General features: G+C 71.5%; 54 protein-coding genes and 1 pseudogene (2 of these 55 only partly in view). 21 read left to right on the top strand and 34 right to left on the bottom strand.

Features of this window, described 5'->3' with window-relative positions; genetic code table 11:
• From MKK82_RS18845 to MKK82_RS18825, 5 genes are all read left to right on the top strand, one after another.
• A protein-coding gene (locus tag MKK82_RS18845) for a peptidoglycan DD-metalloendopeptidase family protein (protein ID WP_279603133.1) crosses the window boundary here: on the top strand, positions 1–269 show its 3' end. It extends 1,033 nt beyond the left edge of the window; only the last 269 of its 1,302 coding nucleotides appear in the window; its start codon lies beyond the left edge, outside the window; it ends in the stop codon at positions 267–269.
• A complete protein-coding gene (locus MKK82_RS18840; protein WP_238286417.1) occupies positions 269–1,609 on the top strand; it encodes a S41 family peptidase in 1,341 nt (446 codons plus the stop codon). Before MKK82_RS18845 ends, MKK82_RS18840 begins: the two co-directional genes overlap by 1 nt.
• 177 nt (positions 1,610–1,786) lie before the next feature.
• Complete coding sequence (locus MKK82_RS18835; RefSeq protein ID WP_243986453.1) at positions 1,787–3,025, top strand: divergent polysaccharide deacetylase family protein; 1,239 nt, start codon at positions 1,787–1,789, stop codon at positions 3,023–3,025.
• 95 nt (positions 3,026–3,120) lie between these two features.
• Positions 3,121–3,675: an RNA pyrophosphohydrolase gene (locus MKK82_RS18830; protein WP_238286413.1), complete on the top strand. Its 555-nt coding sequence runs from the start codon at positions 3,121–3,123 to the stop codon at positions 3,673–3,675.
• Positions 3,676–3,699: 24 nt separating this feature from the next.
• A complete protein-coding gene (locus MKK82_RS18825; RefSeq protein WP_238286412.1) occupies positions 3,700–4,329 on the top strand; it encodes a DUF2939 domain-containing protein in 630 nt (209 codons plus the stop codon).
• A 161-nt stretch (positions 4,330–4,490) separates the two neighbouring features.
• Here MKK82_RS18825 and MKK82_RS18820 read toward each other — a convergent pair whose 3' ends face one another.
• Positions 4,491–4,856 (bottom strand): photosystem reaction center subunit H, encoded by a 366-nt coding sequence (locus tag MKK82_RS18820; RefSeq protein ID WP_238286411.1) that lies wholly within the window; start codon positions 4,854–4,856, stop codon positions 4,491–4,493.
• A gap of 23 nt (positions 4,857–4,879) precedes the next feature.
• Positions 4,880–5,311, bottom strand: coding sequence for a response regulator (locus MKK82_RS18815; protein ID WP_238286410.1), 432 nt, complete (start codon positions 5,309–5,311; stop codon positions 4,880–4,882).
• A 207-nt stretch (positions 5,312–5,518) separates the two neighbouring features.
• Between MKK82_RS18815 and MKK82_RS18810 the strand changes: the two genes are divergently transcribed.
• The 4 genes from MKK82_RS18810 (at position 5,519) to MKK82_RS18795 (ending at position 9,162) form a co-directional block, all read left to right on the top strand.
• A complete protein-coding gene (locus tag MKK82_RS18810) occupies positions 5,519–6,193 on the top strand; it encodes a YoaK family protein (protein WP_238286409.1) in 675 nt (224 codons plus the stop codon).
• Positions 6,190–7,203, top strand: coding sequence for a WD40 repeat domain-containing protein (locus tag MKK82_RS18805; RefSeq protein WP_238286408.1), 1,014 nt, complete (start codon positions 6,190–6,192; stop codon positions 7,201–7,203). The genes MKK82_RS18810 and MKK82_RS18805 overlap by 4 nt, the downstream gene beginning before the upstream one ends.
• 69 nt (positions 7,204–7,272) lie before the next feature.
• Entirely contained in the window at positions 7,273–7,797 is a 525-nt protein-coding gene (locus tag MKK82_RS18800; RefSeq protein WP_243986452.1) for a DUF2937 family protein, read from the top strand.
• Positions 7,798–7,923: 126 nt separating this feature from the next.
• Positions 7,924–9,162, top strand: coding sequence for a peptide ABC transporter permease (locus tag MKK82_RS18795; RefSeq protein ID WP_238286406.1), 1,239 nt, complete (start codon positions 7,924–7,926; stop codon positions 9,160–9,162).
• 4 nt (positions 9,163–9,166) lie between these two features.
• On the opposite strand, the gene MKK82_RS18790 is transcribed toward MKK82_RS18795, so the two are convergent.
• Both MKK82_RS18790 and MKK82_RS18785 read right to left on the bottom strand, forming a co-directional pair.
• Positions 9,167–10,174, bottom strand: coding sequence for an alpha/beta hydrolase (locus MKK82_RS18790; protein ID WP_238286405.1), 1,008 nt, complete (start codon positions 10,172–10,174; stop codon positions 9,167–9,169).
• Positions 10,175–10,278: 104 nt separating this feature from the next.
• A complete protein-coding gene (locus MKK82_RS18785; protein WP_238286588.1) occupies positions 10,279–11,580 on the bottom strand; it encodes an RsmB/NOP family class I SAM-dependent RNA methyltransferase in 1,302 nt (433 codons plus the stop codon).
• 211 nt (positions 11,581–11,791) lie between these two features.
• Here MKK82_RS18785 and MKK82_RS18780 point away from each other — a divergent pair, with 211 nt between their 5' ends.
• Entirely contained in the window at positions 11,792–11,965 is a 174-nt protein-coding gene (locus tag MKK82_RS18780; RefSeq protein ID WP_238286403.1) for a hypothetical protein, read from the top strand.
• Positions 11,966–11,987: 22 nt separating this feature from the next.
• Here MKK82_RS18780 and panE read toward each other — a convergent pair whose 3' ends face one another.
• From panE to MKK82_RS18765, 3 genes are all read right to left on the bottom strand, one after another.
• Positions 11,988–12,932 carry a 2-dehydropantoate 2-reductase gene (gene panE / locus MKK82_RS18775; protein ID WP_238286402.1) on the bottom strand — a complete coding sequence of 315 codons (945 nt, stop codon included), beginning with the start codon at positions 12,930–12,932 and terminating at the stop codon, positions 11,988–11,990.
• An 8-nt stretch (positions 12,933–12,940) separates the two neighbouring features.
• Positions 12,941–14,434 carry an IMP dehydrogenase gene (gene guaB, locus MKK82_RS18770; protein ID WP_238286400.1) on the bottom strand — a complete coding sequence of 498 codons (1,494 nt, stop codon included), beginning with the start codon at positions 14,432–14,434 and terminating at the stop codon, positions 12,941–12,943.
• 255 nt (positions 14,435–14,689) lie between these two features.
• A complete protein-coding gene (locus MKK82_RS18765; RefSeq protein ID WP_243986451.1) occupies positions 14,690–15,580 on the bottom strand; it encodes a DUF3313 domain-containing protein in 891 nt (296 codons plus the stop codon).
• 207 nt (positions 15,581–15,787) lie between these two features.
• On the opposite strand from MKK82_RS18765, the gene MKK82_RS18760 reads away from it, so the two are divergent.
• Positions 15,788–17,233, top strand: a complete 1,446-nt coding sequence (locus MKK82_RS18760; protein WP_238286396.1) for an MFS transporter — start codon at positions 15,788–15,790, stop codon at positions 17,231–17,233.
• Here MKK82_RS18760 and MKK82_RS18755 read toward each other — a convergent pair whose 3' ends face one another.
• The 4 genes from MKK82_RS18755 to MKK82_RS18740 all read right to left on the bottom strand — a co-directional run bounded on the left by MKK82_RS18755 (position 17,234) and on the right by MKK82_RS18740 (position 20,951).
• Positions 17,234–17,761, bottom strand: a complete 528-nt coding sequence (locus MKK82_RS18755; RefSeq protein ID WP_238286394.1) for a DoxX family protein — start codon at positions 17,759–17,761, stop codon at positions 17,234–17,236. It abuts the gene before it with no gap.
• Between the two features lie 74 nt (positions 17,762–17,835).
• A complete protein-coding gene (locus MKK82_RS18750) occupies positions 17,836–19,002 on the bottom strand; it encodes a multidrug effflux MFS transporter (protein ID WP_243986504.1) in 1,167 nt (388 codons plus the stop codon).
• Positions 19,003–19,194: 192 nt separating this feature from the next.
• On the bottom strand, positions 19,195–20,481 hold the full coding sequence (locus MKK82_RS18745; protein WP_243986450.1) for an MFS transporter: 1,287 nt from the start codon (positions 20,479–20,481) through the stop codon (positions 19,195–19,197).
• A 38-nt stretch (positions 20,482–20,519) separates the two neighbouring features.
• The gene (locus tag MKK82_RS18740) at positions 20,520–20,951 is read right to left on the bottom strand and encodes a MarR family winged helix-turn-helix transcriptional regulator (protein ID WP_238286390.1); all 432 of its coding nucleotides are present in this window, start codon (positions 20,949–20,951) and stop codon (positions 20,520–20,522) included.
• 190 nt (positions 20,952–21,141) lie between these two features.
• On the opposite strand from MKK82_RS18740, the gene MKK82_RS18735 reads away from it, so the two are divergent.
• Positions 21,142–25,986 carry an NAD-glutamate dehydrogenase gene (locus MKK82_RS18735; RefSeq protein WP_238286389.1) on the top strand — a complete coding sequence of 1,615 codons (4,845 nt, stop codon included), beginning with the start codon at positions 21,142–21,144 and terminating at the stop codon, positions 25,984–25,986.
• A gap of 4 nt (positions 25,987–25,990) precedes the next feature.
• Here the strand turns inward: MKK82_RS18735 and MKK82_RS18730 are convergent, their stop codons facing one another.
• Both MKK82_RS18730 and MKK82_RS18725 read right to left on the bottom strand, forming a co-directional pair.
• Positions 25,991–27,166 (bottom strand): MFS transporter, encoded by a 1,176-nt coding sequence (locus MKK82_RS18730; RefSeq protein WP_238286586.1) that lies wholly within the window; start codon positions 27,164–27,166, stop codon positions 25,991–25,993.
• A gap of 320 nt (positions 27,167–27,486) precedes the next feature.
• The gene (locus MKK82_RS18725; RefSeq protein WP_238286388.1) at positions 27,487–27,981 is read right to left on the bottom strand and encodes a MucR family transcriptional regulator; all 495 of its coding nucleotides are present in this window, start codon (positions 27,979–27,981) and stop codon (positions 27,487–27,489) included.
• A 320-nt stretch (positions 27,982–28,301) separates the two neighbouring features.
• Here MKK82_RS18725 and MKK82_RS18720 point away from each other — a divergent pair, with 320 nt between their 5' ends.
• The gene (locus MKK82_RS18720) at positions 28,302–30,104 is read left to right on the top strand and encodes an outer membrane beta-barrel protein (protein ID WP_243986448.1); all 1,803 of its coding nucleotides are present in this window, start codon (positions 28,302–28,304) and stop codon (positions 30,102–30,104) included.
• A gap of 6 nt (positions 30,105–30,110) precedes the next feature.
• On the opposite strand, the gene MKK82_RS18715 is transcribed toward MKK82_RS18720, so the two are convergent.
• Together MKK82_RS18715 and MKK82_RS18710 are read right to left on the bottom strand one after the other, a co-directional pair.
• Complete coding sequence (locus MKK82_RS18715) at positions 30,111–30,815, bottom strand: SDR family NAD(P)-dependent oxidoreductase (protein ID WP_238286386.1); 705 nt, start codon at positions 30,813–30,815, stop codon at positions 30,111–30,113.
• A gap of 59 nt (positions 30,816–30,874) precedes the next feature.
• Positions 30,875–31,363 (bottom strand): nucleoside deaminase, encoded by a 489-nt coding sequence (locus tag MKK82_RS18710; protein WP_238286385.1) that lies wholly within the window; start codon positions 31,361–31,363, stop codon positions 30,875–30,877.
• A 162-nt stretch (positions 31,364–31,525) separates the two neighbouring features.
• Between MKK82_RS18710 and MKK82_RS18705 the strand changes: the two genes are divergently transcribed.
• The 4 genes from MKK82_RS18705 (at position 31,526) to rsmD (ending at position 34,661) form a co-directional block, all read left to right on the top strand.
• Positions 31,526–31,717 carry a CsbD family protein gene (locus tag MKK82_RS18705; RefSeq protein WP_238286384.1) on the top strand — a complete coding sequence of 64 codons (192 nt, stop codon included), beginning with the start codon at positions 31,526–31,528 and terminating at the stop codon, positions 31,715–31,717.
• Positions 31,718–31,791: 74 nt separating this feature from the next.
• Positions 31,792–31,968 carry a DUF1328 domain-containing protein gene (locus MKK82_RS18700; RefSeq protein ID WP_012317097.1) on the top strand — a complete coding sequence of 59 codons (177 nt, stop codon included), beginning with the start codon at positions 31,792–31,794 and terminating at the stop codon, positions 31,966–31,968.
• 126 nt (positions 31,969–32,094) lie between these two features.
• On the top strand, positions 32,095–34,107 hold the full coding sequence (locus tag MKK82_RS18695; RefSeq protein WP_243986446.1) for a pseudouridine synthase: 2,013 nt from the start codon (positions 32,095–32,097) through the stop codon (positions 34,105–34,107).
• Positions 34,104–34,661, top strand: coding sequence for a 16S rRNA (guanine(966)-N(2))-methyltransferase RsmD (rsmD, locus tag MKK82_RS18690; RefSeq protein ID WP_238286382.1), 558 nt, complete (start codon positions 34,104–34,106; stop codon positions 34,659–34,661). The genes MKK82_RS18695 and rsmD overlap by 4 nt, the downstream gene beginning before the upstream one ends.
• Positions 34,662–34,668: 7 nt before the next feature.
• Here rsmD and MKK82_RS18685 read toward each other — a convergent pair whose 3' ends face one another.
• The 4 genes from MKK82_RS18685 to MKK82_RS18670 form a co-directional block, all read right to left on the bottom strand.
• Entirely contained in the window at positions 34,669–35,013 is a 345-nt protein-coding gene (locus MKK82_RS18685; protein ID WP_238286380.1) for a cupin domain-containing protein, read from the bottom strand.
• A 73-nt stretch (positions 35,014–35,086) separates the two neighbouring features.
• Positions 35,087–35,506, bottom strand: a complete 420-nt coding sequence (locus MKK82_RS18680; RefSeq protein WP_238286378.1) for a helix-turn-helix domain-containing protein — start codon at positions 35,504–35,506, stop codon at positions 35,087–35,089.
• Between the two features lie 393 nt (positions 35,507–35,899).
• Positions 35,900–36,844, bottom strand: a complete 945-nt coding sequence (locus MKK82_RS18675; RefSeq protein ID WP_238286376.1) for an alpha/beta fold hydrolase — start codon at positions 36,842–36,844, stop codon at positions 35,900–35,902.
• A complete protein-coding gene (locus MKK82_RS18670; protein WP_238286375.1) occupies positions 36,841–37,380 on the bottom strand; it encodes a phasin family protein in 540 nt (179 codons plus the stop codon). Before MKK82_RS18670 ends, MKK82_RS18675 begins: the two co-directional genes overlap by 4 nt.
• Positions 37,381–37,595: 215 nt before the next feature.
• On the opposite strand from MKK82_RS18670, the gene MKK82_RS18665 reads away from it, so the two are divergent.
• The gene (locus MKK82_RS18665) at positions 37,596–39,248 is read left to right on the top strand and encodes an AMP-binding protein (protein ID WP_238286584.1); all 1,653 of its coding nucleotides are present in this window, start codon (positions 37,596–37,598) and stop codon (positions 39,246–39,248) included.
• 259 nt (positions 39,249–39,507) lie between these two features.
• Here MKK82_RS18665 and MKK82_RS18660 read toward each other — a convergent pair whose 3' ends face one another.
• The 12 genes and pseudogenes from MKK82_RS18660 to MKK82_RS18605 all read right to left on the bottom strand — a co-directional run bounded on the left by MKK82_RS18660 (position 39,508) and on the right by MKK82_RS18605 (position 51,445).
• Positions 39,508–39,831 (bottom strand): DUF6285 domain-containing protein, encoded by a 324-nt coding sequence (locus tag MKK82_RS18660; protein WP_238286374.1) that lies wholly within the window; start codon positions 39,829–39,831, stop codon positions 39,508–39,510.
• Positions 39,832–39,833: 2 nt separating this feature from the next.
• Positions 39,834–40,829: a phosphotransferase family protein gene (locus MKK82_RS18655; protein ID WP_238286373.1), complete on the bottom strand. Its 996-nt coding sequence runs from the start codon at positions 40,827–40,829 to the stop codon at positions 39,834–39,836.
• Between the two features lie 18 nt (positions 40,830–40,847).
• A complete protein-coding gene (locus tag MKK82_RS18650) occupies positions 40,848–41,615 on the bottom strand; it encodes an SDR family NAD(P)-dependent oxidoreductase (protein WP_238286372.1) in 768 nt (255 codons plus the stop codon).
• A gap of 1 nt (position 41,616) precedes the next feature.
• A pseudogene (locus tag MKK82_RS18645) lies at positions 41,617–42,794 on the bottom strand (acetyl-CoA C-acyltransferase family protein).
• 158 nt (positions 42,795–42,952) lie between these two features.
• Entirely contained in the window at positions 42,953–44,158 is a 1,206-nt protein-coding gene (locus MKK82_RS18640; RefSeq protein ID WP_238286370.1) for an acyl-CoA dehydrogenase family protein, read from the bottom strand.
• 39 nt (positions 44,159–44,197) lie between these two features.
• Positions 44,198–46,171 (bottom strand): DNA mismatch repair endonuclease MutL, encoded by a 1,974-nt coding sequence (gene mutL, locus MKK82_RS18635; RefSeq protein ID WP_243986444.1) that lies wholly within the window; start codon positions 46,169–46,171, stop codon positions 44,198–44,200.
• 93 nt (positions 46,172–46,264) lie between these two features.
• Positions 46,265–46,621 (bottom strand): hypothetical protein, encoded by a 357-nt coding sequence (locus MKK82_RS18630; RefSeq protein ID WP_238286368.1) that lies wholly within the window; start codon positions 46,619–46,621, stop codon positions 46,265–46,267.
• Between the two features lie 91 nt (positions 46,622–46,712).
• Entirely contained in the window at positions 46,713–47,699 is a 987-nt protein-coding gene (locus tag MKK82_RS18625; protein WP_238286367.1) for a branched-chain amino acid ABC transporter permease, read from the bottom strand.
• 23 nt (positions 47,700–47,722) lie between these two features.
• Entirely contained in the window at positions 47,723–48,610 is an 888-nt protein-coding gene (locus tag MKK82_RS18620) for a branched-chain amino acid ABC transporter permease (protein WP_043380394.1), read from the bottom strand.
• 28 nt (positions 48,611–48,638) lie between these two features.
• Complete coding sequence (locus tag MKK82_RS18615; protein WP_238286366.1) at positions 48,639–49,856, bottom strand: ABC transporter substrate-binding protein; 1,218 nt, start codon at positions 49,854–49,856, stop codon at positions 48,639–48,641.
• A gap of 94 nt (positions 49,857–49,950) precedes the next feature.
• Positions 49,951–50,694 (bottom strand): ABC transporter ATP-binding protein, encoded by a 744-nt coding sequence (locus MKK82_RS18610; RefSeq protein ID WP_238286365.1) that lies wholly within the window; start codon positions 50,692–50,694, stop codon positions 49,951–49,953.
• Positions 50,687–51,445 carry an ABC transporter ATP-binding protein gene (locus tag MKK82_RS18605; RefSeq protein ID WP_238286364.1) on the bottom strand — a complete coding sequence of 253 codons (759 nt, stop codon included), beginning with the start codon at positions 51,443–51,445 and terminating at the stop codon, positions 50,687–50,689. Before MKK82_RS18605 ends, MKK82_RS18610 begins: the two co-directional genes overlap by 8 nt.
• Positions 51,446–51,651: 206 nt before the next feature.
• On the opposite strand from MKK82_RS18605, the gene MKK82_RS18600 reads away from it, so the two are divergent.
• The 3 genes from MKK82_RS18600 (at position 51,652) to MKK82_RS18590 (ending at position 54,411) form a co-directional block, all read left to right on the top strand.
• Entirely contained in the window at positions 51,652–52,530 is an 879-nt protein-coding gene (locus MKK82_RS18600) for a 2-dehydro-3-deoxygalactonokinase (RefSeq protein WP_238286363.1), read from the top strand.
• Positions 52,527–53,162 (top strand): 2-dehydro-3-deoxy-6-phosphogalactonate aldolase, encoded by a 636-nt coding sequence (locus MKK82_RS18595; RefSeq protein ID WP_238286362.1) that lies wholly within the window; start codon positions 52,527–52,529, stop codon positions 53,160–53,162. The genes MKK82_RS18600 and MKK82_RS18595 overlap by 4 nt, the downstream gene beginning before the upstream one ends.
• 85 nt (positions 53,163–53,247) lie before the next feature.
• Positions 53,248–54,411, top strand: a complete 1,164-nt coding sequence (locus tag MKK82_RS18590; RefSeq protein ID WP_238286361.1) for an alanine racemase — start codon at positions 53,248–53,250, stop codon at positions 54,409–54,411.
• A gap of 413 nt (positions 54,412–54,824) precedes the next feature.
• Here the strand turns inward: MKK82_RS18590 and MKK82_RS18580 are convergent, their stop codons facing one another.
• From MKK82_RS18580 to MKK82_RS18570, 3 genes are all read right to left on the bottom strand, one after another.
• Positions 54,825–54,998 carry a hypothetical protein gene (locus MKK82_RS18580; RefSeq protein WP_238286360.1) on the bottom strand — a complete coding sequence of 58 codons (174 nt, stop codon included), beginning with the start codon at positions 54,996–54,998 and terminating at the stop codon, positions 54,825–54,827.
• A gap of 143 nt (positions 54,999–55,141) precedes the next feature.
• Positions 55,142–56,062: a histone deacetylase gene (locus MKK82_RS18575; RefSeq protein ID WP_238286359.1), complete on the bottom strand. Its 921-nt coding sequence runs from the start codon at positions 56,060–56,062 to the stop codon at positions 55,142–55,144.
• Positions 56,059–56,230, bottom strand: partial view of an NAD(P)/FAD-dependent oxidoreductase gene (locus tag MKK82_RS18570; RefSeq protein ID WP_238286358.1) — the 3' portion only. It continues 770 nt past the right edge of the window; 172 of the gene's 942 nt are visible here — the last part of the coding sequence; the start codon falls outside the window, past its right edge; it ends in the stop codon at positions 56,059–56,061. Before MKK82_RS18570 ends, MKK82_RS18575 begins: the two co-directional genes overlap by 4 nt.

Here is a 56,230-nt window from a genome sequence, read left to right as displayed (position 1 = left end):
CCTACGGGCGACTCTTGATCATCAACGCTGGCGACGGCTACTATCTTCTGCTCGCGGGGATGGATCAGATCAGCGTCGAGGTCGGTCAGTTCGTGCTCGCGGGCGAACCGGTCGGTAGCATGGGCGAGAAGGGTGCGGGTTCGCCCGGATCCGATGGCGATCCCACCCTGTACGTCGAGTTCAAGAAGGACGGCGGCTCCATCGATCCGGAGCCGTGGTGGGCGAAGAGCCCGAACAATACGGTACTTGGCGAGAAGGTTCGCGGCTGATGCGCAAGACATCCCTGATCATGCTCGGCGCCTTCCTGGGTGCCGGCACCTCCATGGTGGCCACCCAGACCGACTTCCTGTCGGGTCCGCGGGCCGTGGCCGCCTCGGCCGAGACCTACCGCCAGCTCAGCCTCTTCGGCGACGTCTTCGAGAAGGTCCGCACCGACTACGTCGAGAAGCCGGACGAGTCGAAGATGATCGAAGCGGCCGTCAACGGCATGCTGACCTCCCTCGACCCGCATTCGAGCTACATGGACGCCAAGGCGTTCCGCGACATGCAGACCACCACTCGCGGCGAGTTCGGTGGGTTGGGCATCGAGGTCACCATGGAAGACGGCCTGATCAAGGTCGTCACCCCGATCGACGACACGCCGGCCGCCAAGGCGGGCCTGCTGGCCAACGATGTCATCACGCAGATCGACGACGATCAGGTTCAGGGTCTCACCCTGAACCAGGCGGTCGACAAGATGCGCGGTCCGGTCAACTCGAACGTGAAGCTCAAGATCTCCCGCAAGGAGTCGAAGGACCCGATCGACGTCACGCTGACCCGCGACGTGATCAAGATCAAGCCGGTGCGCTCGAAGGTGGAGGGCGGCGACGTCGCCTACATCCGCCTGACCCAGTTCAACGAGCAGACCTTCGACGGCATGCGGGCGGCCATCGACAAGCTGTCGGGCGAGATCGGCAACGACAAGATCAAGGGCTACGTCATCGATCTGCGGAACAACCCGGGCGGCCTGCTCGATCAGGCCGTGATGGTCTCGGACGCCTTCCTGGATCGCGGCGAGATCGTCTCCACCCGCGGCCGCAACCCGGACGAGACGCAGCGCTTCTCGGCGAAATCGGGTGACCTCACCAAGGGCAAGCCGGTGGTCGTGCTGGTCAACGGCGGTTCCGCCTCGGCCTCCGAGATCGTCGCCGGCGCTTTGCAGGATCACAAGCGCGCGACCATCATGGGGACGCGCTCGTTCGGCAAGGGGTCGGTCCAGTCCATCATCCCGCTCGGCGGATCCGGCGCGCTGCGGCTCACCACAGCGCGCTACTACACGCCCTCGGGCCGCTCCATCCAGGCGAAGGGCATCGAGCCGGACGTCGAGGTCCTGCAGGATGTGCCGGACGAGCTGAAGGGCAAGGACGAGACCAAGGGCGAGGCCGGCCTGAAGGGCCACCTCAAGCAGAAGGACACCGACGAGCGCGGCGGATCCTCCGCCTACGTCCCGCCGGATCCGGCCAAGGACAAGCAGCTGATCTCGGCCATCGACTTCCTGCACGGGATCCAGAAGGGGGCCGCCAATGGAACGCCGGCTGCCCAGCAGCAGAAGCCGAGCCTGCCGAACTGATCGATCCCGCTTCGGCGGATCGTGCGCGCTTCAGTCCCGTCCGGCTAGCTGCCGGGCGGGACTTCCGTTTCCGAGGGGCCGCATTAGCGGAACGTTAACCCTATCCGACGGGAATGGGGGTCGGGATCCGCACCGCGCCCGCGGGTGCAGGGACCACGATCCCGCATCGAGAGCCCGTTGACCGAGTCCACCGACGATATCCTCACGCGACCCCTCGGGGTGCCGGAGGCGGAGGCGCCGGACCAGCCCGGCCGCCGTTTCGGATGCCTCGTCGCGGGCGTACGCCGCCCCAGGATCGCCGGCGGTGCCATCATGGCAGCGCTCCTCGCAACGGCGGGGCTGGTGGTCGCTCTCGGCGACCCCACGGGTGGCGAGCCCCGCGCCGAGGCCAAGATCACCCTCCGCGAGCCGATGCCGCGGTCCGCACCGCCCGCGCCGGTCGTCGCCGCGGCGCCAATCGCTGCGACTCAGCCCGGCACATCGCCGCTCCAGCGCAGCGCGGAGGAGATCGAGACCGCCTCTGGCGTGACCGTCGTGCGTCCCGCAGGGTCCGGTCCCACCGACGCCGTACTGATCCGGGTGCCGCCGCCCAACGTGGCGCGGCTCGCGCCGGCACCGGACCCACGGATCAGCGAGGCGGGACGCCACGGGCTCATGCCGAAGCTCGGCGAGGGCCGGGTGCGTGCCCTCGATGTTTATGCCCGCACCGAGGAACCCGGCACCGGCCCGCGGATCGCCGTCGTGATCACCGGACTCGGCGTGGGCCAAGCCGCCACCGCCGGAGCGACCGCCCGGCTGCCGGCGGCCGTGAGCCTCGCGTTCCTGCCCTATGGCGGCGAGGCTGAGCGGTCGGCGGCGAGGGCCCGCGATGCCGGCCACGAGGTGTTCCTGCAACTCCCCATGGAGCCCTTCGATTACCCCGACAGCGATCCCGGTCCGCAGGCCCTGCTCACGGCCCTGAAGGGACCCGAAAACGCCGACCGCCTCGCCTGGGCGCTGGCCCGCTTTCCCGGCTATGTCGGTGTCGCGAACTTCATGGGCTCCAAGCTGATGGCGGATGCCGCCTTCGAGCCGGTTCTGCGCGAGATCGGCGCCCGCGGCCTGGGCTTTCTCGACGACGGCACCGCCGCCAAGGCGGCGAGTGCTCCGGCCAACAAGGCGCGGACGCCCATCGCCCGCGCCGAGATCGTCCTCGACGCCACGCCGCGCGCTGATGCCATCGATGCCGCCCTGGCGCAGGCCGAGGCCCGCGCCAGGGCGAATGGTTTCGTCCTCGTCTCGGCGAGCGGTGCGGCGCTCAGCGTCGACCGAATCGCCCGTTGGGCCAAGGATCTCGATGCCCGCGGGCTTCGACTCGTGCCGGCCAGCGTGGCGCTGCGCGGCGCGCGCGACAAGCGCGTCTCGACGGCCGATTGAGTGTCCGCGCGTAAATCATCCGTCAGAGTAGGCAAACCGGCTCCGTCGGGTTCGAGGTCCCTGGTCGGCGTTGCCGCCCCCGGCGTGCCTGACCTATGCTCGCCGCGATGACGACACATTCGGATACCGGCAGCACCCTGCCCTACCGCCCCTGCGTGGGCGTCGCCCTGATCGCGCGATCGGGCGGCGTCTTCGTCGGACGTCGGAGCAAGAATGCGGGCCCTGAGCACGTCGCCGGCCCGCACATGTGGCAGATGCCGCAGGGCGGCATCGACCCCGGCGAGGAGCCGGAGGAGGCTGCCCGCCGGGAACTCTACGAGGAGACGAACGTGCCGCCGGACGCGCTCGAACTGCTCGGCGAGATCCCGGATTGGCTCGCCTACGACCTGCCGCAAGACGTCATGAAGCAGGCGTGGCAGGGACGCTATCGCGGCCAGTCGCAGAAGTGGTTCGCCTACGGTTTTCGGGGCAGCGAGGACCTGATCGACGTGCTGAACCCGGGTGGGGGCGCGCACAAGCCCGAATTCGACGCGTGGCGCTGGGCGCGTTTCCCGGAGCTGCCGGAACTGATCGTGCCGTTCAAACGCCCCGTCTACGAGCGCGTGGTGGCGGCCTTCTCCGGGCTCGAGCGGTGGGCGCCCGAGTCATGACGCCGCGAAGCGGGTTCTGATCCCGTGCGCTGGCTCGCGATCCCGCTTGCCCTCGCCCTGGCATGGCTGGCCTTCACGCTGAGCCCGCTCTGGTCGCTCTACGATCTCGCGCAGGCGGTGCGCCGGCACGACGCCGCCTATGTCGAGAGTCACGTGAATTTCCGGACGCTCCGCCTGTCGCTGGTCCGGCAGATCACGGCGGCCATGCGGGTTGCGGCCGAGACCGACACGGATCTGGAACCCCGCGACCGCCAGCGGCTCAACGATGCCGCCTACGGTCTGGCACTCGCCCTGTCCGAGACCATGGTGACGCCGGAGACCGTGATCGATCTGCTCGCCAACGGCTGGCCCGACAAGCTCGATGTCGAACGGCCGGCGGGGGCGCGGCCGGAGGGTCTCGCGATCCGCAATCTCGGCCGGCTGATGCCCTATTATGCGGCGCTCGAAATGCGGGGTTTCCGCGCCGTCGTGATCCCGATCCCCCCCGAGGCGCCGCGCGCGGAGCGCACGCGCATCCGGCTGCGCCTGCGCGGGCTCAGCTGGCGGCTCGTCGATATCGAGATGGCCGACATGTTGCGCGAGCAGATCGCCGCCAAGCTCGGCCGCGCCCTCGCGCGCGCCAAGATCGGGGCGAGCGCCGGCGAGGAGCGCTAGTCGCCGGCCAAGCGTCGCGACGCTCCGGCAACGGCGCTCCCAGTTGCGCCGGAGGTGAGGGATCGGAACCACGCCCCCGCGGATGGCGGCGGCTCCAGGGTGATGGTCGGCCGCGCAGACGTGTCGGAGCGCCGCTGCCGAGAGCCCGCCGGGCCCCCCATTCACTTCGCCTTGGTGCTGCCGGCGGCGTCCTTGGGTTCGCGCGCTTCGCTGAGGCTGTCGGCCTTGTCCTCGTCGGTGTCGCCGCCCTGCTCGATGGTCTTGGACGGATTGGCCAGGAGCGATTTCGCGATCCCGAGCAGGTTCTCGCACTCGCCCGGGAACTTGTAGGTCTCGAGCACGATGGCGGCGTCGCGCAGCGTGCGCAGATCGCGCACGAGCTGGGTGTTCTGATCTGCGCGCAATTCGCTCTTGGCGGCGATCGCCTCCTCGATCTGTGCGCCCTTCACGTCGCAGGCGGCGACGGCCGGCGAGGCGGCAGCGGACAGGGCGAGGGCGAAACCGGCTGCGGAAAGGGTGCGCCGCATGGCGTGGGTCCTTGGGGGCGGGATCAGGCGTGGTCGAGGGACGCGGCGCGCAGGACGTCGCGGGTGAGGGTCACGAGCTGGCCCGGCCGGTAAGGCTTCGGCACGAAGATCGACCCCGGCACGGCCTCGTTGGCCGGCAGGCAGGCGCGGCCGCCGGAGGTGTAGACCACCGCCAGCTCAGGGCAGAGCCGCCGCGCCCACCGCGCCAGCGCGAGGCCGTTCGTGTTGCGGGCGAGATCGATATCGGTGAAGAGCATGTCGATGCTCTCGCCGGCCAGGATGGCCTCGGCCTGCCAGGCATCCGCGGCGGTGATCACCCGGTAGCCCTCGTCGAGGAGCGTCTCGGCGGCAAGCTCGCACACGGTCGGCTCATCCTCGACGACGAGGATGGTGGCGGCGGCCGGGTCCAGGACCGGCATGGACGGGCAGACGAAAGCGGCGGCGAACGGAACCATGACGCAACTCCCACTCACCCGGCGGGGGCGCGATGTCCCCGGACCGGATCGCAGGGGCAACGGCCCCTCCCGACACGGTGTTCACCCTGTTTGCATCGAATTGCCTGGGTTTGGTGAGTGTCGCGTTAACCGCAGCCCGGCAGTGCTGAACGAAGCGGCCGGAATGGTTAACGGAAAGTTACCGGCCGCGCGCCGGGGAGGCCGGGCGTGACCCGGCCATGGCAGCTCGGCATCGGCCTGCTCCTCACGGGGCTGGCCGGCTACGTCGATGCCCTGGGCTTTGTGCGCCTGGGCGGCCTCTACACGTCGTTCATGAGCGGCAACACCACCCAGTTCGCGGTCTTCGGTGCCGAGGCCGAGCTGCATCGCATGGTCCTCCCGGCGGTCCTGCTGCTGGCCTTCCTCACCGGCTCAGTCCTCGGAAGCGGGCTCGCCATCCTCACGCCGCCGCGCTGGACGACGCCGATCGTCCTTGCCTACGAATCGCTGCTGATCCTGGGCGGTCTCGGGCTGGGCCTGGAATCGCCGGAGCTGGGCCTCGCGGCCTTCTTCGTCGCCGTGGCCATGGGGTCGCAGAACGCGGTCCTCGCGCAGGTCAAGGGGTTTCGCGCCGGCACCACCTTCGTCACCGGCGCCCTGTTCAGCCTGGGCCAGAAGATCGCCCAGGCCTTGACCCGGACCGGCGACCCCCTGGGCTGGATCGGCGACGGGCTGGTCTGGATCTCCTTGCTGTTCGGCGCATTTCTCGGCGCGCACGCCTACGGCCTCTTCGCCCTCTACGCGCTGATCGCGCCGGCGGCGATCTCGGGCGGGCTCGCGTTGATTACGGCGTTCCTGGTCTTGCGCGCGGCGCCGCCCGCCGCGAAGGTCCCCCCGACATGACGAGCCCCCTCAGCAATCCGTCCCTCACCAGCCACGTGGCCGCCCTGGAGCCGGGTGCCCACGTCGTCGCGGCCCATTTCCTCAAGGACGTTCCGGTGCTCGCGCTGAGCGACGGCACGGTCGCCCTGGCGCGCGACGGTGGCCTCGATCGGCTGGCAGCCCATCCCGACAGCGGGATCCTGGTGGCCGCGGGCAGCGGCGACCGCCTGGTCACGGGCGGCGACGACGGGCGCGTAGTCGAGATCCGCGCCGACGGCGCGATGGAGCAGCGCGGCCGTTCCAACGGCAACGCCTGGATCGACGCGCTGGCGCTTCATCCGGACGGTGCCGTGGCCTGGTCTGCGGGCCGCAACGTCGTGACGCGGGACGCCAAGGGGCGCGAGAAGCAGTTCCAGGCGCCCTCGACCGCCCGGGGCCTCGTCTTCGCCCCCAAGGGCTACCGCCTCGGCGTCGCCCACTACAACGGCGTGAGCCTCTGGTATCCGAACCTCGAGACGCCGGCCGAGGTGATCAGCTGGAAGGGCTCGCATATCGACGTGACGTGGTCTCCGGACGGCCGCTTCGTGGTGTCCACCATGCAGGAGAATGCCCTGCACGGCTGGCGGCTTCAGCCGGACCGCGGCCACATGCGGATGTCCGGCTATCCCGGCAAGGTCCGCTCGGTGGCGTGGTCGTTCGACGGGCATTGGCTCGCCACCGGCGGCGCGGAGGCGGCGATCGTCTGGCCCTTCGACTCGAAGGAAGGACCGACCGGCAAGGCTCCGCGGGAATGCGGCGTGCGGCCGGCCCGGGTCTCCCGCGTCGCCTTCCACCCGAAGGCACCGGTTCTGGCGGTCGGCTACGAGGACGGCTGCATCCTGCTGGTCCGCTTCACCGATGCGGCCGAGCTGCTGGTACGACCGGCGGTCCCGGGCAGCACGGTCACGGCGCTGGCCTGGGACGGGCGCGGCGCGCGGCTGCTGTTCGGCTGCGCCGACGGGGCGGCTGGCCTGCTCAGCCTTCCGAGCTGAGTCGGGCTGGAACCCCGGCCTTCGGCATGCTCTTTGTCGAGGGACGATTCCCCGTGCCGGAGGCCAGACGTGTTCCGCGTGTTCCGTACCCTCGGCCTCGCCCTGGGTCTGCTCGGCGGCGTCGTGGCGGCGCAGGCTCCAGAATTCGCGCAGCAATACACGCAGCGTCTCGGCGGTGCCGCCGATGAGCTGCGCCGGCAGGTCGCCATCCTCGAATCGGACGCGCAGGCCTCCGGCACGACCCGCGACGACGCGGTGGACCGGCTGCGCACCAACCCGGATCAGCTCGTCGCCCGGCGCGGCGACGCAGCCCGGGCCGACATCGCCCGGCTCGCCCGGCTCAGCGCCCAGCAGCAGGCGCTTGCCTCGGCGACGAGCCCGCTCGGTCGCGTGGTGGCGATGCTGCGCGATCCCGATCTGCCGGTGGCCCAGGCCGCCTACCGCGACTTCAGCCCGGCCATTCCCACCAATGCGGACGGGCTCGCCGCGGGATTGATCGGTTTCTTCGCCGCCTGGGGCGGTTGGCGGGTGGTGTCGGATCTCGGCCAGCGTGCGGCGCGCCGCCGACCGCGCCGGACCGTGACGGCCGCCTGAGACGGCCGGAGGCCGCCTGACGCCGCATCGTGCGGCCCGAAGTGTGGCTTCGCGTCTACAGCGGCTTGCGCGCGCCTTGCGTATCGAGCAGGGATCCGGCCGTCCCGGTTCGGAAGAAGGCGCCAGATGCCTCGCGCGTCGAACTCGTCCACCATCGATCCGGCCCTCGACGCCGCCGCCCTGCTTCGGCGCATCGGCTTCTTCGGCCTGTTCGTGGTGCTCCCGGTCCTCGCGCAGGTGGCGCGCCGCGCCTCGGTGATCCTGGCGCCCATCGCCGTCATCCTGCTCATCATCGCCAGCGTGATCGACCGGCGCCAGCGCCCGGTGCGACTGGCCACGCGCCGCCTGCTCACCGCGCCGGCCTTCCTGGCGGGCATGCTGGTGGTGCTGTGGTCCGCGCTGTCGCTGACCTGGACGCCCTTCCTCGGACCCGCCCTCGAGCGACTGGCGAATCTCGCGGCCACGATCGGGCTGGCCCTCCTGGGCTACCTCGCCCTGCCCGATCGGATGCGCTCGGCCAACCTCTACCTGCTGCCGCTCGGCGTGGTCGCGGGCGCCATCGTGGCGATCATGCTCGGCCTCTTCGGCGCGCACATCGCCCCGCCCGGCACCGAGGATGACGGGGCGCTGGATCGCGGCTTGGTGCTCCTGATCCTGCTGCTCTGGCCGGCGCTCGCGTGGCTCAGGTCCCGCCGCAGGGACCGGGAGGCGCTGGGATTGGCGCTGCTGGTGGCCCTGGCACTCACGGTCCAGCCCGACGCAACCCAGATCGCGGCACTCACCATCGGAGCCCTCGCCTTCGCGCTGACCAGCTACCGGCAGAAGCTCGGCGTGGCGCTGACGGCGATCCTGTCGGCCGCTCTGCTCGCCGTGGCGCCGCTGCTGCCCTTCCTGGCGCGCCCGGTGGGCGCCGCACTGCTCGGCCCCCTGGCCCCTTCGGTTCTCTCTTTGAAGAGCTGGCAGAAGGTCGTGACGGGCGATCCGGTCCGGCTGATCACCGGCCACGGCTTCGAGACCGCGCTGCGCGGGCGCCTCGTCGGCCTGCTCCCGCTGAACGCGCCGACCACGGCGCTGTTCGAGTTCTGGTACGAGCTCGGGATCGTCGGCGCCCTCGCGGCCGCCTTCGCGCTCTACGCGTCGATCCGCCGGGCCGGTCGGGACGGGCCCGCGCTTGTGCCGGGCGCCATGGGATGCTTCGCCGCCGCCTTCACGGTGGCGTGCCTCGGCGCGGGCATGACGGCGATCTGGTGGCTCACGACCCTGGCCATCGCGACCGTCGTGTTCGTCTCCGTGGAGCGGGGTCAGTTCCGCACCAGCCGGCCGAAGGTCGCCAAGCTGCACCGCCTTCAGACGGGCGAGGGCTGACGCCTCACCGGCGCAGGAATCCGTGAAGCCGGATCCAAGCCAGGAACAGACCGGGCCACGCCGCCGCCGGCGTGCCGGGTGCGCCGAGGCCGAAGCCGTGGCCGCCGCGCTCGAACAGGTGCAGCTCGGCCGGCACCCGCGCCTTGCGCAGGGCCGTGAACATCAGCAGCGGATGATCGGCCACCGCGACCGGATCGTCGATCGCCTGGACGAGGAACGTCGGCGGCGTCTCCGGCCCGACCTGAAGGTCGACCGAGTAGGTCTTCATCTCGGCGGGGGTGACGTCATCGCCCACCAGGATTCGACGGGTATGGGTCCGGTCGAAGGGCTTGCGCATGGTGATGACGGGATAGATCAGGCCGGCCAGGACGGGCCGCACCGGCTGTGCGTCGCCCGCGTCGACCCCCGGATAGAGGTCGTGGGCGCTCCCGACCGCCGTCTCGCCCATGAGGTGCCCTCCCGCCGAGAAGCCGAGAACGCCGACCCGCTCGGGGTCGACGCCGAACTCCGTGCCGCGGGCCCGGACCAGCCGCAGGGCGCGCTGCGCGTCCTGCCGGGGGGCGTCGGGACCCGAGCCCCACCCCTCCGCTGGCAGGCGATAGACGAGCAGGAAGACCGTGATGCCCGCCGCGTTCAGGACCCGGCCGACCGGGACACCTTCGTTGCCCAGAGCGATGAACTCGTAGCCGCCGCCGGCGGCGACGATCACCGCGGCGCCGTTGGGATTGGCCGGGCGCATCACCAGCAGGCAGGGACGCGCCACCCGGGTGATGTCGCCGAACGGGCCCTCCACGTAGCGATACCCGCGCGCGTCGGGTCCGCTGCCGCCGCCCGGTGGTTCGCCCGGCCAGAGGTCGATCACCTGCAGGTCCGCGCCCGGCAGCGATTGCGGTAGGGCCCGCACGGCTTCGTGCGCCGCCGGATCCGGCGGTCCGTCGACCTCCGCTCGGGCGGAGCGAAGGCCGAGGGCGCTCCCGAGTCCGGCGAGCAGGAGTCGGCGATCGAGGCGCACGGGCATCTCCCGGATCCGGCCGCAGGCGGGAGCCCACCTCGGCGACCCCGGCTCCCGCGGGAGCGCCGGTCCAACGTCGCGGATGCGGGTGCGGGTTCCCCTCCTCAGCCCCGACGCGCGACGGTGGCCACGTAGAAGCCGTCCGTGCCGGTGCGGAGCGGGCTCATCTGGATGCCGTGGGCGGTCATGCGCACCGCGTCCCGGAGCGTGGCCGGCCCCGCGGCCAGCACCTCGGACGCCGGCACCACGTCGAAGCGCCCGCGCCAGCGCGACAGCAGGCCGGCCACCGCGGCGTCGTTCTCGGCGGCGAGCAGCGAGCAGGTGATGTAGACGATCCGTCCGCCCGGCTTCACCAGCCGCGCCGCCCGGTCCAGCACCTGGGCCTGCTCCGCCGTGCGAAGCGCGAGGCTTCCAGGCCGAAGCCGCCACTTGGCATCCGGATTCCGGCGCCACGTGCCCGATCCGGTGCAGGGGGCGTCGACCACGACCCGGTCGACGGTGCCGTCGAGATCCTCCAGCACGTCGGCCCGCGTCTTGCCGGTGCGCGGGGTGCGAACCTCGGCGACCGCACCGGACCGGCGCAGCCGTTCGTGGATCGGCGCCAGCCGTCGCGGATCGCCGTCCGTGGCGATCAGGCGGGCGCCGTTGCCGGTCTCGGCCGCCAGCGCCAGGGTCTTGCCCCCGCCTCCGGCACAGAGGTCGACGATGGTCTCGCCCGCCCGGGGCGCCGCCAGGAGCGCGGCGAGCTGGGAGCCCTCATCCTGGATTTCGTACCAGCCCTCAAGGAACTCACCCTCGACGTGCAAAGCCGGGCCGCGCCCGTCCGCCCCGATCGGGATGCGCAGGCCGTAGGGGGCGTGGGGCGTCGGGGCCGCCGCGAAGGCGGCCAGAGCCGGTGCGACCGCGTCGCGGTCGCCGCGCAGGGCGTTGACCCGGATGTCGAGGGGCGCGCGCCGGGCCAGGGCCTTCAACTCCGCGACGAGATCGTCGCCGAGGGTCGCCGAGAGGTCGGGCAGGATGAAGGCCGGCGCGTCGCCCGCCACCTCGGGCGGGGCATCCTGCAGGGTCGCGGCGTCGAGGCGGGCACGCTCGTCGTCGCTCAGGGGCTCGGGCGCGAAGCGCTCGCCCGAGAACAGGCTGGCCACGGAGGCGGCGGCGAGGCCCTGCTGCAGCCGCAGGGCGCCGATCAGGACAGCGCGGGGCTTGTCCGAGCCCATGATCCAGGCGGCGGACGCGCGCCGACGCAGGGCGTCGTAGACGAGGCTCGCGATCCCGGCCCGGTCGCCAGAGCCGGCGAAGCGGTGCGCGAGACCCCAATCCTTCAGGGCGTCGGCGGCGGGCCGGCGGCGCTCGGAGATGTCGGTCAGGATCTCGATGGCTGCGGAGCAGCGGGCGGCGGGTGTCAGCGGTCTGGTCCTTCAGATTGGGTCTACGATGACGCGAAACGGCCACGCTTGGTCCGCGATGTCGCCACCTTACGGCCGAGCTTCAAGCACGTTCCCGGCGCAGACGATGGTTCAGGCGGCGCGCCGTGCGGGCCGTCGCGTGTCGTATGGCATCGGCCGGCCGCGGACCAGAGCGGTCTCCGGACCGGCGAGCCCCGGAGTGTCCCAGCCCATGATGTCTGCCGCTCGCGTCGCCCTCGCGTCCCTGGTCGTCGCCGCCCTCGCCGCCTGTGCGAGCGCCCCCGCCGCCCAGCCGGATCTGACGCCGCCGCCGCGCCGGCCGGTGGATGCCAAGACGCAGCTCGAATACGGCAATCCGCCCCCGCCCCCGCCCGGCCGCTACTGAGAACCCGGCGCGGGAGGGGAGCTCAGGCCGCCTCCCGCGCCTGCCGGGCCTCGTAGGCCTTCAACCCGGTATAGACCGTGCCGAGCAGCGGGAAGGCGGCCTCGGGCGCGAGCCGCAGGCCGCGGGCGATCAGGTCGCCGATGACGTGATCCGCCTCGATCCGCCCCTTGCCCTCGATGTCGCGCAGCATCGAGGCCGTGAAGGTGGAGCCGGCCGTGGTCAGCTGCGCCCGCGCTCGCTCCGCCACCACCGCCCGCGGCGCGAAGCCGCTCGCGGTCGCCACGGCCGTGCATTCCGCGTGGAGCGCGGCGATGAAGGCGGTGCCCCCGGGCGTCGCCACGATGTCGCCGACCGCCGCGCGCATCAGCGTGGTCGCCCCCGCGAGAGTCGCCAGGAACACCCACTTCTCCCACATCTCCTGCAGGATCACGTCGCTGAGACGCGGCTGGAACTTCAGGCCGCGCATCAGGGAGTCGACAGCCTCGATCCGCGCGGAGCGTGATCCGTCCCGTTCGCCGTAGGTGATGCTGCAGAGTTCGCTCATGTGGCGGATGGTGCCGTCCGGCGCGAGCGTCGCCGCGATGGCGCAGGATCCGCCGAGGACGCGCTCCGGGCCGAAGCGGGCATCCAGGGCGTCGAGATGCGACATCCCGTTGAGCACCGGCAGGATCGCGGTCCCCGTGCCCACGGCGGGCGCGAGATCCGCGATGGCGCTGTCGAGATCGTAGGCCTTGCAGGACAAGACGATCAGGTCGAACCGCCCCGCCTGCGCCAGCCGGTCGGCCGTGACGGTGGGCGGGTTCGGCAGGTGCAGGTCGCCGAGCGGGCTGCGGAGGTTGAGGCCGCCCGCGGCGAGCTTGGCGGCCCGGGCCGGCCGGACCAGGAAGGTCACGTCGGCCCCCGACTCGGCAAGCCGTGCGCCGAAATACCCGCCGGTCGCGCCGGCCCCGACGATCAGCGTGCGCATCAGGTTCCTCAGGTCCGCGAGGGATAGTTCGGGCTCTCGCGGGTGATCGTCACGTCGTGGACATGGCTCTCGCGCAGGCCCGCGTTGGTGATGCGGATGAACCGCGCCCGCTCCTGGAATTCCGGGATCGTCGCGCCGCCGACATAGCCCATGGCGGCGCGCAGGCCGCCGGCGAGCTGGTGCAGGACGTTGCCCACCGGGCCCTTGTACGGCACCTGCCCCTCGATGCCCTCCGGCACCAGCTTATGGGTGTCGTTCACCTCGGCCTGGAAGTAGCGGTCGGCCGAGCCGCGCGCCATGGCGCCCACCGAGCCCATGCCGCGGTACGACTTGTAGGAGCGGCCCTGGTACAGGAACACCTCGCCGGGGGCCTCGTCGGTGCCGGCCAGCAGCGAGCCGAGCATCGCCACGGAGGCGCCGGCCGCGATCGCCTTGGCGAGGTCGCCCGAATACTTGATGCCGCCGTCGGCGATGACCGGGATGTCGGCCTCGCCGGCAGCCTCGACGGCCTCGATCAGCGCGGTGAGCTGCGGCACCCCCACCCCGGCGACGATGCGGGTGGTGCAGATCGAGCCCGGCCCGATGCCGACCTTGATGGCGTCGGCGCCGGCATCGATCAGCGCCTGGGCGCCGTCGCGGGTCGCGACGTTGCCGGCGATGACCTGCACGGCGTTCGAGAGCTGCTTCACCCGGGCCACGGCGTCGAGCACCTTGATCGAGTGGCCGTGGGCGGTGTCGACCACGATCACGTCGCAGCCGGCGTCGATCAGGCGCTCGGCGCGCTCGAAGCCGCTGTCGCCCGTCGTCGTGGCCGCCGCGACCCGCAGTCGGCCCTGTTCGTCCTTGACGGCGTTCGGGTAGGCGACGCGCTTCTCGATGTCCTTGACGGTGATCAGGCCGATGCAGCGGTAATGGTCGTCGACGACCAGCAGCTTCTCGATCCGGAACTGGTGGAGCAGGCGCTTGGCCTCGTCCTGGGTCACGCCCTCGCGGACCGTGATCAGGCGGTCGCGGGTCATCAATTCGGCGACGGGCTGCGAGGCATTCGTCGCGAAGCGCACGTCGCGGTTGGTCAGGATGCCGACCAGCTTGCCGCGCGAGCCGTTCGGGCCCCGCTCGACCACCGGGATTCCGGAGATGCGGTTGCGCTTCATCACCTCGAAGGCGTCGGCCAGGGTCTCGTCGGGGTGGATGGTGATCGGGTTCATCACCATGCCCGACTCGTACTTCTTGACGAGGCGGACCTGCTCGGCCTGCTCCGGCGGCTCCAGGTTGCGGTGGATCACGCCCATGCCGCCGTTGGCCGCCATGGCGATGGCCATGGGTGCTTCCGTCACGGTGTCCATCGCCGAGGCGACGATCGGCAGGTTCAGCGGGATAGTCCGGGTGAGCCGCGAGGCCACGTTCACCTCGGTGGGCATCACCGACGAGGCGGCCGGTCGCAGGAGCACATCGTCGAAGGTGAGGCCCTCGATGATCGATGCGGTTTCTACTCGGGCCATGTGCCAACTTTCCTCGGACGGCGGCGCGCAGGGGTGGCGCTGCGGGATCGGGTTGGCAAGTGCCAGTATCACGGGCTCCGCGACGGCGCCAATGCGCGCTTGATGCGTCGCAGCGCGAAATCGCGCATGGCTCGGGTCTTATCCACCTCGGTCGGATCCCCCGGGTCGCACCGGAAGGTGCCGCGACCGTTCTGGCTGGGCTTCAGCGATCGACCGGACGGATCGGCGCTCGCGGGCCGCGCGGCGTGGCGTGCCCTAGCGCAACGCCGGCACGGCAGGCCCCTTGTCGGTGTATTCGGGCGGCAGGCCGATATAGTCGCCCAGGATGCCGTCGATGCCGGGGGCGCGGCCGAACGCCTCGCAATCCGGGTCCAGGGGCGCCTCACCCAGGGTGGTGATGCGGATGCGGTCCCAGGTCGGGAGCGTGTTGGGAGCCGTGAACGGGTCCTCGCCGGTGGCCAGCATGTAGCCGAAATCCTGTCCGAACTCGCCCGCGAGATCGTAGGCGTCGCTGGCGCGGGAGAAGCGCGGCTGACTGGTGAAGGAGTTTGCCGCACCACCCCAGACCATCGCGGCCCGCTGCTCGCGCCGCCGGTCCAGCGCCTCGGCCTCCACCGTGAGGCTGCCCAGGCCGATCGGCACCCGCGGGATCGGCACGCGGCCGACGCCTTCGGCGAAGCTCAGGCCCAGCTGCGACGCCACGGTCACCCCGGCCGAGCCCGCGATGGTCGCGCCGGCGCCGAGGAGGTCCGTGGGATCGACGCGGGTGACCTGCGCGCGCACGGTCAGGTCCGCGTCGCGGCTCGTCACGATGTCATACTTCAGCGACAGGTCGTAGCAGAGCGCCCGGTCGGCGGCGTTGGCGATGAGGCGCCGCTCCGCCGGCGTCAGCGGTGCCGCCCCGGCTACGTCGCCGTGGAAGGCCGTCGGGATGATGCGCACCGTGCGAGCCTTGGCCAGAGCCGGCTGGTCGACGTAGATCCGCGACGCCGAGGCGACCTGGTCGCTGGATTTCAGGCGATCGTAGCGCGTCAGGGAACCGCGGTCGTTCAGCAGGACGGTGCCGCAAGCGGCCACCATCGAGAGGAGCGCGACGCCGGCGGCGATCCGCGGCAGGGAGCGGACCTTGCTGGGGCTGGACTGCATCATTTCCTCTTGGGCCCGGCCCCGGGCCGGCTGGAGCGGACTCACGGCCGCGTGACGGAAACGTAGCCATTGGAGCACCCGCAAAAAAGGTGGGCCTCGTCAGGCACGCAACGTCTGTTGCAGGAGGGATACAATCGCGAAACACGAGGGTGCGAGGTGGCCGCTCGGCCGTGCAACCGTCGCGGCGCGACACGCGTCTGCTGTCTGATGCCCGCCGCCACCCAAAGACCGATCTGGATCGTCCCCCTGACGGTCGCCACCGCGCTGTTCATGGAGAACACCGACTCGACGGTGATCGCCACGGCGCTGCCGAGCATCGCGGCGAGCCTGAACGAAGATCCGATCGCCCTGAAGCTCGCCCTGACCTCCTACCTGGTCAGCCTCGCGATCTTCATCCCAGTGAGCGGCTGGATGGCCGACCGCTACGGGTCGCGGACCGTGTTTCGGGTCGCCCTCGTGGTGTTCATGGCCGGCTCCCTCGCCTGCGCGGCCGCGAACGGCCTCGCGTGGTTCGTCGCCGCGCGGTTCCTCCAGGGGATGGGCGGCGCCATGATGGTGCCGGTGGGTCGTCTCGTCGTGCTGCGCAGCGTGCCGAAATCGCAGCTCGTGACCGCTCTGGCCTACCTGACCTTCCCGGCCCTCGTCGGCCCGGTGCTGGGGCCACCGGTCGGCGGCCTGATCACCACGTGGTTCGACTGGCGGTGGATCTTCTTCATCAACCTGCCGATCGGCTGCGCTGGGATCGTCCTGGCGAGCCTGTACTTCGAGGACGTGCGCGAGCCTGAGCGCCCGCCCCTCGACCTCGCCGGCTTCGTGATCCTCGGTACCGGACTTGCCGCGCTGATGCTCGGTCTGGCATCCCTGGGCCGCCACCTGCTGCCGGCGGCCGTCTCGTGGGGCTGCCTCGGCGCCGGCGCGGTGCTGCTGCCGCTGTATTGGGCGCATGCCAGGCGGGCCGCCCAACCGATCGTGCGGCTCGACCTGATGCAGCGGCCGACCTTCCGGGTCGCGGTGATCGGCGGCAGCCTGTTCCGCATCGGTACCGGCGCGATCCCGTTCCTGCTGCCACTGATGCTGCAGGTCGGCTTCGGCCTCGACGCCCTGCATTCCGGTCTGATCACCTTCGCGGCGGCGGCCGGCGCGATGTTCGTGAAGACCCTGGCGCCGAGGATCCTGCGCCGCACGGGCTTCCGGACCCTGATGGTCTGGAACGCGCTGGTCGCGTCGGTCTTCCTGGCGGTCAACGGGTTCTACACCGCGCAGACCTCGCACTGGATCATGGTGGCCCTGCTGTTCGCCGGCGGCTGCTCGCGCTCGATCCAGTTCACCTGCGTCAACGCCATCGCGTACGCCGATCTCGAATCCCGCGAGATGAGCGCGGCGACGAGCTTCGCCAGCGTCTGCCAGCAGCTGTCGCTGAGCCTCGGCGTCACGCTGGGCGCGCTGGCGCTGGAGGGAACGGCCGCGTGGCACGGGCGCGCGCAGATCGAGGCCGGTGATTTCGGGCCGGCCTTCTTCGTCGTCGCGATGATCTCGGCGGCGTCCGTGCTGGGGTTCCGGAAGCTGGTGCCGGATGCCGGCGCGGAGATCTCCGGCCGGACGACCGCCGCCGCGCCGCCGCCGGTCGCCGAGATGAAGCCGCGGCACGGCTGATCAGGCCGCCGCGCGGGCGGGGGCGCGCCCAGCGGGCCGCTTGCCGCCGCCCCGTGCGGCGTTGCTCTTCGCCGCGGTCTTGGCGGCGGCGGGCTTCGCGCTCGGCGCGGACCCCCGGACTTCGCTGCGCCAGCCCTGCCAGCTCCACGCCCCCGGGCCCGTCAGGGCGTACATCAGGAAGCCCCCCGCCAAGCCCAGATCGGCCAGCATCAGCGTGCGCTCCGCGACCGCCGCCGGGCCGACGAAGTGCCAGAACGGGTGGAGCACGAAGGCCGTCACGGTCGCGAAGGCGGCGAGCGCCACGCCGGTCAGCCGCGGCAGCACGCCGAGCATCAACGCCAGGGGGCCGAAGACCTGCACCACCACGGCGGCGGTGGCGACGCCGTTCGGGAACGGCATGCCGCTGCCGGCGAGCGTCAGGGCGAATCCCGAGACGTTGAGCGCCCGCGCGATCCCGGTGGGCAGGAGCGCGGCCGCGAGCAGCATGCGCGCAGCGAAAAGGGTTCCGTCCTGGGCGCGGGCGATCATGGGTGGATCCGGTCGGCGGGAATGACAACTGGAGCTTGGCGATCTCCGCTGAAGACCGCGTTAAGCGGGACGCCTCAGCCGCCGACCCCACCGCGGAACAACCGGCCCCGCTCCGTCCAGGCGACCACGAGCAGCGCGAGCCCGCCGAGGCTGGCGTAGCCGAGCGACACCGGCAGAACGGTGCCGTCGAAGGCCTGCCCGATCAGGAAGCCGCAGAAGGCGCCGAGGATGGTCGTGTAGAAGCCGAGGAACGACGAGGCCGTGCCCGCGATGGCGCCGAGGGGCTCCAGCGCCAGCGCGTTGAAATTCGGCATCGCGAAGCTCATCAGGAACTGGTTCAGCGCGAGGAGCGCCAGGAACAGCACCAGCGGCGGACGGCCCTGGTAGGCGAACCCGACGCAGACTTGCATCAGCGCGACCACCGTGAAGGCGATGACCCCGCCGTGGGACATCGCCCGCATCCCGACCCGCCGGACGACGCGGGCGTTGATCAGCGTCGCGGCCCCCATGGCACCCGCCACCAGCCCGAAGGCCGGCGGGAAGAGCGGTCCCAGGTGGTACAGGCCAGTGTCGAATACCTGCTGGGCCGAGCCCACGTAGCCCATGATGCAGCCGGTCATCAGGCCCAGGGCCGTGGTGTACCCGATGGCGACGCGGGTCCGGAGCGTCAGGCGGATCGCCTCCCAGGTAGCGGCGGGCGAGAGCGGGCGGCGGTATTCCGGGTGCAGCGTCTCCGGCATCCGCAGGGAGAACCACACGCTCAGCCAGAAGGCCAGGACCAGCATCGAGACGAAGACGTAGATCCAGGAGCCCAGCGCCAGCATCATGCCGCCGATTGCGGGGGCGATCATCGGGACGATCAGGAACACCATCATGGTGAGCGACAGCACGCTCGCCATCTCGCGACCGGCGAAGCGGTCGCGCACGATCGCCACTGAGAGCACGCGCCCGCCGGCCGCGCCGATGCCCTGGATGATCCGCGCGGCCAGCAGCCACCCGAAGCTCGGAGCCACCATGGCGAGCCCGCAGCCCACCACGTAGACGGCGAGGCTGGCGAGCAGCACCGGCCGTCGGCCGAGGGCGTCGGAGACCGGCCCGTAGACGATCTGCGCGAAGCCGAAGCCGATCATGTAGACGTAGACGAGGAGCTGCAGCCGGTTGGGATCCGGCACGGCGAAGCGCGCCTCGATCGCCGGGAAGGCCGGCAGCAGGTTGTCGATGGAGATCGCCGTCACCGCCATCATGAGCGCGATGATGGCGACGAACTCGGCGAAGCCCGGTCCCGACCAGGGGCGCGGGGCGCGAACGTCCTGGACCGGCGGCACGGGCCGGATCGCGATGGTCAAGGCGGACTCTCGGATTGCGAGGAAGGCGGCCGATCAGGGCTCGTCCTTCGCGGCGCACTTGTGACAACCCCGCCCGCGCGGCGCAGTTCAGGCCGTCAGCGGACGCAGGACCGGCTCGGCGGGCTTGCGGCCGACGAAGACCGCCATCAGGGCGGCGACGAGGCAGAGCAGCCCCGCCGACACGAAGGCGCCGAGATAGGTGCCGCTGTCGGTCCGGACCATGCCGGCGAGCCAGGCCGCCGAGGCCGCGCCGATCTGGTGCGCGGCCGCGATCCAGCCGAACATCAGCGCGGCGTTCTCCTCGCCGAAGGACTTGCCCGCGAGCTGGACGGTGGGCGGCACCGTGGCGATCCAGTCGAGCCCGTAGAAGACCGCGAACAGCGACAGGCCGTAGAAGCTGTAATCGAAGGAATAGGGCAGGAAGATCAGCGAGAGCCCGCGCAGGCCGTAGTACCAGGCCAGGAGCTTGCGCGAATCGAACCGGTCCGTGAGCCACCCCGAGGCGGTTGTGCCGATCAGGTCGCAGATCCCCATCAGAGCCAGCAGGCCCGCCGCCGTGACTTCGGCGATGCCGTGGTCGATGCAGGCGGGGATCAGGTGGGTGCCGATGAGGCCGTTGGTCGAGGCGCCGCAGATGAAGAACGTGCCGGCGAGCAGCCAGAAATCCCGGGATTGCAGGCTGATCCGCAATCCGCGCAGGGCGCGCACCGCCGGGTTCTCGGCCAGGACCGGCGTCGGCGTCACCGTGTCCTCGCCGTAGCGGGGCAGGCCGAGATCCGCCGGCCGGTCGCGCAGCAGAAGCGCGGCCAGCGGGATCAGCGCCAACGTGGCGGCCGCGACCACCAGGGAGACCGAGCGCCACCCCTGCCCGACCGCGAGCGAGGCCAGCATCGGCAGGAAGACGAGCTGGCCGGTGGCGCTGCTGGCCGTGAGCAGGCCGAGCACGAGGCCGCGGCGCTTGGCGAACCACCGCCCCGCCACGGTGGCGCCGAGGACGTTGGCGACCATGCCGGAGCCCGATCCGACCACGAGGCCCCAGAGCAGAACCATCTGCCACGGCGCGGTCATCAGGCTGGTGGCGGCGGTGCCGATCGCCAGGATGAGGAGCGCCGTGCAGACCGAGCGCCGCAGGCCGAACCGCTCGATGATCGCCACCGCGAAGGGACCGATCATTCCGTACAGGAAGATGTTGAGTGCGATCCCCACGCTGATCGTGGCGGCCGTCCAGCCGAACTCCCGCTCCCACGGCACGATCAGCACGCTCGGGGTGGCGCGCACGCCGGCGCCGACCAGCAGCACCACGAAGGTGATCGCCACGACCACCCAGGCATAGTGCAGGCGCTGCCCTGAGGGCGTCTCGAGACTGGCGGACATGGACGGGCTCCGGGGTACGAGGGCCTGGGGCGACGGATTCAGGAGGCGGAGATCAGGGCATCCGCCAGGGCCGCCACGGCCCCGGGCGCGACCCGGGCGTTGATGCGGGCCTGGGCGTCCCGCCAGTAGGGGATCGCCGCCGCGATGGCGTCGCGGCCGGCCTCGGTCAGGACCACCACGCGCTCGCGGGCATCGACCGCACCGGCCGCGATCCGCACGAGGCCGCGCCGCTCCAGCGGGTCGAGGTTGCGGCCCATCGTGGTCCGCTCCAGGGCCGCCTCGGCGGCGAGCCGCGTCACCGGGGTCGGACCCAGGCGGTCGAGCAGGCGCAAAATGGCGAACTGGGTCACCCGCAGGCCCGACGGACGCAGGGCCGCGTCGTAGGCCGTGGTCACGGCGCGCGTGGCGCGCCGCAGCGCCGAGCAGGTGCAGGGCTCCAGGGAAGCCCGGGGGTGCGATTCGTCGGACACGATGCGGGTATATGCACGTTTCGCGGCGTCGGCAAGGCGCCTGCAAGGCGACGGCGAGGTGGTGGGGAGCGGGTCCTGACGGTTCGCGCCGATCGACACCCGTCGACCGGCAAACTGGCGGGGAGTGTCATCGACACGGCCGATCACGCTGCTATCGCTTGGGCGAGTGACCCGGTTCGGGAGACGCGCGATGACACTCGAGACCGCCACGGCACTGTCCTCCTCGGAGCAGAAGACGGCCCGGACCGGGCTGATCGAGGCGGCCGCCGACATCGTCACTGGACAGGGTGGCCCGGGCGGCTTCGTCCGCGACCTGTTCGGACGCGTGACGCCGGAGGATCTCGCCTCCTACGGCGCCGGGGCTCTCGCCGAACTCGCCGGGCGCGCCCGGTCGTTCCTGTCCGAGCCCCGCCGGCCGGGCGATCCGGCACGGCTGCGCCTGAGCGAGGGTGAACTCGCGCGCGACGGCCGGGCGCGGGAGATGACGATCCTCGAAGTCGTCAACGACAACCGGCCGTTCCTGCTGGATTCGACCCTCGCCGAACTCGCCGAGCAGGGCCTGTCGGCGCAGCTCGTCGCCCACCCGATCCTCGGCGTCGAGCGGGATGGCGGGGGCGCGCTGATCCGCGTGGTCGGAGAGACCACCGCGGATGCCCACGGCAGCCTCGCGCGCGAGAGCTTCATCCACATTCACCTCGACCGCCTCTCCGACGAGGCCGGGGAGCGGCTGCTCGCCGCCCTCGCGCCGGTCTACCGGGACGTCGCCCTGGCGAGCGCCGACCACGACGCCATGCTGGCACAGCTGAGCGACCTCTCCGAGAATCTCGGCCGTTCGCCGACTCCGATTCCGGAGGGAGAGACCGCCGAGGCGCGGGCCTTCCTCGACTGGCTGAAGGACGGCCAGTTCCTGCTCCTGGGGATGCAGCAGCACGGTATCGACGGCGAGGCGCATCCCCTTGTCGAGGGTTCGAGCCTCGGCGTGCTGCGCGATCCGGGCGCAACGCCCCTGCGCCGCGGCCGCACGCCCGTCGACTACACCCCGGAAATCCTCGCCTTTCTGGAAGAGCCGCAGCCGCTCATCATCACGAAGGCCAGCGTGAAGTCGCGGGTCCACCGGTCCGCCTACCTGGACTATGTCGGCGTCAAGCTGTTCTCCGGCTCCGGCAAGCTGTCGGGCGAGGTGCGGATCGTCGGCCTGTTCACCGCCTCGGCCTACACCAGCCCTGCCCGCGAGGTGCCGGTGCTTCGCCGGAAGGTCGAGGCCGTGGTCCAGCGCGCGGGCCTCGACCCGACGAGCCATGCCGGGCGCAGCCTGCTCGCCGTGCTGGAGAGCTACCCGCGCGACGAGCTGTTCCAGATCGACGGCGAGCGGCTCTTCCGGTTCACCCTGGCGATCGCGGCGCTGGCCGACCGGCCGCGGGTGCGCGTGCTGTCCCGGCCGGACCGGTTCGGCCGCTTCGTCTCGCTCCTCGTCTACGTGCCGAAGGACCGCTACGATTCAACCGTGCGCGGCCGGATCGGCGGCTACCTCGCCGAAGCCTATGGCGGCCGGCTCAGCGCCGCCTATCCCGATTATCCGGAGGGCTCGCTCGCCCGAATCCACTACATCATCGGCCTGCCCGATCAGGGCAGCCCGGAGCACGATCCCGCGGCCCTCGAGGCCGGCATCGCCACCCTGGTCCGGACCTGGGGCGACGCGCTGCGGGCCGCCCTCGCGGAGGCCCAGGGCGGTGATCGAGCGCGCCTGCTGGCCTCGCGCTACGCCGAGGCTTTCTCGGTCGCCTACCGCGACAACTTCCATCCCGAGGCGGCGGTCGCCGACGTGGCGATCCTGGAGGGCCTCGGCGAGGCACAGCCCCGGGCCGTGCATCTCGGACGCCGGTCGAGCGACCCCGCCGCGCAGGTTCGCCTGAAGGTGTTCTCGCGGGGCACCGCCATCGCCCTCTCCGACCGGGTGCCGGCCCTGGAGAATCTCGGCTTCCGCGTCATCAACGAGCGCACCTACCGGATCGTGCCCACGGGCGCCGACGAGGCGGCCCGGATCTGGCTGCACGACATGCTGATCGAGCGTGCCACCGGCGAGGCCGTCGACCTGGCGGCGCTGGAGCGGCCGCTGGAAGTCGCGATGCTCGCCATCGCCGAAGGCGCCGCCGAGTCGGACGGTTACAACCGGCTGATCCTCGAAGCCGCCCTGCCCTGGCGCGAGGCGGCGCTCCTGCGTGCGCTCGGGCGCTACCTGCGGCAGCTCCGCATCCGCTACGGACAGGATTACCTCGCCGGCACGCTCAGCCGCCATGCGGGAATCGCCCGAGCCATCGTCGCGCTGTTCCACGCCCGGTTCGACCCAGCCGCGACAGCGGATCGGTCGGACCGGGAGGCGGAGATCCGCGGCGGCATCGAGACGGCGCTCGCGGACGTCACGAGCCTCGACGACGACCGGATCCTGCGCCGCTTCGTCAATCTCGTCGAGGCTGCGGTGCGGACGAACTTCTTCCAAACCGGCGCGGACGGGCAGCCCCGGGAGACGATCAGCTTCAAGTTCAGCTGCGCGAAGGTCACAGCGATGCCGCTGCCGCGGCCGTTCTTCGAGATCTTCGTCTATTCGCCCCGGGTCGAGGGCGTGCACCTGCGCTTCGGCTACGTCGCCCGTGGCGGCCTGCGCTGGTCCGACCGGCCGGAGGATTTCCGCACCGAGATCCTGGGCCTCGTGAAGGCTCAGCAGGTCAAGAACGCCGTGATCGTGCCCGTGGGCGCCAAGGGCGGATTCTTCCCGAAGCGCCTGCCGCCGGCCTCCGACCGTGCCGCCTGGATGCAGGAGGGCACCGAGAGCTACCGGATCTTCATCCGCACGCTGCTGGAACTCACCGACAACATCGTCGACAACGCCATCGTGCCCCCGCCCGATACGGTCCGGCACGATCCCGACGACGCCTATCTGGTGGTCGCCGCCGACAAGGGCACCGCCACCTTCTCCGACATCGCCAACGCCCTCTCGCTGGAGAAGGGCCACTGGCTGGGCGACGCCTTCGCGTCCGGCGGCAGCCAGGGCTACGACCACAAGGGTATGGGCATCACCGCCCGTGGCGCCTGGGAGGCGGTGCGCCGCCATTTCCTCGAAATCGACGTCGACGTTCAGCGCGATCCGATCACCACGGTCGGCGTCGGCGACATGTCGGGGGACGTGTTCGGCAACGGGATGCTGCTCTCGGAAAGCATCCGGCTGATCGCGGCCTTCGACCACCGGGACATCTTCCTCGACCCGAATCCCGACGCGGCCGCGAGCTTCAAGGAGCGGCGGCGGCTGTTCGATCTCGGTCGCTCCTCCTGGGGCGACTACGACCGATCGCTGATCTCCGCGGGCGGTGGGGTGTTCTCCCGCAGCCTCAAGACCGTGCCGCTCTCGGAGCCGGTCCGCGCCGCCCTCGGCTTCGACCGGCCCGAGGCGACGCCCACCGAGCTGATGCAGGCGATCCTGAAGGCGCCCGCCGACCTGCTGTGGTTCGGCGGCATCGGCACCTATGTCCGCGCCACCGCCGAGACCGACGAGGATGCCGGCGACCGTGCCAACGACGCCGTCCGCATCACCGGGCCGGAGCTGCGCGCGAGAGTCGTCGGCGAGGGCGCCAATCTCGGCCTGACGCAGCGCGGGCGCATCGAGGCGGCGCGCGCGGGTGTGCGGCTCAACACCGACGCGATCGACAACTCGGCCGGCGTGAACACCTCCGACGTCGAGGTCAACATCAAGATCGCCCTGATGATTCCGGAGCGGGACGGGCGGCTCAGCTACGAGGCGCGCAACGCCCTGCTCGCCACGATGACCGACGAGGTCGGGCACCTCGTCCTGCGCAACAACGCGTTGCAGACGCTCGCGCTGTCGCTCGCCCAGCGCGGCGGTCTCGGCGAGACCGGCTTCGCCATGCGGACCATGCAGGCCCTGGAAGCCCAGGGCCGGCTGGACCGGGCGGTGGAGTATCTGCCCGACGACGCAGCGCTCACCGAGCGGATGCGCCGGAACGAGGGCCTAACGCGACCGGAATTTGCCGTGCTCCTCGCCTACGCGAAGCTGTCGCTCCACGACGCGATCCTCGACAGCGCCGTGCCGAACGATCCGTATTTCGACCGCGAGCTGCAACGCTACTTCCCGAGGGCCCTGCGCGAGCGGTTCCCCGACGCCGTGAAGGCGCACCGCCTTCGCCGCGAGATCATCGCGACGGCGCTGGCCAACATCATCGTCAACCGCGGCGGCCCGTCCCTGGTCAGCCGCCTGACCGACGGCACCGGCGCCGACGCGGCGACCATCGCCAAGGCCTACGCGGTGACCCGCGACGCCTTCGGGCTGATGGAGCTGAACCTCAGCATCGACGGACTCGCGGGCCGGATCCCCGGGCAGGGCCAGCTCGGCCTCTACGCGGAGGTGCAGGACCTGCTGACCAACCGGATCGTCTGGTTCATCCGCAACCTCGACCTGAGCGGAGGCCTCGCGCCGGTGGTCGCCCGCTATCGGGACGGCGTCGCCGCGGTGGAGGCGGCCCTCCCGAAGGTGCTGGGCGACGAGGCGCGTGCCGCGATCGCCGCCCGCGAGGCGGACCTGGCCGGGTTCGGCATGGCGGGGGCGCAGGCCCGGCGTCTCGCTTCGCTGACCGCCCTCGTCTCCGCCCCCGACATCGTCCGGGTCGCCGAGGCAAGCGGCCGGCCGGTGGAGGAGGTGGCGGCGACGCATTTTGCCCTAGAGCACGCGTTCCGCCTCGACGACCTCGCCGCCGCGGCCCGCACGGTTCCGGTGGCCGACACCTTCGACCGGGTCGCCCTGGAGCGCGCGGTGGCGGGCATCGCGGCCGCCCACCGCAAGCTCACCGCCGAGGTCGTGGCCGATCTCGGGGCCGGCCCGGGGGCGGTGGAGGCCTGGGCGAAGGCCCGCGGCGCGCCGCTCGCCCGCATCCGCGAGGCGGTGGACGCGATCAGCGCCTCTGGCCTCACGGTCTCCAAGGCCACGGTGGCGGCGAGCCTGCTGGGTGATCTCGTCCGGACCGACTGACCGGTCAGGCCCCGGGCGCGGAGACCGAGACGATCCCGCGCCCGCTGCGGCCCACGGCCGTCAGCACCAACCCGAGCCCCGCGAGCGACACCGCGGCCGCGATCAGCGGGAGCTCACCGTAGCCCGCGCCCAGGGTCAGGGCCGTGCCGCCGATCCAGGCACCGGCGGCGTTGCCGAGGTTGAACGCGCCTTGGTTGAGCGTGGAGGCGAGGTTCGGCGCATCGCTGGCGGCCTCCACCACCCAGATCTGGAGCGGCGAGACCAGCGCGAAGACCAGGGCCGACCACAGGACGAGAACCACCAGCGTCATGCCCGGGTGGTGGGCGACGGCGGCCAGCAGGAGCAGCGCCGCCACGATCCCGAGGAAGCTGCCGATGATCGTCGCCATCTGCGCGCGGTCGGCGAACTGGCCGCCCGCGAGGTTGCCGATGGTCAGACCCACGCCGGCGGCGAACAGCACGCCCGTCACACCCTGCGGCGTGAACCCGGTCACGCCGGTCAGGAATGGCGTGATGTAGGTGAACACCGTGAAGAAGCTCACCGAGGACAGCGTCGAGATCAGCATCGGCCGCAGCACCGGCCAGCGGCCGAGGGCCCGGAACTCGCTGACGAGGCGACCCCGCGTTCCCGGCAGCCCGGCGGGGACGCAGAGCTGGATTGCCAGGGCCGCCGCGAGCCCGATGATCACCACGGCCCAGAACGTCGCGCGCCACCCCGCGATCTGGCCGAGGGCGGTGCCGAAGGGAACGCCGAGGACGTTGGCCAGGGTCAGGCCGGCGAACATCAGCGCGATCGCCTGCGTCCGCTTCTCCCGCGGCACCAAATTGCTCGCCACGACGGCGCCAATCCCGAAGAACGCCCCATGGGCGAAGGCCGTCAGGATTCGAGCCGCCATCAGCAGGGCGTAGCTCGGCGCCACCGCGCAACCGAGGTTGCCGACGAGAAAGACGGCCATCAGCGCGAGGAGGGCCTTCTTCCGCGGCATCCGCGCGGTGGCGATCGCCACGATCGGGGCGCCGACCACCACGCCCAAGGCGTAGCCGGAAACCAGGTAACCGGCCTGCGGAATGGTGACGCCGAAGCTCTGCGCCACCTCCGGAAGAAGGCCCATGATGACGAATTCGGTGGTGCCGATCCCGAAGGAGGCAACGGCCAGGGCGAGGATCGGCAGGGGCGGCACGGCGAAGGTCTCCGGCGCAGGGAGCGGTGCGATGGTGCACGGCAGCATGCGCAGGATGGCAGCCCGGGACGGTGTCGATTACCCCCGATGACGCGGCGCACGGTTGTGCGGCGCGCAAGGGGTCACCCCGACCCTGGTCGCAGCCGGTCCGGCCCGGGTGCCGGCCTCCTCTCCGGCGAGACGTGGCAGGCGCGTGACGGCACGCCGCTCCTCGTCCGGGATTCACCGGCCCCCGTCCGGGGACGCCTCGTCCCTGCCTGCAGGGGCGGGACGGCTGTTGCAGCCAGGCTGGAGCACTCGCCCGGCGTCGCGGCGCGCGCCTATTCCGCCGGAGCCTTCTTCCGGCTGCGCGACTTCGGGGCCGCCGCGGCCGGCTCGTTCGCTGTCACCGCCGTCCGATCCTTGCGGCGCTGCTGCCCGAGACCCAGCGCCCTCGCCAGCTCCGACCGTTGCGCCGAGTAGCTCGCTGCGGTCATCGGGTAATCGCGCGGCAAACCCCACTTCTCGCGATAGGCCTCGGGCGACAGCCCGCGCAGCGTCAGGTGCCGGCGAAGGGTCTTGTAGGGCCGTCCGTCCTCGAAACTGACGATGTGGTCGTGAGTGACGGATTTGCGGATTTGCGCCGCACTCATCTTCTCGACCGGCGCATTCGAGCTGCGCCCCGCAGTCGAAAGGCTCGATAAAGCGGTATGAACACCGCCGATCAAACCTGGAAGATCGGACGGAGGCACCGAGTTGTTCGACACGTACGCGGCTACGATATCGACGGCAAGCTCAATGTGCTCGACCTGTCCGCTTTCGATGCTCTCGCTCACGGCCGACCCCCGTCGTTGTAATAGTGGTACCGATCAATCCCTCGCGGATGCGATCGAATTCTGCCCGATGATAGCGGATCTAGAGCGATTTCTCAATCGGACTTCGTATGCTCCGTGGAGGTCTCGGCGCTGACTGCGGTCGCCCGTGAACAGCGCCGTTGACGGGGAATTAACCACGACGGCCTAGCCTTCATTAACCATGCCGATGACCAGTTTGGCCGCGGCGCGGTCAGCGAATCCCAGCATCCGGCGCTCGGGACGAAGGCGGAGACCGAGATCAGGTGCTGACGGCGGGGGCTGACCGGCTGGAAGGGCGACAGATGCGGCTCGGCGTCGCGGCGCTGGCTGTCGCGCTCGCGACGACGCCGGCCGTGGCCCAGCGGTTCGACGCGACGAGCCCCGTCGCGGGACAGCCCGACAATCCCGGCATCGGTCAGGATACCGCACCGAACGGCCTGCCGACGCTCCGCCGGCGCATTCCCGACGGCCTGTCGCGCGACGAGGGGCGCGCCTCGCCGGGCGGCGACGCGACCAGCGGAGAGCAGACCGGCGGCGACAGCCTGCGGTCGCCCCTGTCGCCGGCCATCCCGACGCAGTCGCAGGCCCAGCCGGGCCTCTCCCAACTCGACACGCGTATCACCACCGGCGGCCAGCGCACGGGCGGCAGCTCGACGGCGCCGCGAAACCTCGCGCCGTCGAGCTTGCTGCGGACCCGCGCGGCGCCGCCGCGGCGGCTCGGGACCGCTACCCGGCGGATCACGCAGGAGATCACCCAGGTCCCGAGCCCGGCCCTCCGGCTGACACCGATCATCCAGCAGCCCGTGGTCGGGGTGCCGCTGCCGCAGGCGACGACGCCGGTGCGGCCGATCCTGTCGCTCCTGCCGCTCTCCTCGGCCCTCGGCCTGCTGACACCCGGCTTCATCCTCGGGACGGATCTCGCCCGGGCGATCCCGACCGACCCCGCCTATGCGCCGATCGGCTATCAGGTCGGCACCTTCACGGTGCTGCCGAGCTTCGCACAGAGCATCGGCTATGATTCGAATCCCGATCAGACCAGCCGGGAATTCGCGAAGGGCTCGGTGGCGCTCCGCACCGAGGCGGCGGTCGATTTCCAGAGCAACTGGTCGTCCAGCGCGCTCCAGGGCTCGCTGCGCGGCGCCTACCTCGAGACACCCCAGAACGAGGCGGCCAGCCGCCCGGCCGCGGACGGGACGGTCCGCCTGCGCATCGACGCCAGCCGGGACCTCCACATCGACGCCGAAGGGCGCTTCCTGGTGGACACGCAGCGCACCTCGAGCCCGAACCTCCAGGCCGCGGCCGGCAACCTTCAGGTCGCCACCGCGACGAGCCGGCCGCTCCTGGCGGTCTACGGGGCCTCCCTCGGCGCGACGGAGACGTTCAATAGGCTCTCCGTGACGCTGCGCGGCTCCGTCGATCGCTCCGAATTCGACAACGCGCGCCTCTCCGACGGGACGATTATCAACCAGGCCGATCGGAACCTGAACCAATACAGCCTACAGCTGCGCACGGCCTACGAGGTCAATCCGGATTTCAGCCCCTTCGTCGACCTCCTTGGCGACACCCGCGTGTACGATGTTAGGCGCGACCCGACCGGGGTGCCGCGGGATTCGGACGGCATCGCCTTCGCGGTCGGGGCCAGCTTCGGTCTCGCGCGGACACTCACCGGCGAGGTCTCGGCCGGCATCCAGCACCGCACCTACGTCGATCCGAGCCTGCGCGACGTCAACGCACCGCTGGTCAACGCCGCCCTCGTCTGGTCGGCGAGCCCGCTCACGACGGTGCGGCTCACGGCGGCCACCGGCGTCACCGAGACGACGATCCCCGGCTCCAGCGGCATCCTCACCGATGTCGGGACCCTGGAGGTGCAGCACGATCTGCTGCGCAACCTGTCGCTCGTGGTCGGCGGCTCGTTCCTGCGGAACGTCTACCAGGGCAGCACGATCCGGGAAAACGGGTTCTCGGCCACCGCCCGGCTGGACTACCACCTGACGCGCTGGCTGACCCTGCGCGGCACCTACATCTACCAGCAGATCAACAGCACGGTGCTCGGGTCGAGCTTCAACGAGAACACGGTCCTGCTGGGCGTGCGGGTCAATCCGTAGTCCGGATCAGAACCGCTCCACCCAGGGGCGCAACTCCAGCTCGGACGTCCAGGCGCTGCGGTCCTGCCGCAGCAGATCGCGGTAGGCGCGGGCGATGGCATCCGGATCGAGGTGGCTGTCGGGCGCATCCGCCGGCTCGCCGCCGCGCATCGGATTACGGATGGCGCCGTCGATCACGACGTGCGCCACGTGGATCCCCTGCGGCTGCAACTCGCGGGCGAGGCTCTGCCCGAGACCCCGCAGGGCGAACTTGCCCATGGCGAAGGGCGCCGACCCGGCATAACCCTTCACGCTCGCGGAGGCGCCGGTCAGGAGGATCGCGCCGTGGCGGTGCGGCAGCATGCGACGCGCCGCGGCCTGCGCCACGAGGAACCCGCCGTAAGCCGAGACCATCAGGGCCTGGGCGACGGCGCCTGGATCCAGATCGATCACCGGCCCGCGCAGCCGCCCGCTGGCATTGTACACCACCACGTCGGGGGCGCCCCCGAGGGCCGGCTCCATCCCGGCGAACAGCGCCTCGACGTCATCCGGCCGGCTCGCGTCGCAGGTGTGGACGACGGCGCCGGTCTCGGTGGCCAGATCGGCGAGCTTCTCGATGGTCCGGGCCGCGAGGCCGACCTTGAGGCCGTCGGCGGACAGGAGCCGGGCGAGCGACGCGCTCAGGCCCGAGCCCGCGCCGACGATCAGGGCGCGGGAATATGTCGGTGTCATCGGGCGGCCCTCCAGGTCGTGAACGGGGTCCGCAGGGTCGGCGGCCGGGGGCCCGCGGGTCAAGACCGCCTCTGCGCGAAGAAGGCCCGCAGCAGGGCCGCCGCCTCCCCCTCGCGGAAGCCGCCATAGACCTCCGGCGCATGGTGGCAGGTCGGCTGGTTGAAGACCCGCGGACCGTGCTCGACGCCGCCGCCCTTCGGGTCCGCCGCCCCGTAGTAGAGCCGCCGGATCCGCGCGAAGGAGATCGCTCCCGCGCACATCGGGCACGGCTCCAGCGTCACGTAGAGGTCGCAGCCGGTCAGGCGTTCGTCCCCGACGGCCGCGCAGGCGGCCCGTATCGCCAGGATCTCGGCATGGGCCGTCGGGTCCCGCAGGGTCCGAGGTTGGTTATGCGCGACGGCTAGCACGGCGCCGTCCCGGACGACCACGGCCCCGACCGGCACCTCGCCGAGGTCCGCCGCCGCGCGGGCCGCCGCGAAGGCGCGATCGAAGGCCGTCCCCACGCTCGCAGATGTGAACTCCGCCGGCCGGATCGGATCTGCAGCCAAGGTGTACTCACTCCATCGCCGAAGCGGGCCATCGCGGACGCGGATACGGGCGGCGCAGCGAACTAACACAGGGCAATGTTAAGGCCTGGAACATTCGAGCGACCGTGACCGTTTCTTGACCGATTGCGGCGTCGCCGCAGCAACCGCAAGAAGGACATCGCCATGAGCAGCACCACCGACAAGATCAAGGGCGCCGCCAACGAGGCCCTCGGCAAGGCCAAGCAGGGCCTGGGCGACGTGACCGGCAACGACAAGATGAAGGCCGAGGGTGCGGCTCAGGAGCTCAAGGGCAAGGCCCAGGGCACCGTGGGCGACGCCAAGGGCGCGGTGAAGTCGGCGACCGACAAGCTCTGAGCGGCGACGATCGGAACGGGACCCGCATCGCGCGGGTTCCAGTCTTGAACCGGCTTGAATAACGCGAGGATGCCATGATCGGTTGGGCGGTAACGTTTCTCGTCGTCGCGCTCGTCGCGGCGCTGCTGGGTTTCGGCGGCATTGCCGGCACCGCCATGGAGGCGGCGAAGATCGTCTTCTTCGTGGCGATCGCTCTCTTCCTCATCTCGGCCGTGTTCGGCGTGATGCGGGGCCGCTCGCCAAGACTCTGACGCCGGCCGATCGGCATCGTCGACGGGGCGGTCCATGGGGCCGCCCCTTTTCGTTGGGCGCGCGCGTCCAGGCCCGTTTTCGAGAGCAGTCTCGCCTGTCGGTGATGGCTCTGATAAGGCGCGGTCATGAGCGACACGCCGAACGACAACCCGCCGGAGGGCTCCGCCCGCCCCGAGCCCGAGACCACGCGGTCCGCAGAGTGGGCCCCGAGCACCGACGCGAGCCTGCCCGCCGAACCCGAGTCCCGTCCGGTGAAGGCCCGCGCCGCGAAGCGGCCGGCCGGACCGGCCGCGCCCGAGCGAGACCCGGAGCCGGAGACGGAGGGGGAGAGCGGCGAGGACATGTCGGCCGTGACCCCGCCGGGCGAGCGCATCGCCAAGGCGATGGCCCGGGCCGGCATCGCGTCCCGGCGCGATGCCGAGGTGATGATCCTGGCCGGCCGGGTGAGCGTCAACGGCGAGACCTTGACCTCCCCGGCGCGCAACGTGACCGAGGACGATCGGGTCCTCGTCGACGGCGCCCCCATGCCGTTGCGCGAGCGCAGCCGCCTGTGGATCTTCCACAAGCCGCGCGGTGTCGTCACCACCGCCAAGGATCCGGAGGGACGGCAGACCGTCTTCGAGGTGCTGCCCGAGGAGCTGCCCCGGGTCGTGGCCGTAGGGCGGCTCGACATCAACACCGAGGGCCTGCTGCTGCTGACCAACGACGGCGGCCTCGCCAAGGTGATCGCCCATCCCGACACGGGCTGGCTGCGCCGCTACCGCGTCCGTGCCCACGGGGATACCGATCAGGCGCAGCTCGACCGGCTGGCGCGCGGCGTGACGATCGACGGCATGGAGTACGGTCCGATCGAGGCGACCCTGGACCGCGTTCAGGGTGACAACGTCTGGCTGACGCTCGGCCTGCGCGAGGGCAAGAACCGCGAGGTCAAGCGGATCCTCGAACATCTCGGCCTCTCGGTGAACCGGCTGATCCGCCTCTCCTTCGGGCCGTTCCAGCTCGGGGATCTGGAGGTCGGACTCGTCGAGGAGGTGCGGACCCGCGTCCTCAAGGATCAGCTCGGCAAGAGTCTCGCCGAGCAGGCCGGCGTGGATTTCGAGAGCCCGGTCCGCGAGCCCATCACGCCCTTCGGCGGGCCGAAAAAAACCGATCGGGATTCCGCACCGGCCCAGACGGCCGCCAGCCGGCGCAACGCAGCCCGCCCCGCACCGACGCCGCGCGTCTCGACGGGCGGCAGCGGTTCGGGGCCGCGCAACGCCACGTGGCGCGACGACGACGGAACGAAGCCGCGCGGCACGCGCATCCCGCGCCGGGGGGCCGATCCCCGAGCCGCGCAATCCGCCGCGGCCGAGCGCGGCCGTGAGCGCGTGGGCTCGATCAAGTCCGGCGAGCGCCGGGTGGTCGTGGAACGCCTGGCGGCGACGCCGGTCGAGGCCGCGCCCGCCGAGCAGCCGCGTCGCCGCTATGCCGACGACGGACGGTCCGAGCGGTCGCAGCGCAGCCCGGGGGGGCGCCCTGGGCGCGAGGGCGGATCCGGCGGCGAGCGCGGCTTCGCTCCGCGCGGCGACCAGCGTCCGGCACCGCGCGGCGAGGGCAACTTCGCACCGCGCGGCGAGCGTGGCTTCGCCCCGCGCGGCGAGCGCGGTGCCGGGGACCGGCCGCATCGGGACGCGGCGCGCGCCGCCGAAGGTCCCCGCGCGCAGACCCGTCAGGATGACCGCCGTGGTCCCAGGCCTGCTGGCCGTGAGCGCTCCTTCGACGGTGCTCCGTCGGAGGGCGCACCCCGCGGCAAGGGCGGGTTTCGGTCTCAGCGGCCGGACTCCGCCGGTGGCAGGCCGGCCTTCGATGGTCCGAAGCCCCGTGGCGCCAACCCGGGTGGTGGCAAGCCCGGCGGCTTCGCCGGCAAGGGCTTCGGCAAGAGTTTCGGCAAGGGTGCGTCCGGCGGAGGCGATGCCAGGCCCGGCGGCCGCCCCGGCGGTGCGCGGGACGGTAAGCCCGGCGGTTTCAAGTCTGGTGGGTTCAAGCCTGGCGGTGCCAGGCCGGGTGGCGGTGCCAGGCCCGGTGGCGGTGCGAGGCCCGGCGGATCCAGGCCCGGTGGTTCCAAGCCCGGCGGCAGGCCGCCGCGCGACGGGCGATGAGGATCGTCGGCGGTGCGTGGCGGGGCCGAAGGCTCGCGACGCCGCGCACCGACGCGATCCGGCCGACGTCGGACCGCCTGCGGGAATCGCTCTTCAACGTGCTGACGCATGCCTACGATGAGGCCATCGCGGGCGCCCGGGTGCTCGACCTGTTCGCGGGTACCGGGGCTCTCGGCTTCGAGGCGCTGTCGCGCGGGGCCGCCTATGCCCTGCTGGTCGATGATGGTGCCGAGGCCCGCGCGGTGATCCGCTCCAACATAGAGGCGCTGGGGGCTGAGGGCGTCACGCGCCTGTTCCGCCGCGACGCGACCCGTCTCGGGCCGGCTGGCACCGCCGGACAGTTCACCCTGGCCTTCTGCGATCCACCCTACAACCGCGATCTGGCGCCGCGGGCGCTGTCGAGCGCCGCCGAGGGCGCGTGGCTCGCCGCCGGTGCCCTGGTGGTCGTGGAAGAGGCCGAATCCGTGCGGATCCCGTGGCCGCCGGGCTTCACCGAACTGGAGCGCCGCATCTACGGCGACACGGCGGTCGCCGTCGCGCGCTACGCCGCCTGAACCCGTGTCACCCGTCCTCCGGAACTTCGATATCCGGACCGAAATGAACCGCTAGCCACACGGTCGGAGACTCCGTGCGTTCCACCCGGTGACGGCGGTGCGGCGCGATTAGGACCGAGTCGCCCATTCTGAGATGCCGCAGCGTCGCCTCGTCGGCGAATCGCAGATCGGCCGAGCCAGCCAGGACGGTGACCCACTCGGAATGCGGCTGGTCGTAGTGAAACCCGGGTGGGCTCGCATGGCCATACGAGACGATGCGCTCCACCCGAAGCCCTGGCGCGGCGACAAGCACCGACACCTCCTCGTCCGGAGCCTGAACCGGCAGATCTTCGAGCAGGTTGACGGGATCCATCGAACACACCGGCCTTCACCCCCGGAAACCGATCGCCGGAGCTGAGCGAACCGCCCCGCGCGAGACCCGGATCTCAGTCGCCGGACGCGATCCGGTCCGCCGCACGGCTGTGGGCGAGCCGCGCCGCGGATTTCACCAGGGCCAGCACGTCGCGGCGGATCTGATCGTCCAAGATCTGGTTGTAGGCCCGCAGAAGCTCAAGGGAGCCGGAGACCCTCAGCAGCGTCGGCCCGTTCTCCAGTCCGGTTTCCGGTTCCGGATCGAAGAAGCTGGCGACCGGCACTCCGAGGCGCTCGGCGATCGCCTGCAGGCGGCCGGCCCCGACGCGGTTCTTCCCGGTCTCGTATTTCTGGACCTGCTGGAAGCTCACGCCCAGCGCGCTGGCGAGGGCGGACTGGCTCAGCCCGTTGGCGGCACGCAGGAACGCGATGCGGCTGCCGACCCCGTGATCGATCGCGGTGGTCTGCTTCGGCTTGGGGGTGGGATTGGCCATGGGAAGTCGTCCGAACGTCAAATCTGTGGTTGGCCAGCCCGCCCGCGTCGTCGGCCGCGGATCACGACCCACCGGCACTCCGTCGCGCGGCCAAGCTTTCGACCTGCAGTCGTTGATGCCACAGGCGGACACTGCACGCAATGAATGGTTACGCGGGAGAAACATGAGATCAGCAGCACAGGTCTGGAGCGCGTCGGATGTCGGAAAGGGTTTATCTGAACCAATCGACGCTATTAGAGAAATTGAGTCGGGTGAATGCGTAGAATTACATCTGTAAAAACTGGCAGAGGCGGACGAACTGTCCGGAGAACCGCGATCTTACGCGGGCTGGACTGCCGGACGGCCGATGCCGAAATGCGCCCCGTTCCCAGCACCGACGCCCGGAAGCGCGACTCAGGCGGCCGGACCGAGCCAGTCCGTCACGATCTTGAGTTGGGCATCGTCCAGCAGGGCCGGCGCGTGGCCACAATCGGCGATCTCGACCCGCTGGGTCGGCGGCCCGCGCCGGGTCATCTCATCCGCGGTGCTGGCCAGGAGCAGCTCCGAGAGCGCCCCGCGCAGCAGCAGCACCGGACACGCGATGGCGTCCCAGTCCCGCCACATGCTGACGCTGTAGACCCGACCGGGCCGGAACGCGTCGCCGATGCCGGGATCGTAGTGGGGGCGCCAGCCGCCGCTGGGCTCGCGGAAGAAGCTGTGCTTGGCGATGTGGCGCCACTGCTCGTCGGTGAGCGGCCCGAAGGCCCCCAGCACGATGCGCAGACGCGACTCGCCCGAGGCGAGGTTGTGGTGGAGCCGCGGCGCGTCGCGCAGGCGCGAGCCGATATGGCGGATCGGCGCCCAGGGCAGGAACGGCCCGATATCGTTGATGACCATGCGGCGGATCGGCGTGTTGGCCGCGGCGGCCAGCACCATGCCGGTGAGCCCGCCCAGGGAGGTGCCGACCCAGTCGATCTTGCCGGGGATCCGCAGGTGCGCGACCAGCGCTGCCATGTCGGCGGCGTATTGCGGAAGGCCGTAGAGTTCCGGATCCTTGAGCCATCCGCTCAGGCCGCGCCCGGGCAGGTCCGGGCAGATGACCCGGTAGCCCATCTTCGCCAGCCGGTAGCCCAGCGGATCGAAGTCCCGGCCCTGGCGGCTCAGGCCGTGGACGCAGACCACCACGTGCGGCGAAGCGGGATCCCCCCATTCGACGTAGGCGATGCGGTGGAAATCGTGCGGCGCGTAGGCCCAGAAGTGACCGGTCCGGAACGGCACGTCGGCGCGGCTGAGGTCGTCGAGCCGCGGCATCGCCGCGCCCGGATCCGCAGCGGCCTGCTCCGCTGAGGTGACGCTCACGGCTTTTCGGATCGGGCAGCGGCCTCGCGGGCGAGCCGGCTGGTCGTCTGGTGGAGGTCGACCATCTGGTCGGTGATGCGGCGCGACTGCTCCTGGAGGAAGGCGAGGTTCAGCGCCGCGGCCTCCTGCGCGTCCGAAGCCTTCGCGATGCGGTCCGCGAAGTCCAGGTTGGCGCGGATGTTCGTATCCGCCGCCACCAGCACGCGGTGCCCGATCTCGCGCATCGCCGCCATGGCGTGGACCGCGTTGTCCTCGAAGGCGTTGTACAGCCGGGCGCCCGCGGCCTCCCACTGCTCGCGCATCCGGCGGGTGCCCGCCACGTTGCTGTCGGCCAGCTGATGGGCGGTCTCGCGGCTGGAGCCCATCACGGCGCGCCAGCCGTCGAAGCTCTGCGCCATCGTGGTCTCGAAGGCGTTGAGCGCCATCTCGCCGGCCTCGGCGAAGCGCTCATAGGCCTCCCGCGCCCGCGCGACCCCGGTCTCGGCCGCCTCGCGTCCGGCTTGCATGGAGACGGCCGGCAGGTTGTCGTTTCCCAAGGTCGTCCCCCGCATCGCCAGTTGCGCCGCCAAGGGTGGCGCGTCGATCAGAAATGGCCTTCCGTCAGGGCGGTCCCGCCGTCAACCATGCGTCGTGACAGAATGCGACCCGGTCGGCGATCGCGACCGCGGCGGCGATTGACAGCCGTGGCAGCCGCGAAAACTCTTCCCGCGGAGCGAACGCCACGCCCGCCGCCCGCGCAGAAGGCCGCATGATGACGGAGACCCCTCAGAGCCCCGCGCGCCCAGAGGGCGCCGGTCGGCACCGGTTCGAGTCCGGGCTCGATCGGACGCCCGCCAATTACGTGCCGCTGACCCCGGCGAGCCTCCTGGCGCGCGCGGCCGCCGCCGTTCCCGGCCGGGTCGCGGTGATCGACGGCGACCGGCGCCTCACCTACGCGGACCTCTACGTCCGGTGCCGCCGCCTCGCCTCGGCCCTGGCGGCCCGCGGCGTCGGGACCCTCGACACCGTCGCGATCCTCGCCCCGAACGTGACCGAGATGATCGAGGCGCACTTCGCGGTGCCGATGCTCGGCGCCGTGCTCAACCCGCTCAACACCCGCCTCGACCCGGCGACAATCGCCTTCTCCCTGGCGCATGGCGACGCCCGGGTGCTGATCGTCGAGGCCGAGTGCGCGCCGCTGGCGGCGCGGGCGCTCGCGGACCTCGCGCAGCCCGTCCTGGTGGTGGCGATCGGCGAGACGGGCCTCGACGGCGCGATCCCCTACGAGGCGCTCCTCGAAGCGGGGGACCCGGACCATGCCTGGGCCGGCCCGGCGGACGAGTGGCAGTCCCTCTGCCTGCTCTACACCTCCGGCACGACCGGCGACCCGAAGGGCGCGGTCTACAGCCACCGCGGCGCCTACCTCCAGGCGCTCGGCAACGCCGTCACCTTCGGGCTGACCGCCGAGAGCGTGTATCTCTGGACCCTGCCGATGTTCCACTGCAGCGGCTGGTCCTACCCGTGGGCGAGCGTGGCCGCCTGCGCCACCCAGGTCTGCCTGCGCAAGGTCGAGCCGTCGGCGATCTTCCGTCTGATCGCCCGGCACGGCGTGACGCATCTCTGCGGCGCGCCGATCGTGCTGTCGATGCTCGCCCACGCCCCGGCCTCCGACCGCACGGCCTTCCCGCAGCGGGTGCGCTGCGCCGTCGGCGGCGCGGCGCCGTCCTCCACGATCATCCGCACCATGGAGGAACTGGGCTTCCAGGTGACGCATCTCTACGGCGCCACCGAGAGCTACGGCCCGGCCACGGTCTGCCTCGCGCAGCCGGACTGGGCCGAACTGTCCGACGCGGACCGCTACGCCCGGATGGCCCGCCAGGGCGTACCGCTCGCCACCCTCGAGGCGGTGGCGGTCGTCGATCCGGCGGGCGGCGAGCCGGTGCCGCGGGACGGTGCGGCGGTCGGCGAGATCGTCCTGCGCGGCAACACCGTGATGAAGGGCTACCTCGGCAATCCCGACGCCACGGAGCGGGCGCTCGACGGCGGCTGGTATCGGACCGGCGACCTCGCCGTCTGGCACCCGGACGGTTCCGTGGAGATCAAGGACCGGGCGAAGGACATCATCATCTCGGGCGGCGAGAACATCTCCAGCCTGGAGGTCGAGGAGGTGCTGATGCGCCACCCCGCGGTGATGCTGGCGGCCGTCGTGGCGCGTCCGGACGCGACCTGGGGTGAGAGCCCCTGCGCGTTCCTGGAGATGAAGCCCGGGGCCATGATCCCCAGCGATCAAGAGGTGATCGCCTTCTGCCGGGACAGGCTGGCGCGGTTCAAGGTGCCGAAGACCGTGGTGTTCGGGGCGCTTCCGAAAACCTCGACCGGCAAGATCCAGAAATTCGTCCTGCGCGACCAAGCGCGGGCACTGTGATCGCGCGATGCCGACGGGAGGCCCCACAGGACCTCGCGAGCGGAGCGGGTCGGTTCTCGGTCCGGCGCCACGATCCCGGACTGGCGCCGTGCCGGGGCGCCGCAGGTCGCCCAAGACGTCGCCGACATCGGTGCGAAGGCGGGCCCGGAAACGGCGACGGGGCCGGACGGTCCCGCCCTCCCCGATCGCGGCCCGCGCCTGACCGCGCGCGACCTCGAAGCCCCATCCGGTCCGTCGACGCGAATCCGCCCAGGGCGGCTCACGCGCCCGGGGCGGCCGGCTTCCAGATCTGCGCGGCAACCTCCGCCGCCGCAGTCAGGGCGGCGTGCAGCTCCGGATCGGCGTCGCGTTCGCCTGCGCGGATCGCCTCGATGAGCGTCTCGACGGGTTCTCCGGCCACGACGCGTCCGGCCGTCGCCCGCCAGAATTCGGCCTGGGTGATGTCCCGGGCCGCGATGCCCAGAGCGTTGGCCACCATCAGGGCGACGTAGCGCGGGCGGCCGGTGAGGCCGGGCACGACCTCCTCGGTGAGGGCGCGGCGGGCCGCGTCGAGGAGGGCGGCGCCGGAGGGTTCGTCCTGCATGCTCAGCTCCATGCGGCGGGGGCGGTCGCCCGCAGGATCGCCCGTTCCAGGTCGGGCACCATCCGGCCGGTCAGCGCCAGTTCGAGGGAGAACTCGCGTCCGGAGACGTGGCGCGCGCCCTGCTCCAGCGCGATCACCGCCCAGCGCACATGGGCCATCACCTCCCAGTAGGCCACGCGCGCCGGATCGACCGTCCGCCCGCTCTCGGACGTATAGCCCCGGTAGAAGGCCGCGCGGGAACCGACGCCGCCCGCCTCACGCTCGGGCCGGCCGAAGCGCCAGCAGGCGGCGCAGAACCAGCCGAGGTCCTGATCCGGGTCACCCCAGCCGGCGAACTCCCAGTCCAGCACGGCCGTGAGGCCGGATCCGTCGACCATGTAGTTGCCCGTCCGGAAATCCCGGTGCACGAGGGTCGGCGCCGGGCAGGCCGGGGCGCGGACCTCCCCCCAACGCAGCCCCCACTCGATCGCCGGGCGCCGGACACCGATACCGTCGAGGCTCGCGCGCAGACGCGCGATCTCGGCTCGCGCAGGATCCGGTTCGGGCGCGCCCAGGAAGGCGAGCCCGGCCGGCAGCGCCCGCGGGTCGAGCGCGGCGTGGATCTTCGCCAGCTCGCGGCCCAGGGTCTCGGCGAGCTGCTCCCGGTCGCCGCCGAGGCTCGGATCCTTGGCGATCCGCGGGCCCAGCCCCACGCCCTCGACCAGCCCCATGACCGCGAACGGGGCGCCGATCACCTCCGGATCCTCGCAGAAGGCGACGGGTTCGGGCACCCGGACCCCGGCGTTCCAGACCGCCTCCAGGATCCGGAACTCCTCGGCACGGGTCCGGCTCGACGCGATGGTGGCGGCCGCGTCCATGCGCAGCACGAAGGCGCGCACGTCGTCGCCGACCCGGCAGCTGACAAGGCGATTCTCCTGAATGGAGCCGCCGCCGAGGGGACGCGTATCCGCGATGGCGAGGTCCGGGCAGCCGAGCGTCTCGGCCAGCCAGATGCGCAACCGATCCTGATCCATCCGCTACAGGCCCGACACGAGGTGGCCGCCATCGACCGCCACGACGCTGCCGGTCATGTACGCGCCGGCATCGGAGGCGAGCAGGAGGAGCGGCCCGTCGAGTTCGGCCGCCTCCCCCAGACGCCGCTGCGGCACCCGCTTGATCAGGGCCTTGCCGGGCTCCGATTCGAAGAACGCGTCGTTCAGCTCGGTCTTGATGTAGCCGGGCGCCAGGGCGTTCACCCGGATGCCGTAGCGCGCCCATTCGAGGGCGAGGCTCTTGGTCAGCTGGACGACCCCGGCCTTCGAGGCCGCGTAGGGCGCCAGTCCGCCGGTGACCCGCAGGCCCAGGATCGACGCGATGTTGACGATGCTGCCGCCCGCGCCGTGGCGGACCATGCGCCGGCCGGCCGCCTGAGCCACCAGCCAGACGCCCTTCAGGTTCGTATCGAGGACCCCGTCCCAGTCGGCCTCGTCGAGGTCGAGGGCGGGCTTCGTCGCGGTGATCCCGGCATTGTTGACGACGACACGGACTGGACCGAAGCGGGCCTCGGCGGCGTCGAGGGCCCGCTCGATGCTGGCCGCGTCGGTGACGTCCATGACGACGGCCTGCGCTTGCCCGCCCTCCCCGGCGACCCCGGCGACGGTCTCGGCGAGGGCGTCCGCCCGGCGCGCGCAGAGGGACAGGTGCGCCCCCGCGCGCGCCAGCGTCCCGGCGAAGTGGCGGCCGAGGCCGCTGGAGGCGCCGGTCACCAGGACGTGCCGGCCGGCGAGATCGAAGAGGTCGGCCATCTCAGCGCAGCCGCTCGACGGCCATGGCGATACCCTGTCCGCCACCGATGCACATGGTCACCAGCCCGTAGCGTCCGCCCGTCCGGGCCAGCTCGTAGAGCGCCTTCACGGTGATGATCGCCCCCGTCGCGCCGATCGGATGGCCGAGCGCGATGGCGCCGCCGTTCGGATTGACCTTCGCGGGGTCGAGGTCGAGTTCGCGGGAGACGGCGCAGGCCTGGGACGCGAAGGCCTCGTTCGATTCGATCACGTCGAAATCGCGGCCCGCAGGCCCGTCCGCTCCAGCAATCGGCGCACGGCCGGGACCGGACCCATGCCCATCTCGGACGGGTCCACGCCGGCATGGGCGTAGCCGACGATGCGGGCCAGGGGCGTGCGGCCGTCCCGCTCCGCCCGGTCGGCGCTGGACAGGACGAGGGCGGCGGCGCCGTCGTTGAGGCCCGAGGCGTTGCCGGCCGTCACGCTGCCGGTCTTCGAGAAGGCCGGGCGCAGCTTCGCCAACTCCTCGGCGCTCGCGGCCTTGGGGTGCTCGTCGGTGTCGAACGCCACCGTCTCGCGCTTGCGCTGCACGGCGACCGGCAGGATCTGGTCGCGGAACCGTCCTTCGCGGATCGCCCGCGCGGCCCGGGCCTGGCTCTCGGCCGCGAAGGCGTCCTGCTGGTCGCGGGAGACGGCGTAGCGCTCCGCCACGTTCTCGGCGGTGACGCCCATATGGCCGTTGCCGAACGGGTCGTTCAGCGCGCCCAGCATGTAGTCCACCAGCACGGCATCGCCCATGCGCTGGCCGGTGCGCCCGACCTTCAGCAGATGCGGCGCGCGGCTCATGCTCTCGGCTCCCCCGGCGACTGCCGTCTCGGCATCCCCGAGGAGGATCGATTGCGCGGCCGAGACGATCGCCTGCAAGCCGCTGCCGCAGAGGCGGTTGACCGTCATGGCAGGCACCTCCTTGGGGATGCCGCCCTCCATGGCGGCGACGCGCGCGAGGTAGGCGTCCCGCGGTTCGGTGGGAATCACGCTGCCGAAGACCACGTGGCCGATCGCTTCGGGCGCGGTCGCGGCGCGCCTGAGCGCCTCCGCGACGCACTGCGCCGCCAACGCCGCCGGCGGGATCGATGCGAGCGACCCCCCGAACGTGCCGATCGCGGTCCGTACCGCCCCTGTGATCACGACATCGGTCATCGTCATAAACTCCACGCTTCGGTGCGCCTGTCAGATCCTGTCGCGGGACGCGGACATCGGATCCCGGCCCCGCGTGCGGCGGTGCCGGACCGCGGGCGCGGGCAGATCAGGATGCGGGTACGGGGTCGGATACCGGCGCGTCGTCGCCGGCCCGGCGGTCACGCCCCGACGGTCCACGTCCAGAAGGCATCGCCCTCCGCCTCCAGGTTGCGGTTCAGCACCATCTTGTGGACCTCGTCGGCGCCGTCCACCAGCCGGGCCTGCCGGGCGTAGCGGTAGATCCATTCCAGCGGCGTGTCGGTCGAGTAGCCTCGGGCGCCGTTGATCTGGATCGCCACGTCGGCCGCCGCGTGGAGGAGGTTGGCCACGTGCACCTTGGCCATCGAGACCTCCTTGCGGGCGAAGCTGCCCTGATCGAGCGCCCAGGCGGCCTTCATCACCAGCAGGCGGCCGACCTCGATCCGCATCGCGAGGTCGCCCAGCATGAGCTGGATGCTCTCGCGGTCGGCCAGCCGTATGCCGAAGCCGTGGCGCTCGGCCGCGTAGGCCCGGGCGATCTCGACGCAGCGCTTCGACAGGCCGAGCCAGCGCATGCAGTGCGTCAGCCGCGCCGGCCCGAGGCGGATCTGCGTGAGCTTCAGCCCGTCGCCCTCGTTCATCAGGACGTTTTCGGCGGGGATCTCCAGACCATCGAACAGCAGCTCGCAATGGCCGCCATGCTCCTCCGGCCCCATGATCGGGATGCGGCGCAGGATCTCCCAGCCGGGCTGGTCCTTGTGGAACAGGAAGGCGGTCAGACCTTTCCGCGCGTCGTCGGAGGTGCGCGCCATCAGGATGAAGTGGGCGGCCTCCTCGGCGCCGGTGATGTACCACTTGCGGCCGGTGACCACGTAGGTGTCGCCCCGCCGCTCGGCCCGCGTCTGGATCATGCCGGGATCGGAGCCGCCGCCGGGATGCGGCTCGGTCATGGCGAAGGCGGAGCGCACCCGGCCGTCCACGATCGGCGCGAGCCAGCGCTCCTTCTGGGCGGGGGTCGCCACCTTCTCGAGCACCATCATGTTGCCGTCGTCTGGCGCCGCGGAGTTGAACACGACCGGCCCGAAGATCGAGCGGTTCATCGCCTCGTAGCAGACCGCCATGCCGACCTTGTCGAGGCCGGCCCCGCCGGTCTCAGGCCTGAGCTGGAGGCACCAGAGACCCTGCTCCTGCGCGAGGCCGCGCAGTCGGGCCAGTTCGCCCAAGCCGATGTTCCCGTGCCCGTCATAGGCGGACGGGTCCGCCTCCAGGGGCAGGATGTGCGTGTCGACGAAGGCCGCGATCCGGGCGCGGTACGCCTCGACGCGGGGCGAGATGGTGAAATCCATGGGTCGGGGCCTCCGGCGGGTGCCTGTGCGCGGTGAAACCTATCGGCGGCCGAACAGCCGCTCGATGTCGGAGAGCTTCAATTCGATGGAGGTCGGCCGGCCGTGGTTGCACTGGCCGGAATTCGGCGTCGCCTCCATCTCACGGAGGAGCGCGTTCATCTCCTCGGGCCGCAGACGCCGGCCGGCGCGGATCGAGCCGTGGCAGCTCATCCGCGACAGGACCGCGTCGAGGCGCCGGCCCAGCGGGCCGCCCACCGTCGCGGCGGCGCCACCCTCCTCGTCGCCGCCGGCCTCCAGGGCGTCGAGGATGTCGGTCACGAGGTCGCGCACCGAGGCGCCGATCAGCGCGGCCGGCACCTCCCGCACCAGCACGGCGCCGGGGCCGAACGCCTCGATGGACAGGCCCAGCCGGTCGAGGTCCGGCGCGGCGGCGACCAGGCGGTCGGCCTCCTCAGGGCTCATCTCCACGACGTCGGGGATGAGCAAGCCCTGCCGGGCGATCCCGCCCGCCGCCCGCTCGGCCTTCATGCGCTCGTAGACGAGGCGCTCGTGCGCGGCGTGCTGGTCGACGATAACGAGGCCGTCGCGGGTCTGCGCCAGGATGTAGGTCTCGTGGATCTGCGCCCGCGCCGCGCCGAGGGGATGGTCCACCGCCGCGTCCGCGGCGGGGACCGGACGGCTGTCCGCCTGCGGCGGGGCCAGTGGCTCATGCGCGGCCGCCGGTCCCGCGAAGGGGGCCTGGGCCGCCTCGCCGAAGCCGGGCGCGGCGTCGCGGTCGAATGCCCACGCGGTCGCGGCCCCGGACGGCGCGGGCCGCCACGCCCCCGGCTGCCGGTAGCCGGCGGGGGCCGCCACCGAGGGCGTGTTTGCCGCGACGGGGTCCGGGCGCGTCGGCCGGAACAGGCTCGGCATCGCCGCGCCCGTATGGGTCGCCAGGGCCGGAGCCGCGGGGCGCAGGGCGTCGAGGGTCCGGGCCGCGCCGGTCGTCGCCGAGCGGGCGCCGCCGCGGCGCAGGGCGTCGTGAATCGCGCTCACCACGAGGGCCCGCACCAGCCCCGGTTCGCGGAAGCGCACTTCGGTCTTGGCGGGGTGCACGTTGACGTCGACGAGATCCGGATCGCACGCGATCGCGAGCCCCAGCACCGGATGGCGGTCGGAGGCGAGGGTGTCGGCGTAGGCGCCGCGCACCGCGCCGAGCAGCAGCCGGTCCCGGACCGGCCGGCCGTTGACCACGAGGTGGATGTAGCCGGCCGCGCCGCGGTGATAGGTCGGCAGGCCGACATGGCCGGTCACCGCGAAGCCCTCCCGCGCGAGGCTGACCGGCAGCGCGTTCGGCGCGAAGTCCGGCCCCAGCACCGCGGTGAGGCGGCGCAGATCCGCGTCCGCCCCGGCCTCGGCCGGCAGCACGAGGGGCTGGCCGGCATCGGCCCGCAGCGTGAAGCGCACGTTCGGCTGCGCCACGGCGAGGCGGCGCAGGGTCTCGGCGATGGCGGCGTTCTCGGCCCGGTCGGATTTCAGGAACTTCAGGCGGGCCGGCGTCGCGGCGAACAATTCGGTCACCTCGATGCGCGTCCCCCGCTGCGCCGGGGCGGGACGGACGGCGCCCTTCAGCCCCGCGTCGACGGTGAGGCTCGCGCCGGCCTCGGCGTCGTGGGTCCGGGTGACGAGGGTGAGCCGCGACACGGCGCCGATCGACGGGAGCGCCTCGCCGCGGAAGCCGAGCGTCCGGATCGCCGCGAGGTCGCCGCCCGGCAGCTTCGAGGTGGCGTGGCGCTCGACCGCGAGGTCGAGGTCCTCCGGCGCCATCCCGCGGCCGTCGTCGACCACCCGGATCAGGCGGCGGCCGCCGGCCTCGACCGTGACCTCGACGGACCGGGCGCCGGCATCGACGGCGTTCTCCACCAGCTCCTTCACCGCCGAGGCCGGCCGCTCCACGACCTCGCCGGCCGCGATGCGGTCGACGAGGACGGGGTCGAGGCGCCGGACGTGCAGGGCTGTCGGGGGGGTGGACATCGGCCGCGACGATAGCCGCTGCGGCGCGGCGTTCCAATCGCGCCGGGTGACAGGGACGGGGCTGCGGCGCTCAGGCGCGCCGGGCTGCGGCGCTCAGGCGCGCCGGGCGGAGCCGCCGAGGGAGATACGGCTGCCGCCGCCGCTGCGCGTCCCGTGGCTCGGGGCCGCGTAGGGACGGCGCGACAGGTCGTAGAGGACGTTGCCGACGAGGCCGGCCGCCCGCCGGAGGGTCGCGCCCTCGCAGGTCGCGGCCACGCGGATCCCGATCTCGTGGGTGTGGCTGCGGCCGTAGAGCCACACGGCCAGTCGCGCCCGGGTCGCCTCGGGGATGCCGTCGAGCAGGTAGCGGGCACCCTCGGCATCGGACTTGATCAGCCGCCCCACGGTCTCGGGCGGGACCGGGCAGTCATGGGCGGGGTCGTCGATACTGAGCGCGAGGGCCTTCGTCATGGCGGCACCTGACCGTTCTGGAACTCCAGGTTGAACGCTCTTGGTTAACGAAGGATGACCGCGGGGTCCGGCCCGAGACGGAGTCTTAAGCTCAGAGGGGCTTGCGGATCACCCGGGCGATCAGGCCGACGACGCCCTCGCGGAACAGCAGCACGCAGAGGACGAAGACGCAGCCCTGGATGATCGTCACCCAGGCGCCGAACTGCGCGAGGTACGTCTCCATGGTGACGATGACCAGCGCGCCGACGATCGGCCCGAACACCGTGCCCATGCCGCCGACGAGGGTCATCAGCACCACCTCGCCCGACATCGACCAGTGGACGTCGGTCAGCGAGGCGAGCTGGAAGACGATCGCCTTGGTGGAACCCGCGAGCCCCGCCAGCGTCGCCGAGAGCACGAACACCGCGAGCTTGTACTGGCTCGCCCGGTAGCCGAGGGAGATCGCCCTGGGTTCGTTGTCGCGGATCGCCTTCAGCACCTGCCCGAAGGGCGAGTGGATGATGCGGTAGATCAGCAGCATGCCGGCCATGAAGATCACGCAGACGACCGCGTACATCGCCCGGTCGTCCGCGAGGCTGATCACCCCGAACAGGCTGCCGCGCGGCACGGCCTGGATGCCGTCCTCGCCGCCGGTGAACTTCGCCTGCAGGGAGAAGAAGAACGCCATCTGGGCGAGCGCCAGGGTGATCATCGAGAAATAGATGCCCTGGCGCCGGATCGCCAGCGAACCGAAGATCAGCCCCAGCAGCGCGGCGGTCGCGGTGCCGGCGAGGATCGCGAGTTCCGGCGTGAAGCCGAGCTGTTTGGCCGTGTAGGCGCAGAGGTAGCTCGCCATGCCGAAATAGGCGGCGTGGCCGAAGGAGAGCAGGCCGCCGTAGCCGAGCAGCAGGTTGAAGGCGAGCGCGAACAGCGCGAAGCACAGCACCTTCATCAGGTAGACGGGGTAGAGGACGAGCGGCGCCACGATCAGCAGCACGGCGATGCCGACGAAGATCAGGCGGTGGAGGGCCTTGTCGTCCCGGGCCGCCGGCAGCGCGGCGGCGATCGGGGCGGCGTCGATGGCAGCTGTGTCGGCCATGGGATTCGTCCCTTCGATCGCGATCAGGCCGTGCGCCCGAACAGGCCGGCGGGTTTGACGAGCAGCACCAGCACCATGATCACGAAGATCACGGTGGCCGAGGCCTCGGGATAGAACACCTTGGTGAGCCCCTCGACCAGACCGAGCGCGAAGCCCGTGATCACCGATCCGATGATCGAGCCCATGCCGCCGATGACCACCACGGCGAAGACCACGATGATGATGTCGGCGCCCATGTTGGGGTTCACCGAGTAGATCGGTGCGGCCAGAACCCCGGCGAAGCCCGCCAGCGCGACGCCGAACCCGTAGGTCAAGGTCAGGAACAGCGGCACGTTCACGCCGAAGGCCTGGACCAGGGTCGGGTTCTCGGTGGCGGCCCGCAGATAGGCGCCGAGCTTGGTCTTCTCGATGACGAGCCAGGTGGCGATGCAGACGGTGAGGGAGGCGACCACCACCCAGGCCCGGTAGTTCGGCAGGAACATGAACGGCAGCCGCTGGCCGCCGGACAGCTCGGCCGGGATCGCGTAGGGCAGGCCTGAGACGCCGTACTGGTTGCGGAACAGGCCCTGGATGATCAGCGCCAGCCCGAAGGTCAGGAGCAGCCCGTAGAGGTGGTCGAGCTTGTAGAGCCGGGCGATCAGCACGCGCTCCAGCACGATGCCGAAGGCGCCGACCACGAGGGGCGCGAGCCCCAGCGCCCACCAGTAGCCGAGGCCCACGTAGGTGAGCAGCATCCAGGCCACGAACGCGCCCATCATGTAGAGCGCGCCGTGGGCGAAGTTGATGATGTTCAGGAGCCCGAAGATGATCGCCAGCCCGAGCGACAAGATCGCGTAGAACGAGCCGTTGATCAGGCCGAGCAGCAACTGCCCGAACAGGGCCTGCGTCGGCACACCGAAGATCGTGGTCATGGCCGTTCTCCGCGCCCCGATCTTACCGTCAGCCCTTCACGAGGGGGCAATTGCCCTCGTTCAGCGGCCGGAACACCTGATCGCCCGGGATGGTCTCGAGCTTGTTGTAGAGGTCCCACTCGCCCTTCGACTCGGCGGGCTTCTTGACCTCGAACAGGTACATGTCGTGGATCTTGCGGCCGTCGGCGCGGATCACGCCCTTGCCGAACAGCGGGTCGTCGGTCGGCATCGCCTTCATCTTGGCGACCGTCGCCGCGCCATCGGACGTCGACTTCAACTCGGCCACCGCCTTCAGGTAGTGGAGCACGTCCGAGTAGACGCCCGCATGGTTGGCGGTGGGCTTCGAGCCGCCCTTCATCTGCTTGGCGAACCGGTCCGAGAAGGCGCGGGTCTGGTCGTTCAGGTCCCAGTAGAACGGCTCGGTGAGCACGAGGCCCTGGGCGACCTTGGTGCCTAGCGAGTGCACGTCCGAGGAGAAGACCAGGAGGCCGGCGAGCGCCTGCCCGCCCTCGGTGATGCCGAACTCGCCCGCCTGCTTGATCGAGTTGATCGTGTCGGTTCCGGCATTGGCGAGCCCGATCACCTTGGCGCCCGACCCCTGCGCCTGCAGCAGGAAGGACGAGAAATCCGAGGTCGGGAACGGGGTCTTCACCGAGCCCACGACCTTGCCGCCGTTCTTGGTGATGACCGCGCTGGTGTCGCGCTGGAGGGTCTGTCCGAAGACGTAGTCGGCGGTGAGGAAGAACCACGTGTTGCCGCCGCGCTTGACCATGGCGCCGCCGGTGCCGTTGGCCAGCGCCACCGTGTCGTAGACCCAGTGGATCGTGTTCGGCGTGCATTGCGGGCCGGTGAGGTCGGCGGTGCCGGCGCCGGTGTCGATGAAGACCTTGTTCTTCTCCTTGGTGACCTGGCTGATGGCGAGCGCCACCGAGGAGGTCACCCCGTCGGTGATCATGTCGACGGCGTCGCGGTCGTACCATTGCCGGGCGATGGCCGCGCCCACATCCGGCTTGTTCTGGTGGTCGGCCGAGACGATCTCGACCTTCAGCCCGTGGTCGGCGGCCTTGAAATCCTCGACCGCGAGCTTCGCGGCGACGACCGAGCCCTCGCCGCTGATGTCCGAATAGGCGCCGGAGCGGTCGCCGAGGATGCCGATCTTGACGGTGGTCTGCGCGCTCGCGGTGCCCATCATCAGGGCGCCTGCAAGAGCCGCGAGGGTCACGGGCCGGGCGATACGTCCGAACATGTTCAATTCCATCCTCGAGCGGCGCGGCGGTTCTCCGCCAGCCAAGTATCGGAGCGCCTGTTGCTGGCGCTTCTGCGGTTTCTGCCGGCGAGCTTCAGACGCCGAGATAGGCGTGCAGCTTGTCGATATTGGCGTCTAGCTCGGCGTTGGGGATCATGTCGACCACCCGTCCTTGCTCAATCACGAAGTGCCGGTCCGCGAGCGTCTGCGCGAAGCGGAAATTCTGCTCCACCAGCACGATCGTGTAACCCTGAGCCTTCAATTGCTGGATGGTCCGGCCGATCTGCTGGACGATGACCGGCGCAAGACCTTCGGTCGGCTCGTCGAGGAGGATCAGCTTGGCGCCGGTCCGCAGGATCCGGCCGATCGCCAGCATCTGCTGCTCGCCGCCGGAGAGCTTGGTGCCCTGGCTGCCGGCACGCTCCTTGAGGTTCGGGAACAGCTGGTGGATGTCCGCCACCGACATGCCCCCGGGCTTCACCCGCGGCGGCAGCATCAGGTTCTCGTGCACCGTGAGGCTCGCGAAGATGCCGCGCTCCTCCGGCACGTAGCCGAGCCCGAGCCGTGCGATGTTGCGCGAGGCCATGCGGATGGTCTCGACGCCGTCGTAGACGATCGATCCCGAGCGCCGCCCCAGGATGCCGATGATCGCCCGGAGCGTCGTGGTCTTGCCCGCGCCGTTGCGGCCGAGGAGCGTGATCACCTCGCCCGCCCGGACATCGATGTCGATGCCGTGGAGGACGTGGCTCTCGCCATACCAGCCCTCCAGCCCGCGGACGGTCAGCAGCGAGCCGGTCGCGGCGGCCGGGGTGACTGACTTCAGCGCCGCCTCAGGCATGTCCCGCCCCGATGTAAGCTTCGACCACGCGCGGGTCCTTGGAGACGGTGGCGTAGTCGCCCTCCGCCAGCACCTGGCCGCGGGCCAGCACGGTGATGCGGTCGGACAGCGATGCCACCACCGAGAGATTGTGCTCCACCATCAGGATGGTGCGGTCCTTCGAGACGCGCCGGATGAGCTGCGCCGTGCGCTCGACGTCCTCGTGGCCCATGCCGGCCATGGGCTCGTCGAGGAGCAGCATCTCGGGATCGAGGGCCAGCGTGGTGGCGATCTCCAGCGCCCGCTTGCGGCCGTAGGACAGCTCGACCGCCAGCACGTCGGCGAACTCGGTCAGGCCCACCGCCTCGACCAGGGCGAGCGCCTCGCCGTTCAGCGCCCGCAGCACCTTCTCGGCCCGCCAGAAGTCGAAAGAATCGCCCCGGCGCCTCCGCTGGAGCGCGATGCGGACATTCTCCATCACCGTGAGGTGGGGGAACACCGCCGAGATCTGGAAGGAGCGAACCAGCCCCAACCGGGCCACGTCGGCGGCCTTCAACCCGGTGATGTCGCGATCCTTGTAGCGGATCGTCCCGGCGGTCGGGATCAGGAACTTGGTCAGCAGGTTGAAGCAGGTGGTCTTGCCCGCCCCATTCGGCCCGATCAACGCGTGGATGGTTCCACGCTCCACCTGCAACGCCACGCCGTTGACGGCCCGGAACCCCCGGAACTCCATCGTCAGGCCATCTGTCGCCAGGATCACGTCCCGTGCCAAACGAGTCCCTCCCCGGACAAGAATTCTTGGCGGCCATATCGCCGATCCGCCCGCTCGCCGTCCATCGCAAACGCCCGAACCGATGCGACAATCCCCGGCGACTGATATTTCTTGGTCGCCCGCGGCCAACGGCATGGCCGAGCGCCCTTGACCGGGCCCCGGGGCCGCCATTAACTCAGACAAAAATCAGCTGGGGGAGGGTTTGCGTGGCGGGGCGAGCGGCCTACCTCGCGGTCGACTGGGGCACGACCAACCGACGCGCCTACGCCGTCGCGGCGGACGGCGCCGTGGTCGACAGCCTGCAGGACGACCGCGGCGTGCTGGCGATGACGCGGGACGACTACCCCGCTTCGATCACCGCCCTGCGCGAGCGACTCGGCGCCTACCCGGTCATCGCCAGCGGGATGGTCGGTTCGAGCCGCGGCTGGCGCGAGGCGCCCTACATCGCCGCCCCGGCCACCCTGGAGCATCTGGCTGATGCGAGCCTTGAGGCCGCGCCCGGCGTCTGGATCGTCCCGGGCGTCGCGCTGAGGCACGGCAAGCGGCCCGACGTGATGCGGGGCGAGGAGACTCAGGTGCTGGGCGCGATCCGCGCGGGCGCGGCGCCGCCGACCGCGCTCTTCTGCCAGCCCGGCACGCACAACAAGTGGATCGACACCGCCGAGGGCGCGATCACGGCCTTCACCACCGTGATGACCGGCGAGATCTTCGCATTGCTCCGCAGTCACGGCGTGCTGGCGGAAATGCTCGACGGCGCCGTTACGGACGGCGCCGCCTTCCGGCGCGGGCTCCGCCGCGGGATCGCGGCGCAGAACGTCCTCGCCACGCTGTTCGAGGTCCGGGCCGGCGTGCTGCTCGACCGGCTGGCGCCGGGCGACGCCGCCGCCTATGCCAGCGGCATCCTGATCGGCGCCGACGTCGCGACCCGCGAGGATCTCGCCCAGCGGCCGGTCCACCTGCTCGGCGGGGGCGCCTTGGGGGACCTCTACGCCGTCGCCATCCGAGAGGCGGGGGGGACGCCCGTCGCCGTGCCGGAGGGGTCGACCACGGCCGGTCTTCACGCCATCTGGAGCCTGCGGACATGACCATCCGGGATCGGTTCGAGACGTCCTTCGCGATCTGCCCGCTCGTCGCCATCCTGCGCGGGCTGACGCCGGACGAGGCGCCGGCGGTGGGCGACGCCCTCGTGGAGGCCGGGTTCACTCTCATCGAGGTGCCGCTCAACTCCCCCGAGCCGCTGCGCAGCATCGCGCGCCTGGCCGACCGGTTCGCGGGCCGCGCCCTGGTCGGGGCCGGCACCGTCCTGACGCCCGCGCAGGTGGAGGCGGTCGGCGCCGCGGGGGGGACCCTGATCGTCTCGCCCAACACCGATGCGGCGGTCATCCGCGCCACCGTGGCGGCCGGGCTGATCGCGATGCCCGGCTACCAGACGCCCACCGAGGCCTTCACGGCGCTGGCCGCCGGGGCGACGGCGCTGAAGCTGTTCCCGGCCGATGTCGCCACCGCGGTCGCCCTCAAGGCGCATCTCGCCGTGCTGCCGGCCGGCGCCCGCGTCCTCGCGGTCGGCGGCGTCACCCCCGAAAGCCTGGCCGGCTGGCGGCAGGCCGGAGCCGCCGGATTCGGTCTCGGGTCGAACCTCTACCGGCCCGGCAAGGCACCGGCCGACATCGCCCGGGATGCCGCGGCGTTCGTGGCGGCGCTCCGGGCAACGACGTAGGCGGATCGGTAGCCGGCGGAATGCTGTTGGGCCGCCGGCCGCCCTCGCGTAGACCCTGGGCGCTGGCGGAAGCGGGAGCGGCAAAATGGCGGACGGGCACGACGGACCGGGCGATGACGGCTTCGACGGGCTCGAAACCCCCTGCCTCCTCCTCGATGCGGACAGGATGCAGGCCAACATCGCCCGGATGCGCGCGCACCTCGACGGTATGGGCGTCACCCTCCGCCCACATCTGAAGACCGCCAAGTCCCTCGACGTCGCGCGCCGGGCGATGGCGGATCCCTCCGGTCCCGCCACGGTCTCGACCCTGCGGGAGGCGGAATATTTCGCCGAGGGCGGCGTCCGCGACATGATCTACGCGGTGGGGATCGCGCCGCAGAAGCTCGATCGGGTCGGCGCCGTCCGCCGTCGCTGGGGCGCCGATCTGGCGATCATCCTCGATTCGCTCGCGCAGGCCGAAGCGGTCGCGGCCTGGAGCCGGCTTCAGCGCGATCCCCTGCCCGTGCTGATCGAGGTCGACGCCGATGGTCACCGGTCCGGCGTGGGCCCCCGGGATGCGGAGCGGCTGATCGGCATCGGCCGGGCCCTCGCCGCGGGCGCCGACCTGCGCGGCGTGCTGCTGCACGCCGGCGACAGCTACGGACTCAGCGATCCCGCTGCCCTGCGCGCGGCGGCGGAGGCCGAGCGCGTGGCCGCCGTCACGGCCGCCACGATCCTCCGCGAGGCCGGCCTGCCCTGCCCGATCGTCAGCGTCGGCTCGACCCCGACGGCGCGCTACGCAGAGCACCTCGACGGCGTCACCGAGATGCGCGCGGGCGTGTTCATGATCGGCGACCTGTTCCAGGCCGGGGTCGGCTCGTGCGCGGTGGACGATATCGCGCTGACCGTCCTCGCCACCGTGATCGGCCACCAGCACGATAAGGGCTGGATCATCACCGATGCGGGCTGGATGGCGCTCTCACGCGACAGGGGTACCGCCCGGCAGGCGGTCGACCAGGGCTACGGCCTCGTCTGTGACCGCTCCGGCCGCCCCTATCCGGATCTGATCGTGCGGGATGCCAATCAGGAGCACGGCATCCTCGCCCTCAGACAGGGCTCGTCGGCCGCGCGGCCCGAAATTCCCGTGGGAGCCCGGGTCCGGATCCTGCCGAACCACGCCTGCGCCACCGGCGCCCAGCACGATCGCTACCACGCGGTCGCGGGTGGCCGGCATACGGGCGACATCTGGCCCCGCATCAACGGTTGGTGACCGGCGGCCGACCCGTCACCGCGGGGTCGCGACGCTGCGGACCGACCCGTCGGTCTGATCCATGACGAGGCGGCAGGCCCCGCTCAGGCTCGCCCGCTTCGCCCGCAGGCACTCCGTGATCGCGCCGGCATTGGGGATCTGTGCGGATCACAGGCGCATCACGTCCGGCGTGCAGGCCGCGCGCTGGGTACCCGTCTCGGCCACGGCGGGCGCCGACACCGAGGCGACGGCGAGCAGGGCGAAGAGGGCGCGTTTCATCGAAACGGTTCCTGAGGACGCAAATGTCTGTCGCGAGCAGCCGGTCTCGGATCTGGCCCAGCCGCGGCACCGGGCCCAGAACGCCGCGCGCCGCGATGATTTCCCTGCGTCCTGCATCTCTCCCGCCGCGTCCGGCCGGCGCTGGGCCGTTGGCGTCACTGGCGCGCCGCCGGCGCGATCGCGCCGGTGGCGACCGGTTCGGCCAGGGTGGTGTTGATCGCCGACTGCGTCCGTTGGCGATCGAGCTTGTCGGCGGAGATGAGGGCAGCCGCGATCAGGGCAGACACGGCCAAGGTCGCCTTCACCACATCCCAGAGCCGCGCGAACATGGCCGAGCCTCGATGGTGTCACGGAGCGGAGGTCGCGGATCCGCCCTGATCCGCGGTTCCATCATCCTCCGTCGCGACCCTTCCCAAAACCTTTCCCGGTCTCTGCGCCGCCCATCTCCGTCGCGACCTGATGCATCGGGGCCTCACATGGGCGGCCGGACGTTCCCCGCTTCCGCCGCCAGAGCCTCAAAGACCAGGGCGTGCCGCCGTGACAGCGCGTCCACATCGGAGGTGTAGCCCCCGCCGATGACCGCCACGAGCGGGATCCTGCGCGCGCGCGCCTGCGCCACCACGAAGCGGTCGCGCGCGAACAAGCCCGCATCGGTGAGGCAGAGGCGGCCGAGCCGATCGTCCCGGTGGGGATCGACCCCGGCGTTGTAGAACACGATGTCGGGTGCGAGCGCGTCGAGGAGCGGCGGCAGGCGAGCGTGCAGGACCGCAAGGTAGCCGGCATCGTCGAGCCGGTCCGGCAAACCGATATCGAGGTCGCCGGCGATCTTCTGAGCGGGGTAATTGTTCTCGCAGTGGATCGACAGCGTGAACAGGTCCGGCCACAAGGCGAGGCAATCGGCAGTGCCATCGCCCTGGTGGACGTCGAGATCGACCACTAGGGCGCGCTGAATGCGCCGCTCCGCCTGCAAGGTCCGAGCGGCCACCGCGACGTCGTTCAGCACGCAGAACCCGGCGCCCTGCAGGCGCCGTGCGTGGTGGCTGCCACCCGCGGCGCTGCCCGCCAGTCCCTCCGCGAGCGCCAACCGCGCCGCCAGAAGGGTTCCACCCACCGACGCGCGCGAGCGCCGGACGAGGGCCGCGTCGACCGGGAGGCCGATAGCTTTCTCGATGTCGCGAGTCACGGCGCAGGCCAGGACTGCGGCGACGTAGGCGGGATCGTGCGCCCGCACGAGGATCTCTGCGGTCGCGGGCTCCGGCGTCACGAATCCGAGGGGCGCAAGACCCTTCTCCAGCAGCGTCTCGGCGAGCAGTCCGTATTTCCGCATCGGGAACCGGTGGCCCGACGGGAGGCTCGACTCGTAGGCAGGATGAAAGGCGATCGGCGGGATCACGCCGCGGCGCCCCGGTCGGCCAGGATCGCTTCGGCGAGGTGCAGGCCGCTGTCGTGGGCAGCCTCGATCCGGGCACCGATACACCAGTCGCCGGCAGCGCCGAGACGAAGGGCGGGGTCGTAGAGGCTGGGAACGCCGAGGGCGACCTCCACCTGGGCGTAGCGCCAG

The organism is Methylobacterium sp. E-046, assembly GCF_022829625.1.
Lineage (GTDB): Bacteria > Pseudomonadota > Alphaproteobacteria > Rhizobiales > Beijerinckiaceae > Methylobacterium > Methylobacterium longum.
This window is presented reverse-complemented; position numbering and strand designations above follow the sequence as displayed.

Excerpts from the sequence above, each read along its gene's own strand:
- MKK82_RS18840 (WP_238286417.1), top strand. The coding sequence starts at position 269 with ATGCGCAAGACATCCCTGATCATGCTCGGCGCCTTCCTGGGTGCCGGC.
- MKK82_RS18830 (WP_238286413.1), top strand. The coding sequence starts at position 3,121 with ATGCTCGCCGCGATGACGACACATTCGGATACCGGCAGCACCCTGCCC.
- MKK82_RS18820 (WP_238286411.1), bottom strand. The coding sequence starts at position 4,856 with ATGCGGCGCACCCTTTCCGCAGCCGGTTTCGCCCTCGCCCTGTCCGCT.
- MKK82_RS18815 (WP_238286410.1), bottom strand. The coding sequence starts at position 5,311 with ATGGTTCCGTTCGCCGCCGCTTTCGTCTGCCCGTCCATGCCGGTCCTG.
- MKK82_RS18805 (WP_238286408.1), top strand. The coding sequence starts at position 6,190 with ATGACGAGCCCCCTCAGCAATCCGTCCCTCACCAGCCACGTGGCCGCC.
- MKK82_RS18795 (WP_238286406.1), top strand. The coding sequence starts at position 7,924 with ATGCCTCGCGCGTCGAACTCGTCCACCATCGATCCGGCCCTCGACGCC.
- MKK82_RS18780 (WP_238286403.1), top strand. The coding sequence starts at position 11,792 with ATGATGTCTGCCGCTCGCGTCGCCCTCGCGTCCCTGGTCGTCGCCGCC.
- panE (WP_238286402.1), bottom strand. The coding sequence starts at position 12,932 with ATGCGCACGCTGATCGTCGGGGCCGGCGCGACCGGCGGGTATTTCGGC.
- guaB (WP_238286400.1), bottom strand. The coding sequence starts at position 14,434 with ATGGCCCGAGTAGAAACCGCATCGATCATCGAGGGCCTCACCTTCGAC.
- MKK82_RS18765 (WP_243986451.1), bottom strand. The coding sequence starts at position 15,580 with ATGCAGTCCAGCCCCAGCAAGGTCCGCTCCCTGCCGCGGATCGCCGCC.
- MKK82_RS18760 (WP_238286396.1), top strand. The coding sequence starts at position 15,788 with ATGCCCGCCGCCACCCAAAGACCGATCTGGATCGTCCCCCTGACGGTC.
- MKK82_RS18755 (WP_238286394.1), bottom strand. The coding sequence starts at position 17,761 with ATGATCGCCCGCGCCCAGGACGGAACCCTTTTCGCTGCGCGCATGCTG.
- MKK82_RS18750 (WP_243986504.1), bottom strand. The coding sequence starts at position 19,002 with ATGGCGGTGACGGCGATCTCCATCGACAACCTGCTGCCGGCCTTCCCG.
- MKK82_RS18745 (WP_243986450.1), bottom strand. The coding sequence starts at position 20,481 with ATGTCCGCCAGTCTCGAGACGCCCTCAGGGCAGCGCCTGCACTATGCC.
- MKK82_RS18735 (WP_238286389.1), top strand. The coding sequence starts at position 21,142 with ATGACACTCGAGACCGCCACGGCACTGTCCTCCTCGGAGCAGAAGACG.
- MKK82_RS18720 (WP_243986448.1), top strand. The coding sequence starts at position 28,302 with ATGCGGCTCGGCGTCGCGGCGCTGGCTGTCGCGCTCGCGACGACGCCG.
- MKK82_RS18715 (WP_238286386.1), bottom strand. The coding sequence starts at position 30,815 with ATGACACCGACATATTCCCGCGCCCTGATCGTCGGCGCGGGCTCGGGC.
- MKK82_RS18705 (WP_238286384.1), top strand. The coding sequence starts at position 31,526 with ATGAGCAGCACCACCGACAAGATCAAGGGCGCCGCCAACGAGGCCCTC.
- MKK82_RS18700 (WP_012317097.1), top strand. The coding sequence starts at position 31,792 with ATGATCGGTTGGGCGGTAACGTTTCTCGTCGTCGCGCTCGTCGCGGCG.
- MKK82_RS18695 (WP_243986446.1), top strand. The coding sequence starts at position 32,095 with ATGAGCGACACGCCGAACGACAACCCGCCGGAGGGCTCCGCCCGCCCC.
- rsmD (WP_238286382.1), top strand. The coding sequence starts at position 34,104 with ATGAGGATCGTCGGCGGTGCGTGGCGGGGCCGAAGGCTCGCGACGCCG.
- MKK82_RS18685 (WP_238286380.1), bottom strand. The coding sequence starts at position 35,013 with ATGGATCCCGTCAACCTGCTCGAAGATCTGCCGGTTCAGGCTCCGGAC.
- MKK82_RS18680 (WP_238286378.1), bottom strand. The coding sequence starts at position 35,506 with ATGGCCAATCCCACCCCCAAGCCGAAGCAGACCACCGCGATCGATCAC.
- MKK82_RS18665 (WP_238286584.1), top strand. The coding sequence starts at position 37,596 with ATGACGGAGACCCCTCAGAGCCCCGCGCGCCCAGAGGGCGCCGGTCGG.
- MKK82_RS18660 (WP_238286374.1), bottom strand. The coding sequence starts at position 39,831 with ATGCAGGACGAACCCTCCGGCGCCGCCCTCCTCGACGCGGCCCGCCGC.
- MKK82_RS18650 (WP_238286372.1), bottom strand. The coding sequence starts at position 41,615 with ATGGCCGACCTCTTCGATCTCGCCGGCCGGCACGTCCTGGTGACCGGC.
- MKK82_RS18640 (WP_238286370.1), bottom strand. The coding sequence starts at position 44,158 with ATGGATTTCACCATCTCGCCCCGCGTCGAGGCGTACCGCGCCCGGATC.
- mutL (WP_243986444.1), bottom strand. The coding sequence starts at position 46,171 with ATGTCCACCCCCCCGACAGCCCTGCACGTCCGGCGCCTCGACCCCGTC.
- MKK82_RS18630 (WP_238286368.1), bottom strand. The coding sequence starts at position 46,621 with ATGACGAAGGCCCTCGCGCTCAGTATCGACGACCCCGCCCATGACTGC.
- MKK82_RS18625 (WP_238286367.1), bottom strand. The coding sequence starts at position 47,699 with ATGGCCGACACAGCTGCCATCGACGCCGCCCCGATCGCCGCCGCGCTG.
- MKK82_RS18620 (WP_043380394.1), bottom strand. The coding sequence starts at position 48,610 with ATGACCACGATCTTCGGTGTGCCGACGCAGGCCCTGTTCGGGCAGTTG.
- MKK82_RS18615 (WP_238286366.1), bottom strand. The coding sequence starts at position 49,856 with ATGTTCGGACGTATCGCCCGGCCCGTGACCCTCGCGGCTCTTGCAGGC.
- MKK82_RS18610 (WP_238286365.1), bottom strand. The coding sequence starts at position 50,694 with ATGCCTGAGGCGGCGCTGAAGTCAGTCACCCCGGCCGCCGCGACCGGC.
- MKK82_RS18595 (WP_238286362.1), top strand. The coding sequence starts at position 52,527 with ATGACCATCCGGGATCGGTTCGAGACGTCCTTCGCGATCTGCCCGCTC.
- MKK82_RS18590 (WP_238286361.1), top strand. The coding sequence starts at position 53,248 with ATGGCGGACGGGCACGACGGACCGGGCGATGACGGCTTCGACGGGCTC.
- MKK82_RS18580 (WP_238286360.1), bottom strand. The coding sequence starts at position 54,998 with ATGTTCGCGCGGCTCTGGGATGTGGTGAAGGCGACCTTGGCCGTGTCT.